The following is a 56,020-nucleotide window of genomic DNA, read 5'->3' on the forward strand; positions in this document are numbered from 1 at the left end:
CCCGCAATGCGGCCATGACGCACGCCGTGAAACCGACACGATGGACACATTCGTCGATTCCAGCTGGTACTACACGCGCTTCACCGCGCCTTGGGAAGATGAGCCGACGGATCCGAAGGCCGCAAACCACTGGCTGCCGGTGGACCAGTATATCGGCGGCATCGAGCATGCTATTCTGCACTTGCTCTATTCGCGCTTCTTCACCCGCGCCATGCGCGAGACCGGCCATGTCGGCGTCAAGGAGCCCTTCAAGGGCCTGTTCACGCAGGGCATGGTTGTGCACGAGACCTACAGCCACGGTGAAGGCCTGACCCGCGAATGGGTAGCGCCCGCCGACCTGCGCATCGAAGAGACTGACGGTGCCCGCCGGGCATTCCTCTTGTCCTCCGGTGCGGAAGTGAAGATCGGCTCGATCGAGAAGATGTCGAAGTCGAAGAAGAACGTGGTCGACCCGGATGACATCATCGCATCCTACGGTGCGGATACCGCTCGCTTCTTCGTCCTGTCGGATTCTCCGCCCGACCGCGACGTCATCTGGTCCGAAGCCGGTGTGGAAGGCTCAAACCGCTTCGTACAGCGCGTCTGGCGCATCATCGGCGAAGTCGCGACCGAGCTGAAGAGCGTCACGCCGAAGCCCGCGAGCGAGGGCGAGGGCCTGGCAGTATCCAAGGCAGCCCACAAGACGCTGAAGGCCGTTCAGGAGGATCTGGACAAGCTTGCCTTCAACAAGGCGATCGCCCGCATCTACGAACTGGTCAACGCGCTCGCAGCTCCGCTGGCGGATGTCGCGGCTGGTGGCAAGCCTGATGACGTCAAGGCGGCGGCGCGTGATGCCGTCGAAATCCTCATTCGCATCATTGCCCCCATGACGCCGCATCTGGCCGAAGAATGCTGGTCGGCGCTGGGCAACGAGGGTCTCGTCGCCCAGACGCCGTGGCCAACTTTTGTACCCTCGCTGGTCGAGGAAAACGATGTGGTCATGCCCGTTCAGGTCAACGGCAAGAAGCGCGGCGAATTGACAATCGCGCGCGATGCGGATCAAGATGCGGTCCGAGCGGCCGCCCTTGCGCTGGATGCCGTCAAATCCATTCTTGCCGGTGGCGAGCCCAAAAAAGTCATCGTGGTTCCGCAGAGGATTGTGAACATTGTTGTCTGACGTTTTTTCGAGATGGAGCCGCGTTGCGGCAGCAGTTTCCGTCGTGATGATGGCCGGTCTTCTGGCAGGCTGCCAGGTCCGCCCGCTTTACGGCGAGGCTTCCGGAACCAAGGAGAGACTGGCGGCTGTCAGCATCTCGAATGCCGGCGACCGCATAACGCAGGAAGTGCGCAATCAGCTGATCTTCCTGGTGTCCGGCGGTGCGGGTGAACCGGCTACGGCTCAGTACAACGTCAAGTTATCCGTAAGCTCGAGCGCCACGTCCACGGAAGTCGAGAACTACGATCTGACGACCCGTACCAACAGCAATTATAACGGCCCTTACCCAGGCCGTGTTGTGATGAACGGTAATTACGTCCTGACGCGTATTTCCGACGGCCAGATCCTGCGCTCCGCGCGGCGTAGCGTAACGGCGCAGGTGGATCTGCCACAGCAGGAATTCGCCAAGATCAGGGCGATCCGCGACGCAGAAAACCGTGCGGCCCGGGAACTGGCTGAAATCATCCGTACCGATATCGCTGCCACCCTTGGCCGCTGAGAGCGGCGGCCGTGGCAGAGATAAAATCGCATGAATTTGAGCGCTTCGCCGAAAATCCGGCGGAGCGCTTTCGCGTTTTCGTGCTCTACGGCCCGGATCGCGGCCTCGTGTCGGAGCGGGCCAACCTCATCGCCAAAAAGACCGGCATTGACCCGGATGACGCCTTTGCATCGTTGAAGCTGAGCGCATCCGACCTGCAGGGCGATCCCGGCCGCCTTCTCGACGAGGTGAACGCCATCGGCCTTTTCGGTGGCGAAAAACTCGTCTGGATCAAAAGTGCCTCGGCTGAAAAGGCGCTGGTGGACGCTCTCCAGATTCTGGCTGAGACGCCGCCCGAAGCCAGCTTCCTCATCATCGAGGCCGGCGACATTAAAAAAGGCACGGGCCTGCGCAAGATCGCAGAACCCGCTCGCTCTATCGCAGCAATCCCGTGTTATGCGGATGACGCCCGTTCGTTGAATGCGTTGATCGATCAGGAACTGTCTGCCGACAATCTGCGCATTGCCCCGGCCGCACGGCAGAGGCTGATCGAGCAGTTGGGCGGCGATCGGATTGCCTCGCGCAACGAGATCCGCAAGCTTGCGCTCTATTGCCGCGGCGCAGAGGTGATCGAGGAAGATGATGTGCTGGCAATCATCGGCGATGCCAGCACGGTTTCGGCTGACGACGCCGTCGATGCCATCCTGAAGGGCGACAGAAACGCCTTTTTCCACGCCACCCAGAAGATCGTCTCGTCGAAGACGCCGATCTTTCTCGTGCTTCAGGGATGCCTCAAGCAATTTCAGTTGCTGGATCAGATGCGCGCCGAAATGGATGAGAAAAAGCAGCAGGCCGGGCAGGTCATGCAAACGCTTGGACGCCACATCCATTTTCGCAGGAAACCGGTTATCGAAAGGGCGTTGCGAACCTGGCAGCCAGCGGCGATCGCCCGTGAGATGAACCGCCTGCAAGCGGCCATATTGCAAAGCCGCCAGCGCCAAAGCCTGGAAGACAGCGTGGCGCTTTTGACCCTGCTATCGACCACATTGCAATCAGGCCGCGGCGGATAACTCGCTGAAGGTCGGCAAAAAGCCCTCACGCTGACGCTGCGAGGGCTTTTAAAATCATGATACCAAGGACACCAGTCGTTGAGAACTCAGTCGCCCTTACCCGGCTCGGCAGAGAAATAAAGCTCGAGCTTGCCTGTCACGCCATCCATTTCCTTGGCTTCCGGCAAGGGGTCGCGCTTGATGGTGATATTCGGCCAGATCGCCGCATATTCCGTATTCAGCTTCAGCCACTTGTCGAGACCCGGCTCAGTGTCGGGCTTGATCGCTTCGGCAGGACATTCCGGTTCGCACACACCACAATCGATGCATTCGTCAGGATTGATAGCGAGGAAATTTTCACCCTCGTAAAAGCAGTCGACAGGGCAGACTTCAACGCAATCGGTGTATTTGCAGCGGATGCAATTGTCGGTCACGACATATGTCATGATGAACTCCAGAATATGCAGGCCGGGTCTGTGGGCTTCGGAACACAAGCCGTCGCCCGGAATTCAGACAGGGCAATTTTGCAAGTGAGGTAATGCCTTTGCCTTCAGATAGCAAGGATAAACAATTCTGAAAAACCGCTAAGACTTGAAGGTTTATTCTATTCTTTGTTTCCGTCGCTGTCCGACAGGAACCTGTCGAGCGCCCTGCGCTCTTTTTTGGTGGGGCGACCGCTTCCCGGCTGACGTATCGCCTGCTCCAGCGGGCTCAGCCTGTCGGAAGGCTCGCGCGGCGGCGTCAGATCGTCGTAGAGAAGTCTGGCCTCTTCATAGGGTCCGCGCCGCTCGCCCCCGGATTTGACGACAAGCACCTTGTCCATGCGCTCGAAACCGATATCGAGCCTGTCACCGGCCTTTACCAGATGGCTGGGCTGGCGAATGGAGACACCGTTGACCTTGACCTTGCCCGACTGAATGTAACTCTGGGCAAGTGAACGGGATTTGGCCATGCGGGCAAAGAACAGCCACTTGTCCAGACGCTGACGCGTGCTTTCGAGTGGCTGTTCGTTGCTCCCCATAGCTTACTTCTTCAGCTGCTCCTTGAGAGCAGCAAGCTTGGCGAAGGGCGAATCCGGATCGATCGGCTTTTCCTTGCGCGGCGGCTTGGCTTCGAAACGCTGCTGACCCTGCGGTTTCCCGCCACGGTCGTTGCGGTCCGGCCTGTCTTTGCGCTCCCCGCGGTCCTGACGATCATTATTGCGGTTGTTGCCACGGTCGGGACGTCCGCCATCACGCTTGCGCTCGCCGTCACCGCCACGATTGGCAGCCTCGCGATTTGCTCCGTCACGATTATCGCGACGGCCTTCGCCACGACGTTCACCCTGTTCGCGTGGCGCCTGATCGCGACCCTCGCCACGGCCTTGACCGCGATTGCCAGGACGACGGTTTTCACCACGCTGGTTTTCGTTGCGACCACCCGGACGCCACAGAAGAACAGGCTTCGGCTCGGCAGCCTCGGCGCTTTCCGTCGGCGCAGCCTCGCTAACAGCAGCCTCTTGGCCCACAGCTTCCGCAACCGGCGCTTCTTCAGCAGCTTCGACAGTCGTCGTCTCGGAAACCTGCTCTTCCGAAGCCGGTTCCTCGTGTTCGGTCTCTGCGCTCTCGTCTTCCGTCACCGCTTCAGAAGCGGCCGGAGCGGCAGCACCAGTCTGGTTGGCGAGGAAGGCCTGCGCCTCTTCCGCCGTTACCTGATCGGCACGATAACCGAGACCCTTGAGGATTTCTTCCATGTCGTCGAGCGTTGCGCCGAGAATGGAAAGCATTGCGGTCGTCGTCGTGAAACGGCGGCCGTCATAAGCGCCTTCCGGACGCGGCTGCTGACCGGGCTTCCACTGCAACAGCGGACGGATGAGATCGGCCAGACGCTCGAGAATGTCGATACGCACGGCGCGCTTTCCGAGGAAACGGAAACCGGCGAGCTTGTAGAACATCCGCTCGAAGGTCGGGTCCGTCACGACAGAGGTGCGACCGGCGGCCAGCACCGGAATGAGATCGCCGTAACCCGGCTTGCCGAGACCATCGTTCTTCAGCGCCCAGAGCAGCGTGACAAGCTCCGCCGGAGCTGGCTTGAGAAGCGCGGGCAGGAAGACGTGATAGGCGCCGAAACGCACGCCGTAGCGGCGCATGGAGGCACGCGCATCCTGATCCAGCGACTTCACGTCTTCGGTGACGTCACGGCGGAACAGGACACCGAGATTTTCGACCAGCTGGAACGCCAGCCCCTTCGCCAGACCCTGAAGGTCTTCGGCGCGCGAAATATCGTCCAGCGGCTTCAGCACGGTCGCAATCTGATGATTGACGAAACGTTCGACGCGCGCCAGCGCATGATCGCGGGCATTGCCGCTCAACTGCTCGTCGGCAAAGAGGATCACGCGCGGCTTCATGATATTGTCGCCTGCCGAAAGGCGGGCCACCGGTTCGCCCAACCAGCGAACCAGACCATCGGAGCTCAAAGCGAGATCACCGTTTCCGCTGGCGTGCAGACGCGCGGCACGCGCCTCGTATTCGAGCGCGAGCGCCTTCTGCGCAGCAGCCTGCACGGCCTTCTGATCCGGCCCTTCCATTCCCGGCACCGGCGTGAACCGGAACCCGGCCAACTGGCCGACGTGATGTCCTTCTACGAAGACATCACCATTTACACTGATTTCAGCTTCAAGCATCGCATTCTCTCTCAGGCGCCTCATGAGCACAGATGTCCTGCGATCAACAAAGCGTTTCGTCAACCTTTCATGTAGAGCATCGGACAATCGATCTTCGATTTCCCGCGTCTTTTCTTGCCAGTGTGTCGGATCGGCAAGCCATCCTGGGCGGTTCGATACATAAGTCCATGTTCTGATCTGCGCAATCCTTGCAGACAAGGTATCGATCTCTCCATCGGTACGATCGGCGCGGCGCACCTGTTCGCCCATGAAATCTTCGTTCACCGTGCCACGTTTTACCAGATCGAAATAGAGCGTTGAGATCAGATCAGCATGTTGAGCGGGCGCAATGCGGCGATAATCCGGAAGCGCGCAGGCCTCCCAGAGTTTTTCCACCCGCGCCTCCGTCGTCGCCACGTCGATGATTTCAGGGTAGCGCGACAGATATTCGAGCGCCTGCTGGTCGATCGCCGGCAAGGCCCGTGACAGTCCCTGGATCGCCGGGGCGGCTTCTAGGCTCAGACGCAGATTGGTGATGGAGGAAAAATCGAAATTTTTCGTCCGCCATTGCAGCACCTTCACCGAGTCGAACTGATGGGTTTCGATACGCTCCACCAACTCGTCGTCAAATGGATCGACGCGCCCCGTCACGCCAAAGGTGCCATCGCGAAGATGGCGGCCGGCGCGGCCGGCGATCTGGCCGATCTCGCCCGGATTGAGATTGCGGAACTGATAGCCGTCGAACTTGCGGTCCTGCGCAAAGGCGACATGATCGACATCGAGGTTGAGACCCATGCCGATGGCATCAGTCGCCACGAGATATTCGACGTCGCCGGACTGGTAGAGCCCCACCTGGGCGTTGCGCGTACGCGGCGAAAGCGCGCCCATCACAACGGCTGCGCCACCACGCTGGCGGCGCACCAGCTCGGCAATGGCATAGACCTCTTCCGCCGAAAAGGCGACGATTGCCGTGCGTTGCGGCAGGCGGGTTATCTTCTTCTGGCCCGCATAAAAAAGCTGTGACAGGCGCGGACGTTCGACCACGGTAATTCCCGGCAGCAGCTTTTCGAGGATCGGGCGCATCGTGCCCGCACCCAGAAGCAGCGTTTCCTCCCGCCCGCGCAGATGCAGCACGCGGTCGGTAAAGATATGCCCGCGCTCCAGATCACCCGCCAGCTGCACTTCATCGATGGCGACGAATGCGGCCGTTGTCTCGCGCGGCATGGCTTCCACCGTGCAGACGGAATATTTGGCTTTAGGAGGGGCGATCTTTTCTTCGCCGGTTATCAGCGCCACATTCGGCGCGCCCACCTTTTCGACAAGACGGGTATAGACCTCGCGCGCCAGAAGGCGCAGCGGAAGGCCGATGACACCGTTGCCATGTGCCACCATGCGCTCGATGGCGTAATGGGTCTTGCCGGTATTGGTGGGGCCGAGAACGGCCGTGACACCGCGGCCGCTCAGGATCATGGGGCGAAAATTCAACGTACTATCCGTGAATCGACTTCATCTGCTTGCTGTACCGCCCGCCATTCACTGATACGGGCCGCACACGCAACACACATGGCAACGCCCGCCGACAAAGGCAATAGGCCTTGTCCGCAAAGTGGTAACAGGTCCTTCCCCGCCGGAATTTTCCTTTTTGATTCAGATAGTTGAAATATTAAAAAGAATCCGGCGAAACCGGAATCGATTCGGATACGGAACAGTCTGCGAACGAATCGAATACGAATCGCTGACTCCAATGGATTCAGCTTTTGTTCTCCGCAACATCTGGTTGGCAGATGCCTGCCCTATACCAGATTGTGAATCCGGGTAAGTCCTTGTCCGGATTCAGCTTTGCGGCACCGGCTTCCGGCGGAAAATACCGGAATCGACTGTCAAGCGGCAATCGCTTAAAAGCCGCTCCGGCACAGGCAGGAACGGCAGTATCAGAGCGCCTCGCCGGCAAGCAGGCGCGGCGCGCCCGCATCTGTCGTACCGGCAGCCTGACCGATGAAATAGGATTTCAGACCCGGCAAACGATCGACCACACCCAGACCGAAATCACGCATGACGCGAATGGGACCGACATCATTGGAGAAAAGCCGGTTCAGCACATCCGTCGTCACACCCATCCGCAACGTGTCGAAACGCCGCCAGGACTGGTAACGGTCGAGAACGTTGAGAGAGCCGATATCAAGGCCGAGACGGTCGGCCTCGACCACGGTTTCGGCCAGTGCCGCAACATCCTTGAAGCCGAGATTGAGGCCCTGACCGGAAATCGGGTGAATTCCATGCGCCGCATCTCCGGCAAGTGCAAAACGTGGCGCGACGAAGGAACGCGCCAGCGTCAAGCCCAGCGGAAAGGCGCGACGGGGACCGACGGGACGGACCGGGCCGAGCTTGTGGCCGAACCGGCGTTCAAGTTCCTCCTCGAACACCAGATCGTCGGCAGCAACCAGCCTGTCGGCATCGGCCGTACGTTCGGTCCAGACAAGCGAGGAGCGGTTCCCTTTCAAGGGAAGCACGGCGAAAGGCCCCGACGGCAGAAAATGTTCCTCCGCGCAGCCCTCATGCGGCCGCTCGTGTTCAACGGTGGTGACGATCCCAGACTGATCGTAATTCCAGTGCACGGTTTTTATTCCTGCCATATCCCGCAAAGCCGAGCGGACCCCATCGCAGGCTATGAGCAGTCGCGCCTCAAGCGACGAGCCGTCGGAAAGTGAAATAGCCGTCGATTGCGGGCCGGCGGAAAAGCCGGAAACACTGAGACCATGGCGGATTTCGACGCCGAGGCGCTCACACAGGCCTCGCAGCGCACCCACCATCGCGACATTCGGGACCATATGAGCGAAGGGCCTGCCCTCCTCCACCGCGCCGTCGAATGTCAAAAACACCGGGCGAACCGGATCGGCGGTCTTCGAATCGGTGACGATCATCTTGTGGATCGGCTGAGCCTCCGGCTCGATCTCGTTCCATATGCCGAAAACGTCGAGCATGCGCGTGGCCGCCGCGATAATGGCGGAGGCGCGGACGTCCTTCTTCCAGACATCCTCGGGAGCGGCTTCAACCACCTGCACATTAAGATGTCCGGCTGCCTGCTTAATTGCGACAGCAACGGAAAGGCCGACATAACCGCCGCCTGCCACCACCACGTCCAGCATCGCGCTTCTCCTCAAATCTTGTGCACGCATCATCGGCGCACTATAGACCATGTGACGTCTTCCTACAGCCGGAGCAGGCCGAAAAAATGTCGCATCCCTCGCAAACGTCAAATCCGATGGCCAATCTGATCTCCACACTCGATCTCGAGAAGCTGGAAGAAAACCTGTTTCGGGGTGAAAGCCCGCAAATCGGCTGGCAGCGCGTTTTCGGCGGTCAGGTCATCGCGCAGGCATTGATCGCAGCTCAACGAACCGTGGATGATGATCGTTTCGTTCATTCACTGCATTCCTATTTCATGCGCCCCGGCGACCCGCTGGTGCCCATCCTCTACCAGGTGGAGCGCATTCGCGACGGTGCGAGCTTCTGCACCCGGCGCGTGGTCGCCATCCAGCATGGCAAGGCGATCTTTTCCATGTCGGCGTCATTCCAGATCGTCGAGGACGGATTCGATCATCAGATAAAAATGCCGGATGTGACGCCGCCCGAAAGGCTGATGAGTGAAGATGAGATGCAGGCGGCCTTCCTCGCCAACGCACCCGCTTCGATCCGAAAATACTGGAGCAACAAGCGCCCGATAGAAATCCGGCCGGTTTCGCTGACACATTATATTTCGAAAGAAAAGCTGGAACCGCAGCAGGATATCTGGGTTCGCGCTGTCGGCGATGTGCCGGACGATCCACGTTTCCAGTCAGCCATTCTCGCTTATCTCTCGGATATGACATTGCTCGACACGTCGCTCTATGCCCACGGAACGACGATCTTCGATCCGGCCATTCAGGTGGCGAGCCTCGATCACGCCATGTGGTTCCACCGTCCCTGCCGGCTGGACGACTGGCTGCTCTACACGCAGGACAGCCCCAGCGCCTCGGGAGCACGCGGTCTGACCCGTGGCAATATTTTCACCAGACACGGTGAACTGATCGCCTCCGTCGCACAGGAAGGTTTGATCCGCAAAAGGGCAAATGCTTAAATAATGCGCTTTTTTAAAAAATCGCACATTTAATAGACGAAAATTGCGCCACCCGATGCCCGTTTTTCAGACGCCTGTCATATAATTTTTATATTTCAATAACTTATAGGCCGCATCAAAACTGGCACGCCCCTTGAATGTATGTCCGTAGTCGCTGTTATTGATCTGCCAGCGCGAGGAGAGTCGGCTCCGTGCCGAGGACAAACAAAGGATGGGAAACCAGATGAAAATTGTGATGGCCATTATCAAGCCGTTCAAGCTGGATGAAGTGCGCGAAGCGCTCACCGGCGTCGGCATCCAAGGCCTGACCGTGACCGAGGTAAAGGGTTACGGACGCCAGAAGGGACATACCGAGATTTATCGCGGCACGGAATATGCGGTGAGCTTTCTTCCCAAACTGAAGATCGAGATCGCGGTTGCATCAGACGTCGTCGACAAGGCTGTCGAGGCAATCGCGTCGGCTGCAAAAACCGGGCAGATCGGTGACGGCAAGATCTTCGTCTACTCTATCGAACAGGCCGTGCGCATCCGTACCGGCGAAACCAACACAGAAGCGCTTTGAAGCACGGCTGACAGGGAGTTTTCTAGCTATGCAACTCAACAAGTTTTCAACGCTCGGCAAACTGGGTGCCGGTGTGGCAGCCCTGATGGCCCCGGCAATCGCCTTTGCGCAGGATGCCGCGCCGGCAGTAGCAGCGGCGGCCCCCGTTCCGGAAAAAGCCGATACCGCATTCATGTATGTCGCGACGATCCTCGTGCTTTTCATGATCATTCCGGGTCTCGCCCTGTTTTATGGCGGCCTCGTGCGCACAAAGAACATGCTCTCCGTTCTCATGCAGTGCACGGTCATCGGCGCGGTCATGATGCTCGTATGGGTAATCTACGGTTACTCCTTCGCCTTCGGCGGCGGCACCGGCCCGTATTTCGGCGGTTTCGGCAAGCTGTTCCTGTCCGGCGTTTCGCTTGACAGCACCTCGGCAACCTTCTCCCAGGGCGTCGTGATCTACGAATACACCTTCATCGCCTTCCAGATGACCTTTGCGGCCATCACGCCCGCGCTGATCATCGGTGCATTTGCGGAACGCGTGAAGTTCTCGGCAGTCATCCTGTTCACCATCCTGTGGGCCACCTTCGTCTACTTCCCGATCGCTCACATGGTCTGGGACGCGAATGGCCTTATCTTCGGCATGGGCGCTCTCGACTTCGCCGGCGGCACGGTCGTCCACATCAATGCCGGTATCGCCGGTCTGATCGGCGCGATCATGGTTGGCAAGCGTACTGGCTTCGGCAAGGACATGATGGCCCCGCACTCCATGACGCTGACGCTGGTTGGCGCAGCCATGCTGTGGTTCGGCTGGTTCGGCTTCAACGCCGGCTCCAACCTCGAAGCATCTGGCGGTGCGGTTCTTGCAACCATGAACACCTTCCTCGCCACTGCAGCAGCCATCGTTTCCTGGTCGCTGGTTGAAAGCTTCACCCGCGGCAAGGCTTCCATGCTGGGCGCAGCTTCGGGCATGATCGCCGGCCTCGTCGCCGTAACGCCTGCGGCCGGTTCCGTCGGACCCATGGGCGCTATCGTTCTCGGCCTCATCGTCTCGCCGATCTGCTACTTCTTCGTCTCGGTTGTGAAGAACAAGTTCGGCTACGACGACACAGCTGACGTCTTCGGTGTCCACGGCATCGGCGGCATCATCGGCGCCCTCGGCACCGGCATCTTCACGTCTCCGCTGCTTGGCGGCACGGGCAAGGCGGACTTCTCCATCTCCTCGCAGCTCTGGACGCAGTTCGTTGCCGTCGCCATCACCATCGTATGGTGCGCAGTCGTCTCGGCAATCCTCTACAAGATCGTCGACGTGATCGTTGGTCTGCGGGTTCCGGTCGAAGCGGAACGCGAAGGTCTCGACCTTGCGACCCACGGCGAAGCCGCCTACCACTCCTGATATCCGGGAAAAGGGGTTCTCCATCCCCTCTCCCAAAAGAAGGCCCGCTTCGGCGGGCCTTTTCTTTGCCGCAAATCCGGAAGCGGCTTTTAAAAAACCGCATGGTTAACACGACATTAACCAGCAAGCTGTTAGTTTTCCCTGTCAATCCGGGATCTGGTCAACTGCCGGATCTTGCCGAAACCACAAAAACTACGGGTTCAGGGACATGGGCAGAATGAATTCTCCGACATTCGACGGTCGTCACACGCGTTTCGTGCTGACGGCGTTTTTCGTGCGGCAGGTCATGGCTCTTGCCGGTTTTGCCTTGCTTGCTACGATTGCGCTGGGGATTACCGCACTTGCCACATGGAACGTGGCGGACCCGAGCCTGTCCTATGCAACAGGCAACCAACCCACCAATCTTCTCGGTTACGGCGGCGCAATCTTCGCCGATATCGTGATGCAGTTCCTCGGCCTTTCCGCAATCATCGCGCTTTTGCCGGTGATTGCCTGGGCGATCGCCCTGATCGCCGGTCGCAAGTTCAACCGGATACCCGCCCGCCTCGTCGCCTGGATCGCCGGCGCCATCGTCTGCGCCGCCTCGCTCGGCTGTTTTCCCGCGCCCGTGACATGGCCGCTGCCGAACGGCATCGGTGGCGTCATCGGCGATATGATCCTGCGCTTCCCAGCTCTCTTCATCGGCGCTTACCCCACCGGCACGATTGCGACGGTGCTGGGCGCTATATTCGCTGCTCCCGCCGCCTTGATGATGCTGTTTGCCGCCGGTCTCGTGGGACGCCCGGAAGATGACCTGGAACAGGAAGAACGCGCGCCGGTCGCAAACAAGGCCCGTGCCACCCGTCAGGTCGACGAAGAAGACGATGACGAGGGCGAAGGTTTCTTCGCCAATATTCTCGCCTTCGGCGCAATCGCACATTACTGGTACATCTCGCAGGCCCGACTTCGCCGCCTGTTCGGCCTGAAGTCGAAATCCCTGCACGGCGAATTCGAACACCCTTACGATTTCAACGAATATGAATTCGGCACGTTGAACGAACCCTCCCGCCTCAAGACGGCGATCAACCGCCTCGACCAGCGCGCGGAACCGTCTTTCGAAGAACGCGCCGCATCCCGTCGCCAGATGTCGCCTCCCTCCATCGCGCCCGATCATGATGCGGACGGGGACGACGAACCGTCGTTGGACGCAGACGGTCGGCGATTGCCCAACGGCATTCTCTCGGACGACCAGAGCCTGGACGAGAACGACCCGAAGTTCGTGGCAAGACAGGCACCTGGGCGCGGCCAACCCAGAATAACCGCCCCTTCCGCACGCCCGAAGCCCAGCGAGCGCGTGGCAAGGGAAGCGCAGGCCTCCTTTATTGCCGCAGACGGTTTCCAGCTGCCCACCGTGCATCTTCTGGCGGAACCCAAGAACGTCGTTCGCGACCATACGCTGAACGAGGAAGTGCTGGAGCAGAATGCCCGCCTTCTGGAAGGGGTTCTCGAGGATTTCGGCGTCAAGGGTGAAATCATTCACGTCCGCCCCGGCCCGGTCGTCACGCTCTACGAACTGGAACCAGCACCCGGCATCAAATCCTCGCGCGTCATTGGCCTTGCCGATGACATCGCCCGCTCCATGAGCGCGATCGCCGCGCGCGTTGCCGTCGTGCCTGGCCGCAACGCCATTGGCATCGAGCTTCCAAACCAGACGCGGGAAACCGTGTTCCTGCGTGAACTGGTCGGCAGCCGCGACTTTGAAAACAGCAAGGCCAAGCTCGCCATGGCGCTCGGCAAGACCATCGGCGGCGAACCCGTCATCGCCGATCTTGCCAAGATGCCGCATCTTCTCGTTGCCGGTACCACGGGTTCGGGCAAGTCGGTCGCCATCAACACCATGATCCTGTCGCTGCTTTACCGCATGTCGCCGGAGCAATGCCGCCTGATCATGATCGACCCGAAAATGCTCGAACTATCGATCTACGACGGTATTCCGCATCTGCTCTCCCCCGTCGTTACCGATCCGAAAAAAGCTGTCGTGGCGCTGAAGTGGACGGTGCGCGAGATGGAGGAGCGCTACAAGAAGATGTCGAAGATCGGTGTGCGCAACATCGATGGCTTCAACAGCCGTGTGCAGCAGGCGATCGACAAGGGCGAAATCCTCACCCGCACGGTGCAGACCGGCTTCGACCGCCAGACCGGCGAGGCAATGTACGAGACGGAAGAATTCGACCTGAAGCCCCTGCCCTATATCGTCGTCATTATCGACGAAATGGCGGATCTTATGATGGTGGCAGGCAAGGATATCGAAGGTGCCGTACAGCGCCTCGCTCAGATGGCGCGTGCCGCCGGCATCCATGTCATCATGGCAACCCAGCGTCCGTCCGTCGACGTCATCACCGGCACCATCAAGGCGAACTTCCCGACCCGCATCTCCTTCCAGGTAACGTCGAAGATAGACAGCCGCACCATTCTGGGCGAACAGGGCGCCGAACAGCTGCTCGGCATGGGTGACATGCTCTATATGGCCGGTGGCGGCCGCATCCAGCGCGTGCACGGTCCCTTCGTCTCCGACAATGAAGTGGAAGAGATCGTCGCCTATCTCAAGACGCAAGGCACGCCGGAATATCTGGAAGCGATCACCGAGGAAGACGATGAGGAAGGCAATGGCGGCGGCCCGGCCGGCGCCGGCAATTTCTCCGATTCGGAAGACCCCTATGATCAGGCCGTGGCTGTCGTGCTGAGGGACGGCAAGGCCTCCACTTCCTACGTCCAGCGGCGTCTCGGCATCGGCTACAACCGCGCCGCCTCGCTGATCGAACGCATGGAGCAGGAGGGCATCATCGGCCCCGCCAATCATGCCGGAAAACGCGAAATACTCGTACCAACGGAAGCAGACATCATCGAGCGGTAATGCACGTCGCCCAAAAGGCTGTCGTGGTTTCGGGATAACGACATGCGTGAGGCGAAGACGGCAACCAAGCGGGGCGAAGAAGCGTTAATACACGCTTTCAACGTCATGAAGCCGCCGCCTTTATGCGGAAAATCGCTGCGATGAAGGAGAACAGAATGAACGACCTCACCACCGGCGAGATTGCCACCGCAAACACACCAGAGAACGGCGTGACGCGACGTGGCGTGCTGACGGCGTTTTCCATGGCTGCGGTCATGGCCGGCCTGTCGCCGCTCAACGCATTTGCTCAGGCTGCCGGTAACAGCGCGACCGCGCAGAAAATTGCCAATCACTTCTCGTCGGTCAAAACCATGATGGGAGAGTTTGTCCAGTTTGGCCCGCGCGGTGAACAGACCGGCGGCAAATTTTACATCGAACGGCCCGGCAAGCTTCGATTCAATTATGAAGACCCCTCGCCCATGCGGGTCATCTCCGACGGCAAGAATGTCGTCATCGGCAACATGAAGCTGAAGACATGGGATTTGTATCCACTGTCAAAGACCCCGCTCAGCCTGCTTTTGTCCGACAAGATCGATCTGAGCAACCAGAAGGTCCGGAACGTGAAGGAAGAGTCGGACCTGACTACCATCGTACTGGGTGACAAGAGCGTGTTCGGCGATTCCACCATTACCCTGATGTTTGACCCGAAAACCTTCGATCTGAGGCAATGGACGACGACCGATGCCCAGAACAAGGACACAACTGTCATGATCTTCAACGTGCAGACGGGCGTTAACCTCGACGAACGCGTTTTCAACATCAACTACGAAGAAGTCCGCAAACGCGGCTAAAGGCCGGGCGGTCCACGGCGACAGTTCAAAAGGCGGCCCTGCGGTCGCCTTTTTCATTTTGCCGCTAAAATGCATTCCCGTTTTCATCGCGATGTTATAAGCCTGCGCCCCGGAAACATGTCTCGGAACAATCGGCTTCGAGGCTATAGAAGCGGAGCACATGCATGTCGTTTTCGATAACCACCTGGAACATCAACTCGGTCAGGCTCAGAATGCCGATCGTGGAGCAGTTTCTGGTGCGTTACAAACCCGACATTCTCTGCCTGCAGGAAACGAAATGCCCCAATGGCGAGTTTCCGATGAAGCCGCTGAAGGCGCTCGGTTACGAGCACGTCATCATCCATGGCCAGAAGGGCTATCACGGTGTGGCGATCGCTTCGAAAATTCCGCTGACAGAAGATCACCGTCAGGACTATTGCGGTATAGGCGATGCACGACACATTTCCGCGATTTTTCAGGTTGGATCGCGCCGCATACGGCTGCATAATTTTTATGTTCCGGCTGGCGGTGATGAACCCGACCGGTCGATAAACCCGAAATTCGGCCACAAGCTGGATTTCATCGAAGAGATGAAGGCGCTTCGCGCCGACGGCGTGCCCGGCACCTCGTCCATTCTCGTGGGCGATCTCAACATCGCGCCGCTTGAAAATGACGTCTGGTCACACAAGCAACTGCTGAAGATCGTTAGCCATACACCGGTGGAAACCGACGGCATGCTCGATATCATGAAGAAGGGCAACTGGCTCGACCTGATGCGGTTGAACGTGCCTGATAGTGAAAAGATTTATACCTGGTGGAGCTACCGCGCCAAGGATTGGGAAGCCGCAGACCGTGGCCGCCGTCTCGACCATATCTGGTCGTCGCAGGATCTCGGCCCCTCGCTTGAAAAGATCGATATCTTGCGCGAAGCACGCGGCTGGAACCGGCCATCCGACCACGTTCCGGTTACGGCCCATTTCCGTTTCTGAAGCGCTGGCTCTTTAAAATCAGGAGAAGCGGTTCTGCAAACGGGCCGCGCCCGCCGCGAGTGCGGCGATATTATCGCGAATGCGTGCCGTCACGATATCGGCAACCTCGGGAAACTCCTCCACCAGCCGGTGAAATAGAATGCGCGTTATCCGGATGACCTCGGAATCCTCCGCGGCAATGGCGGTGAACTTCCTCTCACAGAGCGTGAAAAGCGCCAGCTCCGAAAGCAGCGCCCCCTTGCCCGGTGTCGCCTGCAACGCGGGTTTTCCATCCCGCCCGGCCGTAAATAGCTCGAAATGGCCTGACGTCACCGCAAAGGCGCACTCGGCCGGGGAATGTTCCCGGAACAAAGTCTGACCCGCCGCCACGCGGCGGCGTTCCGCGCCGAAGGCGATCAGCCGCAACTGATCGTCGCTGAAGCCCGCAAACAACGGCACTTGCCCCAGAAGCATGATGTCATCCGTCAAGGCCATGTCGATTGCTACTCCAGAAAACCGCCTGCACCACTATAGCGGTTTTCGGATATCGGCCTTCAAAATACAAGATGTTAGAATATTCTGCGTCCTCTCGGACGCAGAAAGGGCGTTCGTTCAGGGAACGATCTTGTATCCGCCGTTCTCTGTCACCAGAATTTCGGCATTGGAGGGGTCTCGCTCGATCTTCTGGCGCAGACGATACACATGCGTTTCGAGCGTATGCGTCGTCACTCCGGAATTATAACCCCAGACCTCTTCCAGCAAGACGTCGCGGGTAACGACGGCGCTCCCGGCGCGGTACAGATAACGGATGATCGCCGCTTCCTTTTCCGTCAGCCGGATTTTTTTGCCGTCTTCAGTTGTCAGCAGCTTCTGGCTGGGTTTGAACTGATAGGGGCCAACGGTGAAAACCGCATCTTCGCTCTGCTCGTATTGACGCAGCTGCGCCCGGATGCGGGCCAGAAGGACGGCGAAGCGGAATGGCTTCGTCACATAATCATTGGCGCCCGCTTCGAGACCGAGAATAGTGTCGGAATCGGTATCGTGGCCGGTCAGCATGATGATCGGTGCCTTGAAGCCACCCTTGCGCAGCAGCTTCACCGCCTCGCGGCCATCCATGTCCGGGAGGCCGACATCCATGATCAGAAGATCGACCTGGGCAGTCTTTGCGGTCTGCATCGCCTGCGCAGCGTTTGCGCCGCTCAGAAGCGAGAATTCCTCATAGGGAGATAGTTGCTCAGTCAGCGTCTCCCGAAGATCGTCGTCGTCGTCCACCAAAAGGATAGTGCGAGCCGTCATTCGGATTCTCAGCCTTTCTTACTTTAGCGCATCGGCCCAAAAATCGCCGTTGATTTTCGGAAAGCGCAATGCGTAGTTTAAAAGAGTTAGAGCATCCATTGTGCCTCCGAAATAAGGCACGGCGCTCTAATTGTCAGCCAATTCAGCGGTTTGCCGATAAAAGGTCAACCCATTGCCATGATATTACGAAGTGCTATGACTTCACGTTAGATAACCTGCAAAGCAAAATCTCGTGAAAAACATGAGCAGACAGCCCGTAAAGCAACATAAACGCGCATCGACGCTCATGGTTCGGCCGGCGCCTTTGAAAATAAGCCGGGCCATCGTTCAGCTCGGGCATCTCACCTTTCCCGCAGCGATCGGGCGCAACGGCCGTACCGTGCTCAAACGCGAGGGAGATGGAAAGTCACCGATTTCCGTCACGCGCCTGCTGCACGGATTTTATCGCGGCGACCGAACCCCCGCCATCGCCACGACATTGCCGATGCAACGGACGCAGCAATCCATGCTTTGGTGCGACGAGCCACGCAGCGCCAGTTACAACAGGTTGGTCAAGTCCCCTTTCGCACTGAGCCACGAGGAGATGATGCGAAAGGACGGCCTTTATGACGTTTGCCTCGTGCTCGATTGGAACATCACGTCGAGAATTCGGAACCGCGGTTCGGCAATCTTCATGCATATGATCCGCCCGGGATATGAGCCGACCGCCGGCTGCGTCGCTCTCCATCCCCGCGACATGAGGCGCATTCTGCCTCATATGCGCAAGGGTACGAAAATTCGCATCCTGTAGATCAGGCACAAAAAAACCCGCCATTCTTGGCGGGTTTTTTTAAAAAAGGAGAAAGCCGGTGATTACGCGGCTTCTTCCTGAGAATCGTCCTCTTCGACGGCCTTGCCGCGCTTCGGACCCTTGGCAAGGTTGACTTCCACCAGGCGAACAGCCTCGGTTTCAGACATCTTGTTGACAGCAGCAATTTCGCGCGCCATGCGATCAAGAGCAGCTTCATAAAGCTGACGCTCGGAATAGGACTGCTCCGGCTGGTTTTCCGCACGGTAAAGATCGCGCACAACTTCAGCAATCGCGATAAGATCGCCGGAATTGATTTTCGCATCATATTCCTGGGCGCGGCGCGACCACATGGTACGCTTCACACGCGCCTTGCCCTGCACCACTTTCAGCGCCCGCTCGACAAAATCGCCTTCGGAAAGCTTGCGCATGCCGATGCTCACGGCTTTAGCGACGGGAACTTTAAGACGCATCTTGTCTTTTTCGAAATCGATGACAAAAAGCTCAAGCTTCATGCCGGCAACTTCTTGTTCCTCGATGGCAGAAATGGTACCGACACCATGAGCGGGATACACAATCGCTTCACCGGTTTTGAAACCGTGATGTGCTGGAGATTTCTTCTGCTGGGTCGTCATTCGTTCTAAAAACTCCCTGTTACATACCCGGCAACGCCGGGGTTGGGTCGGTCAGGCCCTGATGAGACGGGGGAACCGTCAGGTGACTCCGCACTGGTCCAGCCGTGCACGCAAAAACACACCTTCCCGCATTGCGGGCTTCGATAACGTAAACGCTCGATATGTCACGGAAACCGCGTGCAAAAGAGGTGTTGCTTTCGTGGTGTTTTTGGGCACACAAATGCCACGCTGTGGATCAGTATCGTTGGTGTACCACAAAAATAGGCACAAATCAATAATTTGCTTCGACCGTGGCCGCAACATCACATGGCGGCCAAAGAACCACCTATAAATGGGCTACCGGAATACTGTCAAATGCTTCGTAACCGGTCCCTACCGTATAAGAAGCAAAAAAATTTCACTTCCCAACTGAAGAAACACGAAAGCCTCTTAAACTCTTCGTAATTACACGCCAATATCCGATTCGAATGAAAAGGCAAAATCCGCAAATTGACGGTGCTTTTTTACGTTAAAGTGTGATTTTTGGAGGAATCCACATCAAATGGGCTACAGAAATAATCCAAAACGCGAAAAACAGATCGAAAAAGCACGACAGCAGGCACTTGCCGAAAACGCGCCATTTCTTGATCCGGGTATACTCTATGGAAGAGCAAGCGCCGACGACATAGAATATTATTCCGCCGAAATGTTGGCCGCAAGCGCGGCGCACAGTTTCGAGGCTCTTTCGCGCTGGACTGGAGACGCGCCCCATATCAGCATCGCCCAGGTGGAGGGCGTTACCCCGCGGGATATTCCGGTAACGGTTCTGACGATTATCGGCCGCAATATGCCCTTCCTCTACGATTCCGTCATGGGCGAGGTCACAAGCAGCTATCGCGGCCTCTATCTCGCGGTCCACCCCATTCTGGTGCCGGATGCAACGGCGCAGGCGGGTTATCGCCTTGCGGAGCCTGATGACGATCCCACCGGGAATATCAGCCTCATTCAGCTGCACATCGCCCCACTGACCCAGCAGGCCGCAACGGCGCTGGAAGAAAGATTGCGTTTCGTGCTGGCGCAGGTTCAGTCCGCCTACAGAGACTGGCGGCCCATGCTGTCGAAACTCGACGAAGCCCTAGACGAATTGTCAAAACGCGGCTCCTCGCGGCGCAAGACCGAGCGCGCGGAAGCCGTCGAGTTTCTCAACTGGCTTCGCAACGACAATTTCACCTTCCTCGGCATGCGCGATTACACCTATTCCGGAAAGGGAAAGAACGCGAAAATCGAGCGCGGTGACGGCATCGGCCTCGGCAGTTTGAGCGATCCGGATGTGCGCGTGCTGCGCCTTGGCAAGGACGCCGTGACGACGACGCCTGAAATCCTCGCCTTCCTCGACGGTCCGGATTTCCTCATCGTCACCAAGGCAAATGTGAAGTCCATCGTGCATCGCCGCGCTTATATGGATTATATCGGCATCAAGCGCTTCGACGAGGATGGCAATGTCATCGGTGAATTGCGCATCGTCGGCCTTTTCACCGCCACCGCCTATACGCGTTCGGTAAAGCACATCCCGCTGCTGCGTGCCAAAATTGCGGATGTCGAGCGGCATTTCGGTTTTGATCCGAACAGCCACTCCGGCCGCATTCTGCAGAACACGCTGGAAGCCTATCCGCGCGACGATCTCTTCCAGATCGAAACGGATCTTCTGATCCGCTTCATCGAGCAAATCATGGAACTGAGCGACCGCCCACGTGTGCGCGTCCTCGCACGTATCGACCGTTTCGACCGCTTCGTCTCGGCCATCATCTTCGTGCCGCGCGAGGAATACAATTCCTATGTGCGCGAGAAAATCGGCGACTATCTGAGCAAGGTCTATGACGGGCATATTTCCGCCTATTACCCGGCCTTCCCCGAAGGCGCTGTCGCCCGCGTCCATTTCATCGTCGGCCGCACGGAAGGCAAGACGCCGCGTATCGCGCAGGACAAGCTGGAGGATGCCGTCAGCGATATCGCAGCACGCTGGATAGACCATTTCGTTGCCCTTTCCGAACCTGGTGCGCCGGTGCTGGAGGTTGATCAGGCCTATCAGGAAGCCTTCACGCCGGAAGAGGCGATTGGCGACATGGCGGATATTCTGGCCACCGTGAAGGGTGAGCCGGTCCGCATCGAATTTTACCAGCAGGAAGGCCAGTCAGCTGAGACGCTGTCGCTGAAGATCTTCCATAGGGATGGCCATCTGCCACTGTCGCGCCGTGTGCCGCTGCTGGAAAACCTCGGTTTCAACGTCATCAGTGAGCGCACCTTCGACATCGGTGTCATCTCGGATGGCGAAAAGCGCGATATCGTGCTGCATGATATGGAACTCGCCGTCGCCAAGGGCGTGACGCTCGATCTGCCGCAATACGGACAGAAACTCGAAGAAGCATTCCTTGCTGCCTTCTCGGGCAAGGTCGATAATGACAACTTCAACCGGCTGATCCTCGCCTGCGGCCTTACCGTGCGCGAAGTGTCCGTCCTGCGCGCCTATGCCCGTTATCTGCGCCAGACCGGAATCGTTTATTCCCAGGAGCATATTTCCGAAACACTCTTTAAATATCCGGCCATTTCACGGAATATTTTCGCGCTGTTCAAGGCTGGCTTCTATCCGTCCATCGACGAGAAGAAGCGGCTGAAGAAACTGGCAGAGATGCACAAGACGATCGAAGCGGCATTGAGCGGTGTTCCCAATCTCGACGAAGACCGCACCTTGCGGCGTTACGTCAACGCCATCGACGCCACGCTTCGTACCAACTACTTCCAGAAAAACACCGATGGCACGCCGCGTGACCTGTTGGCGTTCAAGTTCGATCCCAAACATCTGGACGGCCTGCCCGATCCGCGTCCCTTCCGCGAAATCTTCGTCTACGGAACCGAAGTAGAAGGCGTGCATCTGCGCTTTGGCAAAGTGGCGCGCGGCGGTCTGCGCTGGTCGGATCGCGGCCAGGATTACCGCACGGAAGTGCTCGGTCTCGTCAAGGCGCAGCAGGTCAAGAATGCGGTGATCGTTCCCGTTGGCGCCAAGGGCGGCTTTTTCCCGAAGAACCTGCCTGTTGGCGGCTCCCGCGACGAGGTCTTCAATGCAGGCCGTGAAGCCTACAAGACCTATATCCGCACTCTTCTGTCCATCACCGACAATATCGTCGACGACGCCGTCGTACCGCCGGCCGATACGTTGCGGCTTGATGGTGACGATCCCTATTTCGTCGTTGCCGCCGATAAGGGGACCGCGACATTCTCCGATACGGCAAACGGCCTTGCGCACGACGCCGGCTTCTGGCTGGACGATGCCTTCGCATCGGGTGGTTCCGCCGGTTACGACCACAAGAAGATGGGCATCACCGCGCGCGGTGCCTGGGAAACGGTAAAGCGTCATTTCCGCGAAATGGACACCGACATTCAGACCACGCCCTTCACAGTGGCAGGTGTCGGCGACATGTCCGGCGACGTTTTCGGCAACGGCATGTTGCTGTCGGAAAAGATCAGGCTGATCGCAGCCTTCGATCATCGCGACATCTTCATCGATCCGGACCCCGATACCGACAAATCCTTCGCTGAGCGCAAGCGGCTTTTCGAATTGCCACGCTCAAGCTGGCAGGATTACGACCGTTCAACGCTCTCTAAAGGCGCAATGATCATCTCGCGTTCCGAAAAATCGGTGACGCTGACGCCGGAAGCCGTCGCTGCCATCGGCATCGACAAATCCGTTGCTACACCCTTCGAGATCATGACCGCCATTCTGAAGGCGCCAACCGATCTTCTGTGGTTCGGCGGCATCGGCACCTATATCAAGGCGGCGGTGGAAACCAACGCCGAGGTGGGTGACAGGGCGAACGACCCCATCCGCGTCAACGCCACCGAGCTGCGCGCCAAGGTCATCGGCGAAGGCGCCAATCTCGGCATTACACAGAAGGGCCGTATCGCCTATGCGCTCGCGGGTGGGCGTTGCAATTCCGACGCCATCGACAACTCGGCCGGCGTGAACTCCTCCGACGTCGAGGTCAATATCAAGATCGCCCTCGCCTCCGCGGTCAATAGCGGTCGCCTGACGATGCCGAAGCGCAACCAGCTTCTTGCCTCCATGACGCCGGAAGTGGCGCAGCTGGTGCTGCGCAACAACTACCTGCAGTCGCTGGCAATCTCGCTGACGGAGCGGCTTGGGCTTGCAAACCGGGAAGAACTCGGCCGCCTGATGAGCGCGCTGGAGGCAACCGGCCAACTGAACCGCAAGGTCGAAACCTTGCCGAGCAATGCCGAGCTCAGCGAAAGATATGCCACCGGCAAGCCGCTGACCCGGCCGGAAATCGGCGTGTTGCTTTCCTATGCCAAGCTGACACTGTTCGACGCTCTGGTGGCAAGCCCGCTGCCCGACGAACCCTATCTCCAGCATCTGCTCGCAGACTATTTCCCGGCCAAGATGCAGAAGAACTATGCAGACGATATCAAGGCGCATCGCCTGCACCGCGAAATCGTTGCGACAGCGCTCGCCAATGCCGTGGTAAACCGCGGCGGCCCTGGCTTCGTGCAGAAACTCGCCGATGCGAGCGGCCTCCTGTCGGCGGATGTCGTCAAGGCAGCGGTGATCGTGGAGGACGGTTTCGGCCTCAAACGTCTTTGGAGCGAGGTCGACGCGCTTGACGGAAAGATCGGCGGAGAAGTCCAGAACGGACTTTATGCCACGATCACCCGCATCTACTCCGATGCAAGCAGGCTTTATTTGCAAACCGGGAGCGTGGGCGCTGGAACGAGCGACATGGCAACCGAAATCGAGCGCCTGAAAACTGCCATCAAGACGCTATCGCCGGCAGCGGCGAAATATCGCCGCGAGCTTGGGGTCACGGAAATCGACGGTGTTCCCTCTGGCCTTCTGGAAGAGCTGGATACGCTTTCCCTGCTGGTCTATGTGCCAGAGATCATGCGTATCGCCGAAAATGCGGGCACGACGCTTGCCCGCGCCGCCGAAAGCTACGCCACGGTCTCCTCGACCTTCCGTGTCGCGCGGCTGCTGGATGCCAGCCAGCGCATCACGCCGGCCGATCACTACGAGAGCCTGGCTCTTCTGCGCAGCCAGGACCAGATCGCCTTGTCGAGACGCCGGATCGTCATCTCGGCCCTCACCGAGTATGCGAAGGAAAAGGACCCGGTTCAGGCCTGGTATGCGGCCGACCGCGTGCGCGTCAATCGCATCGTCTCGGAACTCGGTGCACTGAGCGAAAGCGGCGATACCAATCTCGCCCGCCTGACAGTGGCGGCAGGGCTGCTTGGTGATATCGTTCAGACGCGCTGATCGACCATTCGACAAACGCCATCCGGGTGACTGGCCCGGATGGCCATAAATGAAGCGTTTGCGCCGGCATCACGCATTTTATCCCCCATATCCGATAGGACGATGAATGACTGTCCCCTCCCCAAATGCGGAAACAGTGGTTGCCAAACGCGGCATCTGGGGCTGGGTCATGTTCGATTGGGCGGCACAGCCCTTTTTCACGGTCGTTACGACCTTCGTTTTCGGACCCTACTTTGTCGCCCGCCTCACCGATGATCCTATTTCGGCGCAGGCGACATGGAGCAATATGGCGACGGTCTCCTCGATCATCATCGCCCTCTTCTCGCCCATCCTCGGCTCCATTGCCGACCAGTCCGGCGCGCGCAAACCGTGGATCGCCTTTTTTTGCCGCCATCAAGATCGTCAGTCTTTTATTCCTCTGGTTTGCAGCACCGGGTTCGCCGATCATCCTGCCCATCGTCTGCATGATATTCGCATCCATCGCGGCGGAGTTTTCGATCGTCTTCAACGATTCCATGATGCCGCGACTGACCAATCCGCAGAATGTCGGACGCATTTCCAATCTCGCCTGGGGGCTCGGTTATCTCGGCGGCATGGTGGTGCTGATTGCCGTGGTGACGCTTCTGGCCGCAAATCCACAGACAGGGCTGACTATCGCCGGTATCAAGCCGCTTTTCGGTCTCGATCCCGCAACCGGCGAGGACGCCAGAATAACCGGCCCGATAGCTGCAATCTGGTATTTGCTCTTCATTCTGCCGATGTTTCTGCTGACCCCGGATGCGGACAGGGGCCTACCCTTCGGAGCGGCGATCCGCTCTGGTCTTGCGGAGCTCAAGACAACCCTGCGCGAACTTCGAGACAGACCCGTCCTGTTGCGGTTCCTGATTGCACGTATGCTTTATCAGGACGGCGTCAACGGCGTGCTCATTCTGGGTGGCGTATTTGCGGCGGGAATGTTCGGTTGGGCGACGATGGAAATCGGCCTCTTCGGCATCCTGCTCAACGTTGTCGCCATCGTGGGCTGCTTTGCGGCCGGGCGCGTCGATCAGAAACTTGGCTCGCGGATCACCATCCTCATCAGCCTGGTTCTTCTGCTCATCGCGACGGTCGGCATCGTCTCGACAGAAAAGGGCTCGACACTGTTTGGCTGGATCCAATTGCCGACAGCGGACAATGGCGGCATCTTCGCAACCGGCGCTGAAAAGGCCTATCTGCTCTATGGCATATTGATTGGCCTCGCCTTCGGTCCCGTTCAGGCCTCGTCGCGTTCCTATCTGGCGCGCAACATCACCATTGCCGAGGCGGGACGCTATTTCGGCATCTATGCGCTATCGGGCCGCGCCACCAGTTTCATGGCGACGCTGTCCTTTTCAATAGCAACCTACCTCAGTGGCTCCGCACACATCGGCATGGCCACCCTCATCGTGTTTCTGGGGTTGGGGTTTGTTCTGTTGCTGCGCGTCCCGGAACGGGCAGCAAACTGAAGAACCGGAGAGAGCATTTGAGGGGTCTCACCCGAAATGCTCCAGCCTCCTTCAGAGCTGATCGAGTTTTTGCTGCAATGCGCGCAGCTGCGACTTCAGCTCATCGATTTCGGATGCATTCGGCTTGCGCGTTTCCTTGGGCGCCTGCGGCATTGCAAAAGGCGTGAACCCCTGCATTGCCTGCCGGAACAGTTCCGTATTGCGGCGGATCTGCTCTTCCATCATTTGCAGTGGAGCCTGGAAATTCCGGGCAAGCGACCCGTCACCGAACGCCTTGGTCATATGCTCCTGCATCTGGCTCTGCTGATCGGAGAAGGTTTTCATCGAATGTTCGAGAAATGTCGGAACGACCATCTGCATCTGGTCACCGTAATAGGAGATCAACTGCCGCAGAAACGCCGTTGGCAAAAGCGTATTGCCGGTTTTGGCTTCCTGTTCAACAATAATCTGCGTCAGAACCGCATGGGTGATGTCTTCGGATGATTTAGCGTCCTGAACCTTGAAGTCCTCGCCGCGTTTAACCATCTGCGCCAGATCATCCAGCGTCACATAGGTGCTGGTTCCGGTGTTGTAGAGCCGCCGGTTGGCATATTTTTTAATGATTGTTTCGCCGTCGTGTTTTGCCATGCCCGCCTCCTCGCGATGATGGTATTTTCTTGTTTTTTGGTGTTATTGCTCTTCCCGCGCGAAGTGTATGCGCAAAACAAGCCTCGTGACAAATGTTTTGTGCATCGCAACAGTTTGTTTTTTGCGCAGCAATTTTCCGCAAGATTCCGGCTTGATTTAGCAACATCTTTTAAAGCAACTTTCGGCATTTGACTTGTATTCAAAGCTTTGCCAGTCTCCGCCCGCAAGTGAGGAGAAACATATGACGCCTTCAATCGTGATTGCCAGCGCTGCGCGCACTGCCGTCGGTTCTTTCAATGGTGGCTTTGCCAATACGCCCGCCCACGAGCTTGGGGCAACCGTCATCAACGCCGTCCTGGAGCGCGCCGGTGTCGCAGCCCATGAGATCGATGAGGTCATCCTCGGTCAGGTGTTGACGGCAGGCGAAGGGCAGAACCCGGCGCGGCAGGCGGCAATGAAAGCCGGCATTCCGCAGGAAGCAACCGCCTTCGGCATCAATCAGCTGTGCGGTTCCGGCCTGCGCGCTGTCGCACTCGGCATGCAGCAGATCGTTACCGGCGACGCGGCCATCATCATTGCCGGCGGGCAGGAATCCATGTCCATGGCGCCGCATTGCGCCCATTTGCGCGGTGGCGTGAAGATGGGCGATTTCAAGATGATTGACACCATGCTGAAAGACGGCCTGACGGATGCCTTTTACGGCTACCACATGGGCATAACCGCCGAGAACATCGCCCGGCAATGGCAGCTTTCCCGTGATGAACAGGACCAGTTCGCTGTCGCATCGCAAAACAAGGCCGAAGCCGCGCAGAGCGCCGGCCGTTTTGCAGATGAGATCGTGGCTTTCTCGGTCAAGGGCCGCAAGGCAGATATTATCATCGATGCTGACGAACACATCCGTACCGGTGTTTCGCTGGAAACCATGGCAAAGCTGCGCCCCGCCTTCGACAAGGAGGGCACGGTAACGGCCGGCAACGCCTCCGGCCTCAATGATGGCGCTGCTGCCACACTTTTGATGTCGGAGCAGGAAGCGGCAAAGCGCGGTATCAAACCGCTGGCGCGCATCGCCTCCTGGGCGACGGCGGGTGTCGATCCGCAGATCATGGGAACCGGCCCCATCCCCGCCTCACGCAAGGCGCTGGCCAAGGCAGGCTGGTCGATCGGCGATATCGGCCTCGTTGAGGCCAACGAAGCCTTTGCCGCCCAGTCCTGCGCTGTCGTGCGTGAGCTTGGTCTTGATCCTGATATCGTCAACGTCAATGGCGGTGCGATCGCCATCGGCCATCCGATTGGCGCATCCGGCGCCCGTGTGCTGAACACGCTGATTTTCGAGATGCGCCGCCGCAACGTATCGAAGGGCCTCGCAACGCTCTGCATCGGCGGCGGCATGGGTGTTGCCATGTGCATCGAGGCGCTCTGAAAACCGCCGTGCGGCCTTCCAAAAAGCAATTCCGGTTCAGCGGCCAATAGGGTAGAAGCGGTCTCCCATTGGCCGCATTTCTGTGGCCGTTGAGCACGGCTAAAACAGTTCAGGAAATGGAGGCCATATGAGCCGGGTTGCGTTGATTTCGGGCGGGACAAGCGGCATAGGCGCAGCAATAGCCCGCGCCTTGCAGGCAGCCGGCTACCAGGTGGCCGTCAATTACGCCTTCACGACCGATAGGGCAGAGGCCTTCCAGAAAGAAACCGGCATACCCGCGTTTCAGTGGGACGTGCGAGACTATGATGCCTGCGCAAAAGGCATAGCCCAGGTTGAAGAGGTCTTCGGCCCCGTCGAGGTACTCGTCAACAATGCCGGCATCACCCGCGATGCGATGTTTCACAAGATGACACCGCAGCAATGGCGCGAGGTGATCGACACCAACCTCACCGGCGTCTTCAACATGACGCATCCCGTCTGGCCGGGTATGCGCGACCGCGGCTTCGGTCGCATCGTCAATATTTCCTCCATCAATGGCCAGAAGGGCCAGGCTGGCCAAGTCAACTATTCCGCCTCAAAGGCTGGCGATATCGGCTTCACCAAGGCGCTCGCCCAGGAAGGCGCAAGCCGCAACATTACCGTCAACGCCATCTGCCCCGGTTACATCGGCACGGAGATGGTGAGGGCTATACCGGAGAAAGTGCTGGCCGAGCGGATCGTGCCGCAAATCCCGGTCGGGCGCCTGGGCGAACCGGAAGAAATCGCGCGCTGCGTTCTGTTTCTCGTGTCGGACGAGGCTGGTTTCATAACCGGCTCCACGATGACCGCAAATGGCGGGCAATATTTCGCCTGAGATCGGGACCCCTTCTAACGGGAAGGAAGCAGGTAAACTTTTCGTGATATCCGCCCTGGTAATATCGCCACGCACAAAAACTTGATCGAAAAATACCGCAATATAGGAACTGCTAAACTAATGAAAATACGACAGTTTTCGTATAGTTTAGAATGAATCCAGAGTTCACTTTCGGATATCCTCGGAGGTTTTTCTTGACAGTGGGTGTCCTGTTTTGGTTTAAGAACGAAAACAACGTGTTGCGTCATACAGGCAGTCGATCATGCTGGTTTGCAGCTGCAATTACATCACCGACCACGATATCCGGGACGTCATTAACGAGCTCCTTGATGAGGACTGTTGGCAGCTTATCGTTCCGGCAAAAGTGTATCATGCCATGGAAAAACGTGGCCGCTGCTGCGGCTGTTTCCCGACTGTCGTCGACCTGATCATACAGACAACCGAAGAATATCACGCCCGTCGCCACTCGACGGAAGCAGATGTTTTTGATTTTATGTCCCGCTTGAAGCGATTCCATGAAGAGAACAGGAGAGCGGACATTGAAAGGCGACACAAGAGTCATCGAGCGGCTTAACGAAGCCCTTTTTCTAGAACTCGGTGCGGTAAACCAGTATTGGCTTCACTACCGACTTCTGAATGACTGGGGCTACACCAAGCTTGCAAAGAAGGAGCGTGCGGAATCCATCGAAGAGATGCAGCACGCCGACAAGATCATCGATCGTATCATTTTCCTGGAAGGTCATCCCAACCTCCAGACCCTGGCTCCCCTGCGCATCGGTCAGAACGTCAAGGAAGTGCTCGAAGCCGATCTGGCGGGCGAATATGACGCACGGACGTCCTACAAGAAATCGCGCGACATCTGTTCCGAGGCCGGAGACTATGTCTCGATGAAGCTCTTCGAAGCACTGCTGATCGACGAGGAAGGTCACATCGACTTCCTTGAGACCCAGCTCGAACTGCTCGGCAAGATCGGTGCGGAAAAATACGGCCAACTCAACGCCGATTCCGCCAACGAAGCAGAATAAGCTTTCGCAATCGACCAAAGAAAAGGCGGCCAGTGGCCGCCTTTTTTATTACTTGCCGGCAAGGTGCCGGAATTCCGCAACCACTTTCTCGTAGACCGCGCGCTTGAAGGGCACGATGAGCTCTGGCAGGCTTTCCATCGGCTTCCAGTCCCAGGCGTCGAATTCAGCCGTATGCCCTGTTGGAGGTGGGTCGATCTGGATTTCGCTTTCGTCGCCATCGAAACGGAAGGCAAACCAGCGTTGCGCCTGCCCGCGATACTTGCCTCTCAGGCCGATGCCGATCAGTTCGGGCGGCAGATCATAATGGATCCAGTCGCTCGCTTCCGCCAGCAACGTCACCGTTTTCATCCCCGTCTCTTCGTAAAGTTCGCGAATGGCGGCCGTCAAAGGCCGTTCACCGTCATCGATGCCGCCCTGCGGCATCTGCCACAATTGCGGTGAACCGTCATATTCCGAATTGCCTTCCCTGATGCGCCGGCCGGCCCAGACAAGGCCTTCGGCGTTCAGAACCATAATCCCCGCACAGGGACGGTAAGGCAAATCTTCTGCTTTGATTGTCATTGGAAACCCGCACTGTCTGCGCGCCGAAAAGGCGCTAAGGAATGGCCGCGCAGAAGGTTTACTGCCCCGCCTGCTGCGAAACAAGCGTAGAAACACCAACGATCTCAATACCACGACCGCCCGCTTCCCGCGACCACTTCGAGATTGCAGCGATGCTTTCGTCAAAAGCCGAGGCAACGCCGATCGCCTGACCGTTACGTCGCGCGATCCGCTCCAATTCGTCCAGCTTGCGCAGGATAGTGGCTTCGGTGACCTCACCGTCAAGCAGAACATCGGCAAAGCCCTGCGGCGCGGAAATGGCTTTGGCAATCCCGCCGCTCAGCGACTGCGCCGAAGAGGCATCGTCCAGAAAAAGCAGCCCGCGCTTGCCGATATCGCGCATGACCGGCTCCAGCGCCGCCTGCTCGGAAAGGAAACGCCCGCCGAGATAATTCATGATGCCAGTATAATTGGTAATTTTCGCCATGGAGCGATGCAGCCGGTCGATATTGACCTTCGCGGGATCGCCCGCCAGCAGCGTGTCCGGGCCGGGATTGGTGCCGGGATACCCGAAGGGCTCCAGCGGTATCTGGAGAAGGATTTCATGCCCCTCACGGCGCGCTTCCTGCATCCAGCGCTGCAGGCTGTTGCCGCTTGCAGCAAAACCGAGCGTCACCTCCGGCGGCAGTTCCCGGATCGCCTTTTGCGAACCCGTCTGGCTGAGGCCGAGACCACCGACCACGATCGCCACCCGGGTGCCGCGTGCGCCGGACCACGGCCGGGCATATTGCTCCATCGGTCGCAAACCATCGGCACCGACGACGGGCAATCTGCCGAATGCGGTTTCTTCCACCAATGCATCATTCGGCCGCGTGGCCATGCGCGGATCCTGACCGTAGGTCTGGCCGCTCATCAGCACCGGTCCGTCGCTGTCACGGGGGCGAGGAGAATAGACCGATACCACATTGCCATCCGGCATCGTCGCCCGATTTATATTCGCGCCGGAGCGGCCGCTTTCCGGCTTCAGACCAGCCGTGTCGTCAGGATCCGCCACATCGGCTGCTGCTGTTTTCGGAGCATCTTCGGGGAGCTGGGGCTGGGTGTCCGGCCCGGAAGCCGTCTTCTGCAGATTGCCGGGCGACAGGGCCGTATAGACGGAAAGCCCGCCGATCGTCAGAACTGCAAGCGCGGACAGAACCATAATGACGGAAAAGCGCCGGTTGATACCGGCGCTTTTTTTCTGTCGACCCAGAAGCGGTTTTCGCAGGTCAGAAGGCAATGAACGATCCGTCCAAACGGTTAGGCAATCGAGAAAATGCGCCGGCTGGCCGGCGCATCCATCTTACTGCTTGTTGACCACAGCCTTGTCCGGGTTCGGCGGGAACGACGGATCGGTCTTGGCACCGCGCAAAAGGTCCAGCGCATAATTCAGCTGGATATCGTCCTTGGCTTCCGGCGGAACGTAAGCTGAAGAACCCGAACCTTCGTCCGTTTCGCTCTGGCCCTTGATATGGCCGGTCAGGCTGGATTCACCTTCGGTCGTGACACGACCCTGCAATTCCGGCGGCAGCGGCTGTTCGACCTTGATATCAGGCGTAATGCCCGTGCCCTGGATCGATTTGCCAGACGGCGTGTAATAAAGCGCCGTGGTCAGACGCAGCGCGCCGGCCTCGCCGAGCGGGATGATCGTCTGGACCGAGCCCTTGCCGAAGGAGCGCGTGCCGACCACAGTCGCGCGACGCAGATCCTGCAGCGCACCGGCGACGATTTCAGACGCCGAAGCAGAGCCACCGTTGATGAGCACGATAACCGGCTTGCCATCGGTCAGATCGCCAGCTGTCGCATTGAAGCGACGGGTCTCGTCCGGGTTACGGCCGCGGGTCGAAACGACTTCGCCACGCTGAAGGAAGGCGTCGGAAACATTGATCGCCTGATCGAGCAGACCACCGGGGTTGAGACGCAGATCGAGCACGTAGCCCTTCAGCTTGTCAGCCGGCACATCCGTCTTGATCTTCTTGATCGCCTTTTCGAGATCGTCATAGGTCTTCTCGGTAAATGAGATGACGCGGAGATAACCGACATCGCCCTCGACACGGGACTTGACCGCGCGTACGGCAATGACATCACGCATGACGGTGAATTCGAGCGGTTTGTCGGCGCCCTGGCGGATGATCGTCAGCTTGATCGGCGTCTTGACCGCGCCGCGCATCTTCTCGACCGCCTGCTCCAGCTTCAGACCGCGAACCGGCGTACCGTCGATTTCCGAAATATAGTCGCCGGCAAGAATGCCTGCGCGCGAAGCCGGCGTGTCGTCCATCGGCGAGATGACTTTGACCAGTTCATTTTCCATGGTCACTTCGATGCCGAGACCGCCGAACTCACCCTTGGTCTGGGTGCGCATGTCGTTGGCGTCCTTGGCATTCATGAAGCTCGAATGCGGATCAAGCGAGCTGAGCATGCCGTTGATGGCATTTTCGACCAGCTTCTCGTCATCCGGCGGCGTCACATATTGCGCACGCACACGTTCGAACACGTCGCCAAATATTGACAGTTCCTTATAGGTCGAAGGCCCGGCCGCCTGTGCCGGCATGCTCGCCGAATAAATCACACTCATCGCCGTGGCGCCCATAAGCCCACCGATAAGGAGAAGCGAAACCTTACGAATCATTGTGCGCCCTTCCGGTATTTTTTGCGGTCCACCAAGGTTGGGAATCAACCGGCACACCATCTTTCCTGAACTCAATGTAGAGCGTTGGCCGGTCGGTTTCCAGCGCCAATGCTGCTGCACTCGCTACTCTTTTTGCACCCATGGAGGCGATTGGCTCTCCGGAGAACACAAACATTCCCTGCCGTGTCCTCACATTGTCCATTCCCGTCATGACCACATGGTATCCGTCACCCGTATTGAGGATGATCATTCGGCCGTAACTGCGAAAATCTCCGGCAAATACAACAAAGCCGTCTGCGGGTGCCGTCACGATGGCCTCAGGCCCGGTCGCGACGACAATTCCCTTGGAAAAGTGGCCCGTACCATCCGCATCGCCGAACCGGCGCAACACATCTCCAGCCACCGGCAGGTCCAGCTTTGCCTTCAAACTCGCGAAGGGATATGCGGGCGCAATACGGTTTTTATCGGGCATTCCCGCCTCGGCTGCGGCACGCTCCTTCTCACGTTCCGCTTCGGAAAGACGGGCCACGCGCTGCTCTTCCGCACGCGCCCTTTCCATGGCTTCCCGCACCGAACTGATCTCACTTTCAAGCGAACCGACCAGACCCTCGAGGCTGGTCGCCTTGCTTGCAAGCTCCTCGGATCGCTTGCGTTCCACCTCCAGCGCCGCGGCCGTCTGCGAATTTCTGCGGTCGTTTTCAGCAAGCAGCAGGTCGAGGCGTTTTTCCTCTTCCAGACTTGCCGTCATCATACCCGTAAGATCGTCCTTTTCGCGAGCGATTGCCTGCCTGACGTCGGTCAATTCTTTGAGAGCAGAAACCAGCTTGTCGGTCTCACCGCGAATGCCGGGCACGACGGCGCCGAGAAGAATGGCGCTGCGCACCGAAGCCAGCGCATCATCAGGCGAAACGAGAAGGGCGGGGGGAGGGTTTCTGCCCATACGCTGCAGCGCCGCCAGAACCTCCGCCAGCACGCCACGCCTCTCGCGCAGGGATGCCTTGACGCCATCTTCGCGGACCGAAAGCTTGGCCAGACGATCCTCGCCATCGCTGATCTTGGTTTCCAGTGCCTTGCGGCGCGCAGCCGACGCTATCAGCTCGTCGCGGATACGGGCGCTATCCTGATTAAGGGAAGCAATGCTTTCCTCGAGATTTCGGGTCTTGTCTTCCGAAAGTCCGATGCTGTCGACCAGCTCTTCCAGATCCTGGCGGTTCTGATCACGGCGCTTTTCCAGCGTCTGAAGCGCCTCCGGCGACGAATCACCCTCACCAGCAGGCGCGGCACCCGCATCATCGCGCGAAAAGGCGCGTTCAACGGGGGAAATCCCCAAGACAAGGACAGCGAAAACCGCGCCCGCAAGGGCAGCGTGGCGTTTTCGTTGAGACCTCTTGTCCATTTGAACTTTCTTTGATGCCGAAGCAGGAGCGCCGATATTAGGGATTTTGCCCCAATCTTCCAAGAGGCCAGAAACAGGCTGGCTGCAAAGCCTTCCACGCCTTTCCGTCTCGCGAAGCTTCATGTTGAAATTGAGACAATTTTCCACATGAAGATCACGCTCAAACGCGATGATAGGGATGACCGGAGAGGATGGTGACGGCGCGGTAAAGCTGTTCGGCGATCAGAATACGAACGATCTGGTGCGGCCATGTGAGCTTGCCGAGATTAAGAACGGCCGCCGCTCTGTCGTAAAGTGCAGGATCAAGGCCGTCGGCGCCACCAATCGCGATCATGAGGTCGCGCTTGCCGCTATCACGCAGATCGCCAAAAAATGAGGCAAAGGCCGGACTATCCAGCGCCTTGCCGCGCTCGTCCAGCAGCACGAGCACGGTACCATCAGCCAGATGTTTTTCCAGCATCGCCGCTTCTTCGCGCTTGCGCGTCTCCGCGTTCGATGCCCGGCTTTCCGCGACCTCAATCACGCGCGAAAACTCCAGCCCGATCGCCGGGCCGGTCTTGGCAAGGCGTTCGATATAACGGGTCGCAAGATCCTTTTCCGGGCCGGATTTCAGCCGTCCCACCGCAAAAATCGAAATCCGCATCGCAAACCTGCATCCATCGTGACCCAACAGGGTCACGCTCTTAACAGCATAGCCTACGGATTCCTATGCGGCCGGCTTTCTTTCCGACCACACACATCGACCCGAAATCAAAAATGATATTCGGGAGGCCCGATGTGCGACGTCAAAGGCTCACCGCATCAATGCAGCGTGTCTTCCGGCATTTCCGGCGTCGCCCACATTTTTTCAATGTTGTAGAAGACACGGATTTCCGGACGGAACACATGAACGATGATATCGCCGGTATCGATCAGCACCCAATCTCCGGTCTCGAGACCTTCGACGCGGGCGCTTCCAAACCCTTCATCCTTCATATCCTTGAGAAGATGCTCGCAGATCGCCGAGACATGCCTGTTCGATCGCCCGGAGACCACCACCATGTAGTCCGCAAGCGCCGATTTTCCGGCAATGTCGAGAGATACGATATCTTCAGCCTTGGAGTCCTCGAGGCTCGCGAGGACGGTTTCGAGGGCGTGGTCGGCGGCATCGGCGCCACTGTCCTGACCCTTCGGGATAGCAACAAATGCTCTTCCCTTGGCGTGTACTGTTGTCAGAGGTTTTCCCTTTCCAAGAATGACAAAACAGGCACTGGCGACGCGAATCTGTGCGTCACCAGATTAAGGTGGCACCAAAGCATTAACTTTTCAAGATATGGAGCCTTCAACGGCTGTCGCATACATCATTTGTGATTATTGCGGAGCGCCGTCGAACTGAGCGTCGAACGCGGACCATGGATAAAGACCCAGGCAGGCGCCTTTTTTTTCCACAAAACACCCGCATCATCCTCATCGATCCGCGCCTGGCTATAGGCCTGCGCCATGGTTGAGGAGAGGTAGGAGAGGGTGGAACCCGGCCGGTCGATCACCGCAATCGGAAAGGTCTCGGCGATCCTTCGCCATTGTTGCCAGCGATGGAAGCTTTTCAGATTGTCGGCTCCCATGATCCAGATGAAGCGGACATGCGGATTTTTTGCTTTCACCTTGGCAAGCGTATTGGCCGTGTAGCTGATCCCCAGAGATTTTTCAAAAGCCGTCACCTTGATGCGGGGATCGCTGACCAGCCTTTCGCAGGCAGCGATACGATCCTCCAGAGACGCCAGTTCCGAGCGGCTTTTCAGCGGATTGCCTGGCGTCACCATCCACCAGAGCTGGTCTAGACCCAGCCTACGAAGCGCTATTTCGGCAACAAGGGCATGGCCGGCATGCGGCGGATTGAAGGAGCCGCCGAACAGCCCGACGACCATGCCGCGCTCCGCATGCGGCATGGTGAGATAACGTCTGTCGAGGCGTGTTTCGACCAGCAACTATCAGGTCCGAGTCTGACCGGTGCCATGCACGCGGTATTTGAACGAGGTGAGCTGCTCGACACCAACCGGGCCGCGTGCATGCATCTTGCCCGTGGCGATGCCGATTTCCGCACCCATTCCGAATTCACCGCCATCGGCAAATTGCGTGGAAGCGTTATGCAGCAGAATGGCCGAATCGAGTTCGTTGAAGAAACGCTCGACCACCGTTGGGTCCTCGGCGATCACCGCCTCCGTGTGGTTGGACGAATAGGTGCTGATATGGTCGATCGCGCCGGAAATACCGTCCACGACAGCAACCGAAATGATCGCATCAAGATATTCGGTGCGCCAGTCATCTTCCGTTGCGGCTTTCAAGCCCTCGACAACATTACGCACGGCCTGCGAACCGCGCACTTCACAACCGGCCTCGATCAGGCCCTTGACGAGCGGTTCAAGATGCGTGGCAACAACAGCGGCATCCACCAGCAGCGTTTCCGCCGCGCCGCAAATGCCGGTGCGGCGCATCTTGGCATTCACGACGATGCGTTTCGCCATGCCGAGATCGGCCGATCCGTCGACATAGATATGGCAAATACCTTCCAGATGCGCAAAGACCGGAACCCGCGCCTCAGACTGCACCCGCGCAACCAGGCTTTTGCCGCCGCGCGGCACAATCACGTCAACCGCGCCATTCAATCCACCAAGAAGCGCGCCCACGGCAGCGCGGTCGGTGACTGGTACCAGCTGAATGGCGTGCTCGGGAAGGCCGGCAATCTTCAGGCCCTCGACGAGGCAGGCATGGATAGCACGCGATGAATGTTGCGAATCCGAGCCGCCGCGCAGGATGACCGCATTGCCCGCCTTGAGGCAGAGCGCGCCGGCATCTGCCGTCACATTCGGACGGCTCTCGTAAATCACGCCGATGACGCCAAGCGGCGTGCGCACGCGCTCGATCTTCAGACCGTTCGGGCGATCCCAGGCGGCAATAACTTCGCCAACCGGATCAGGCAGCGCGGCAACCGAGCGGATGCCTTCGGCGATGCCGGCGATCCGCGCATCGTCAAGCGTAAGCCTGTCGATGAAGGAAGCGGCAAGGCCGCTATTATCCGCCGCCGCCAGATCTTTCCTGTTGGCGGCAAGGATCGTTTCCCTCGACGCCTCGATGGCGGACGCCATGGCGAGAAGCGCACGGTTTTTCTGATCCGTACCTGCGATGGACAACGGTCGCGAAGCAGCTTTTGCCTGTGCACCGATGGTCATCATCAGTGCATCAATATCATGGCTCTGCTTCACGGCCTGTTCAGGCATGGACCTCATCCTTTTCAGTATTTTTAACTTTCACGGCGGCACCCGTCATTACCAGATCGTCGCGATGGATCATCGCCGCACGCCCGACATAGCCAAGTATCGCCTCGATCTCGTTGGACTTGTGACCGATGATAAGACGCGCCTCTTCCGCATCGTAGCCTGCAAGGCCGCGCGCGACCTCTCGGCCTTCAACGCCGATAATGGCAATCGCATCGCCGCGTCCAAAATTGCCCTTCACCACCCGCACGCCCGCGGGAAGCAGGCTTTTACCGGCATAGAGCGCTTTTTCCGCACCCGCATCCACATGAATCTCACCTGCCGGCTGCAACTGACCGGCAATCCAGGTCTTTCGCGCCGTCACCGGTGTGCCTGATGGCGCAAACCACGAGGAGCGGGCGCCGTTTTCGATGGCCTTCAACGGATTGAGCGTCTTGCCGGAAGCGATGATCATGCCGCAGCCGGCAGCGGTCGCGATCTTGCCGGCATCGATCTTGGTACGCATGCCGCCGCGTGAAAGCTCGGAAGCCGCACCGCCTGCCATGGCCTCAATCTCGGGCGTAATATCTGCAATCGTCTCAAGGAACTTCGCATCCGGATCAAGATGCGGCGGAGCCGTGTAAAGCCCGTCAATATCAGACAGCAATACCAGAAGATCGGCACCGGTCATGGTGGCCACGCGGGCGGCCAGACGGTCATTGTCGCCGTAGCGGATTTCGGTGGTTGCCACCGTGTCGTTTTCATTGATGATCGGAATCGCACCGATCTTCAGCAGCTGGTTGATGGTGGCGCGCGCATTGAGGTAACGGCGGCGCTCCTCGGTGTCGGACAGCGTCAGCAGAATCTGGCCAGCGACGATCTCATGCCGCGACAGGCTTTCCGACCATGCCCGCGCCAGAGCGATCTGGCCAACGGCCGCCGCTGCCTGGCTTTCCTCCAGCTTTAATGCGCCGGAGGGCAGACCGAGCACCGTGCGGCCGAGCGCGATGGCACCAGAAGACACCACCTGAACATCTGCGCCGTTTTTCTTCAGCGCAGCGATGTCCTCGCAAATGGCGTCGAGCCAATCTTTCTTCAGCCCGCTTTTCCGGTCCACCAGAAGTGCCGAACCGATCTTGATAACGATCCGGTGGTGGCTACCCAGCGGTTTGCGGGTGAGGCTCATAGGCGATCGTCCTCTTCCTCGGCCTCGCTATCCACAGGCATTGAGCGGTCGGGAAGGGCGGTCTCGCCGCCATTGCTTGCCGACACGATGATATCGCGAAGGGCGCGCAGCGCCTCCGTCATACCGATGTGGGCAGCGGCAGACAGAAGGAGCGGAGGACGGCCGCAGGCCTTCTCCAGTTCCTTTGCCTTCTTTTTCAGTTCTTTTTCGTCCAGCACGTCGATCTGCGAAAGCGCCACGATTTCCGGCTTGTCGGTCAAGCCGCCGCCATAGGCATCCAGCTCGGCTTTAACAGTCTTATAGGCCTGCCCGACCTTTTCTTCCTGCGCGGAGACGAGATGCAGAAGCACACGGGTGCGCTCAACGTGGCCGAGGAAACGGTCGCCGATGCCCACACCCTCATGCGCACCTTCGATCAGGCCGGGAATATCGGCCAGCACGAATTCACGGCCGTCAATGGTCGCGACGCCGAGGTTCGGATGCAGCGTGGTGAAGGGGTAATTGGCGATCTTCGGCCGCGCGCGCGTCACGGTCGCGAGGAATGTCGACTTACCTGCATTTGGCAGACCAACGAGACCGGCGTCAGCGATCAGCTTCAGGCGAAGCCAGAGCGTCTTTTCTTCGCCCGCAAGGCCCGGATTGGCATGGGTCGGCGCCTGATTGGTCGAAGACTTGAAATAGGCGTTGCCGAAACCGCCGTTACCGCCAGCGGCAAGACGAAAACGCTGGCCTTCCTTTGTCAGGTCGACGATCAGCGTCTCGTTGTCTTCCTCGAAAATCTGCGTGCCGACAGGCACTTTCAGAACCACGTCGGAACCCTTGGCGCCGGTGCGGGTCTTACCCATGCCGTGCTGTCCGATCGAGGCCTTGAAATGCTGCTGGAAGCGGAAGTCTATCAGCGTGTTGAGACCGTTGACCACCTCGATCCAGACGTCGCCGCCGCGTCCGCCATCGCCGCCATCAGGGCCGCCGAACTCGATGAATTTTTCGCGTCGGAAGGAAACGGCGCCCGCGCCGCCATCACCGGACTTGATATAGATTTTTGCTTCATCGAGAAATTTCATCGGACTGCCGTTCTGTCGGTTTGCGGGCACATCAGCTCAAGGCGTTGCGCCAAACAAAAATATCGTCGTTTCGAATACAAGCGCTTCTCCACAAGGTCAAAGACTATCGTGCGGGAAGCGCCTGCGTGAGACAAGGCCGGTTTGCGGCAACCGGCCTTGTTTTGATTGTCAGCGGTGCTGCGGAACGAAATCCTCAGCCGTGATCGCCGTATCGATATGCGCCACCATCGCAGCACGCGCCGTGGCGTAAATCTGGTGGCAGCCGGTCACCCGGAAGCCCAGTTTTTCCTGCACGCGCAGCGAAGCCGGATTATCCGCAAACACACCGGAATGGAGAACCACACCGGGCATGCGGCGGAAGAACCGCTCGACCACGGCGGCCACCGCCTCGGTCATGTAACCCTTGCCCCAGTAGAACCGGTTCAGCCAGTAGCCGAGATGCCACTCGCCATGCCGCAATTCGACCGAGACGACGCCTATCAGGGTATCGTCACCGCTTGTGATGGCGAAATCCCAATCGGGCAGCGTGCCTGAAGTACGCAGGACCAGCCATTCCAGCGCATCCTGTCGATGATAGGGCGCGGGAACACGGGCCAGCATCCTGGTCACGGCAAAATCGCCAAGCGATTCCGCAATGCTGCCGGCATCGGAAAGCCGCTGCGGACGCAGCACCAGACGCGACGTCTCGATGACCGGGCAGGGGCCGGGCGGCGCGACCGTCGCAGTTGCACGGTGACGGGTAAGCTCGATCGTGCTCATCCCATGTCCCCCCAGCTCTTCAGCGAAACCCAGGTCTTGCGGTCCAGCCTGTACCATTCTACCGGTACCATACCACCCAATGCCAGCGAACCGACCATGCCGGAGCCCTGGAACTGGAAACCGCACTTCTGGATGACCCGGCGCGAGGGGATGTTGGTGACCCGGCAGCGGGCATCGATCTGGTCGATTTCACGCGTGCGGAAGGCCATGTCGATCAGCGCATGCGTGGCTTCGGTCATGTAGCCCCGGTTCCAGTAGGGTTCCCCCAGCCAGTAACCGATTTCCAGCGTCTTTTCGTCTTCCTGCGGTTCAAGCGCGCAGCAACCCAGAAACTCGCCATTGTCCATGCGGGTAATCGCATAGACGCACTTGCCGATCTCGCCAGCATTGGTGCGTCGCACGAAGTCCGCGGCGTCTTTGGCCGTGTACGGGTGCGGCATACGCGACACCATGGTCGCGATATTGGCATTGTTGGCAAGATGGGCAAGGGCGTCGATGTCTTCTTCGTGAGGCTTGCGTAAAACCAGCCTCTGCGACAGTAAAACGGGGCAATCGCTCCTCGACCGATCGGGCCTCGGCCGCTCTTCGGGTGACCGTGATTGGTCAACCCTCAACAATTCAGCTTGCATGGTTCAGTCCCTCCTGGGGGTTAAAGAAAAAGGGGAGTTGGGTGGTACCCCATCTCCCCTGTTTTCTTGACTGAACCTGATACGTCTCAGCCGGGTCGATGGGACACCGGCTGCATATGACGCTTACCGGCTTATTCTGCGGCTTCCGCTTTCGGGGCCACGGATACGAATACGCGGCCGTTGGCCTTCGTACGGAAGTTCACGTTACCTGCGGTCAGTGCGAAAATCGTGTGGTCCTTGCCGATGCCAACGTTGGCGCCCGGATGCCACTGGGTTCCGCGCTGACGCAGAATAATGTTGCCTGGAATGACAGCTTCGCCGCCGAACTTCTTTACGCCAAGGCGCTTGGATTCGGAATCGCGACCGTTACGCGATGAACCGCCAGCTTTTTTGTGTGCCATTGGAGTTCTCCTTTAAACCTTGTTTCCCGTGTCGCGCCTATCAGGCAGCAACGATGTCCGTGATGCGGACGACAGTGTGATGCTGACGATGGCCGCGCGAACGCTTGGAGTTCTGACGACGACGCTTCTTGAAGGCGATGACCTTCTTGCCGCGATTGTGCTCGACAACTTCAGCCTTGACGATGGCACCCTTGACAAAGGGAGCACCGAACTGAGCGTCGGCGCCTTCGCCGATCACGAGAACTTCGGTGAATTCTACGGTTGCGCCTGCCTCTGCTTCCAGCTTTTCGATGGTCAGCACGGCATCGGCCGCTACGCGGTACTGCTTACCGCCGGTCTTGATGACTGCGAACATTTGTTATCCTTTCATGTTCGTTCCGGCTCTGCCCGCCAAAGCAAGCTGGCCGTCTTTTTATCAGTCGGAGTAGCGGAAATCCGTCAGGACTGAATGCCCTTTTGAAAGTCTGCCGGTGAAGCCGCCTTTGAGGGGCGGAATAAACAGAAGGCGCAATACGCCATCAATTTGGGTGCGAATTACGCGAGACATCAGTTTATGTCAAGATGACGGATGTTTGAAAAGTAACTCTAACGCCAAGAATTTCATGCTTTTTTGGCAAGCGAAGCAGTCAGGTCTCGAAATTTGCGCAGCAAGTGTTTATATGGGCCTTCAACAAGGAGCAGAAATGGCCCGCATAGACCAGACCGACGATTGGCGGGACCGCCATGCGCCGACACTTTCCGCCTTCGAGTCGCTTGCGATCGAGGCATATGGCCACCTGCCAGAAGAATTACGTGCATTGACCAAGGATCTCGTCATCGAGATCTCGGATTTCCCGACAGACGAAGTGTTCGAGGACATGGCGCTCGAAACACCGTTCGACTTGCTGGGATTGTTCGAGGGGCGCGGTATCTCCGAACGTTTCACCATGGAAACCGGCGAGATGGTGAACCGCATCACGCTTTATCGCCGCCCCATTCTCGACTATTGGGCCGAGAATGAGGAAACGCTGGGCGACATCATCACCCATGTCCTCATCCACGAGATCGGCCATCACTTCGGCCTGTCGGATGACGACATGGAGCGGATCGAGGAAAGCGCCGACGAGGCCGCGGCGGAGCGCTGAGCCCGCCGGCAGCCACGCCTCTTATTGCTCGCCGAGCTTCATATCCGGGTGGTATTCCTTGCCCTCGACCACCTTGGTCACGGCCTGGCCGCAATGCATGACGCCGCTTGCGGCGTTGAAGGCGTAGCTGGGCGAACCGGCAAGTTCCCACCCCTTGTTCAGAGCTTCGGTGACCCGGTGACAGAACTTCGCGTCATCGGGACCTGTAATGAAACGATAGACCTTCACGTCTTTTGCGCCTTTCGTTGTGCGATGATATCGGCCATGGCGACCAGCCTTTCGGCTTGGCTCACATGCAGCCGTTCGATCATCCGCCCGTTCATGTTGATGACGTTCAATTCCACAGATTCGGGTTTTGCGAAAGCGTCAATAATCGCCCTGGCTTCAGCGACAGCGGCCTCATCGGGGCCGAAGTGGCGATTGGCGGGCTCGATCTGGGCCGGGTGGATCAGCATCTTGCCATCGAAGCCCATGGCGTGGCCCTGCTCGCACTCGGTGCCAAAAGCCGCGATATCGCGAAAATCATTCGACACGCTATCGATGACATCAAGCCCATAGGCGCGGGCGGCAAGCACCACCTGCATCATCCATGGCACGAGGTAGGTTCGCCCGGGCACGGAAGGAACCCGTGTCTCCTTGCGCAGATCGTTCAGCCCGAGGACGAAAGCGGCAAGCCGTCCATCAGGCGTATGGGCAGCGTCAGCAATGGACGCTGCGTTCAACACACCGAGCGGCGTCTCGATCATCGCCCAGATTTTCAAGCCCTGGGGCGCATCGGCCTCCGCCAGAAGGTCGGCCACATCGTGAATATCGGCGGGCTGCTCTACCTTCGGTAATAATACCGCATCCGGCCGGCAGGAAAGCACGAGCTTTAAATCCTCCATACCATCCGGCGTTGACAGCGGATTGATACGGATAATGATCTCGCGTCCCACAAAGGGCGCATCCGAAAACAGCCTGCCCAGATTCTCTCGCGCCGCGCCCTTCACATCGGGTGCAACGGAATCCTCCAGATCGAGAATAACCCCATCGCAATCGAGATCGCGGATTTTTTCGAGCGCCCTGACATTGATGGCCGGAACCGATAGCAGCGAACGGCGCGGTCTCACAGGAATATTTTCGAAAAAATTAGTCATGCCGCACTTGTGTCAAGCTTTTGTGACATCTGCAACACGACAATCCACTGAATCCTCTTGCAAGCCGGAAGAAGAAGGCCCACATTCGTCTGGAAAGAAAGGTTGAATCATGCAAGGCATCCGTTCATTTTTCATTGCCGCATCCGGCATCGCACTTCTGGCTTTGGTGGCTCTTTTTACCGCCTCGCTTACGGTCGCTTTTATCGGCGTGCTCGCCGTTCTCAGCGCTGCCCGTCTGCTTTCGGCGCGTATGAAGCCGGCACCCATTCCGGTCAAGCCCCGCAACCAGCGCGATATGCGCGTCTGGAACGACGGCAAAGGCACGATCATCGATCTCTGAGATCGTTAATCCTGTCAAAATGCGAGAACGCTGCACGCGGCGTACCGAAGAATGCGGGTTTGCGCTTCTAAAGCGATCCGTTTTGCAGTATTTCCCGACAGAAAATATCCGGCGGGCGTCAGTCCACGCCGGATTTTGTGACCAGGGAAACACGGGAAGCGACAGATGGAAAAATTCACCAAGCTGACGGGCGTTGCTGCGCCCATGCCGGTCGTCAATATCGACACCGATATGATAATTCCCAAAGACTATCTGAAGACCATCAAGCGCACGGGTCTTGGAACCGGCCTTTTTGCCGAGTCGCGTTATCTCGAAGATGGCTCGCCCAATCCCGATTTTGTGCTGAACAAGCCCGCTTACCAAAACGCCCAGATCCTCGTCGCGGGCGATAATTTTGGCTGCGGCTCCTCGCGCGAACATGCACCATGGGCGCTTCTCGATTTCGGCATCCGCTGCGTGATCTCCACCAGCTTCGCCGATATCTTTTATAACAACTGTTTCAAGAACGGCATTCTGCCTGTCGTCGTCAGCCCCGAGAATCTCGAAAAGCTGTTGGACGACGCCTCGCGCGGCTCGAACGCCGTTCTGTCCATCGATCTGGAACGTCAGGAAATCAGCGGCCCTGATGGCGGCACGATCACCTTCGAGATCGATGAATTCAAGCGCCATTGCATGCTGAACGGCCTCGACGACATCGGCCTGACACTGGAGCATTCCGGCGCCATCGACACGTTCGAAAAGGCAACTGCCTCGGTCCGCCCCTGGGCCTGACCGCACTTCTATCCTCTTTTAAAAGCCGATCCCGTACAAAACCGTACCGGATCGGCTTTTGCTTTGCTTGAAATGCCGTTGAGGCGGGGATAAGAAGCCCCCGACCCCGTTCGGCTGGCGACGTGACTTGTGAGGCGGCAGGACGGAAACGAGTTTGACGCCGCGCTCGCCGCAATCGAAAACCCTTCATGATGGTTTCCGGCGCGCCGCCCAAGGAGGGTTCTCATGACAGTCCGCACGCTTTTCCTTCTGCCCGGTGACGGTATCGGCCCCGAGGCCATGGCCGAAGTCCGCAAGCTGATCGACTATATGAACAACGCAAAAAATGCCGGCTTCACCACGCAGGAAGGTCTGGTCGGCGGCTCCGCTTATGATGCCCATGGCGTCGCGATTTCCGACGCAGATATGGAAAAGGCCCTTGCCGCCGATGCGATCCTGTTTGGCGCCGTGGGCGGCCCGAAGTGGGATGGCGTTCCCTACGAACACCGCCCGGAAGCCGGCCTGCTTCGCCTGCGCAAGGATCTCGAACTTTTCGCCAACCTGCGCCCCGCCATCTGCTACCCGGCACTTGCCGAAGCCTCCTCACTGAAGCCGGAGCTGGTAGAGGGTCTCGATATCCTCATCGTCCGCGAACTGACGGGCGGTGTCTATTTCGGCGAGCCCAAGCAGATCATCGACCTCGGCAACGGCCAGAAGCGCGGTATCGACACGCAGATCTACGACACCTTCGAGATCGAGCGCATCGCCAGCGTCGCTTTCGAACTGGCACGCACGCGCGATAACCGCGTCTGCTCCATGGAGAAGCGCAACGTCATGAAATCTGGCGTTTTGTGGAACCAGGTAGTCACCGAAACCCACGCTGCGAAATACAAGGACGTTCAGCTGGAGCATATGCTGGCCGATGCCGGCGGCATGCAGTTGGTGCGCAAGCCCAAGCAGTTCGACGTGATCGTGACCGACAACCTCTTCGGCGACATGCTTTCCGACGTCGCTGCCATGCTGACGGGCTCGCTCGGCATGCTGCCGTCGGCATCGCTTGGTGCACCGGATGCCAAGACCGGCAAGCGCAAGGCCATGTACGAGCCGGTGCACGGTTCGGCACCTGACATTGCCGGCAAGGGCATCGCCAACCCCATTGCCATGATCGCGTCCTTCGCCATGTGCCTGCGCTATTCGTTCAACATGGTTGATGAGGCAACGAAGCTCGAAACTGCAATTGCGAACGTGCTCGACAAGGGCATCCGCACCGCCGACATCATGTCCGACGGTTCCCGTCAGGTCAGCACCTCCGAAATGGGTGACGCGGTTCTCGCAGAATTCAAGGCGCTTTCGGCGTAACACTCACCGAAACCGGTTGGGCAGGCGGCACGGTCGCTTGCCCATCTTCCTTTGGCAAAAGATGTTCATATCTTTTGTCAGTCAGCGTCTTCAAAAAGGCGACGATGGCGTCCACACGCTTGTCGTCCAGCGCCGGTGCGGAAGTCAGCTCTGTCATGGCGATATTATCAGGCACTTCCGGCGCATCCCAGGTTTTACCCGTTTCAGGGTTGATCTGCCGGCTGGGTTTCTTGCTTTTGTATTTCACGTAAAACAGCACCACCGTGCGCAGATTCTTAAACACGCCATTGTGCATGTAGGGACCAGTGACAGCGACGTTGCGAAGGGTAGGCACCTTGAACTTGCCGCGCTGAGCCGGATCGCCGGCCACCGCGGGATTTTGCGCCAATCCGAGATCGACCGCATCCGGCTTGGAGCCGTTGGCTGCCCTGACCGACGTGTTGGCCGGAACACCGATGTTGAAATATTTGTGGTTGGTGAAGAGGCCGTCTTCCAAACCCTTGGCGCCACGGATTTCATGGCAGGTATTGCAATTGGTGAACTGCGTCGAGGAGATCAGAACCCGGCCCAGCTCCTCCTGATCGGTTAGCTTTTCTTCGCCGCGCAGGAAACGGTCATACCTGGAATCGAAGGTGGAGAATTCATCGGAACGCTCGAAGCTTGCCAGCGCCTTGGTCATCGCAGCAAAGGCGCCTTCGTCACTCTGGAAAACATCGCTGCCGAACTGTGTGCCGAACGCCGCAACATAATCAGGGTTTTCCTTGAGCCGTTTGACGACAGAGACTTTATCCGGCATGCCCATTTCGATCGGGTTGAGCGGTGGTCCACCCGCCTGGTCTTCCAGCAGGGAGGCGCGACCATCCCAGAATTGCCCGCCGACATACTCTCCCGCAGCGTTCTTGCCGAATGGCGGCGTGAACCGGGCATAGGCTGCAGTCGGCGCATTACGGTCGCCCAGCGAAATCCCGTCATCGCCGAGAGAGACGTCCCGGCCGACCTTGTCGCTTTCGCGCGCATCGGAAAAACCCGCCGCCTGCATATGGCAGGTGGAACACGCCATCGTGCGGTTCATGGAGAGATTGGCATCATCGAACAGCGCCGCGCCGAGTTTTTCAAGCGTTGCATAATCTTCGCCGCCATGAGCCCGCATTTGACCAGCACCGATCTCGAGCGGAACCGGTATCATGGCCACGGCAAGGGCGGCAGAAATGAATAGGCGCAGTCTTTTCATTGAAATAGCGTTTCGGAAACTCGGGACGACAGTGGTTATATAGCACTTACCTATCGCACCAGACTACAAACTTTCTCAGCCCGCTCCACTTTGACGCAACCCCGCATCCAGACGCCAAATTGCTTACCCGGCTTTGGCTATCGCGTGGAAGAAAGTGCCTGAAACAAGACCCCGCCTGCCACCGGAGGGGCCGAGCGGACGACCCTGCCCGTCAGCGATCTGAGCGAAAGGCTCATCGTGACCCGGATCGATGACACGCGCATAGTGAAACTCGTGGCCGCGCAGAACCTCGCCCGCTTTGCCCAGCGGCCCATCTGCCACGATTACAGCCTGCCGGTAACCGAGGTTCATCTTGCGCGTGGCGAAACTGGTGGCATGTGACAGAAGCCCGGTCATGGCATGGGTGACGCCATCGGCATCTTCCAGCGCCGTTCCCAAAACCATATAGCCGCCGCACTCACCATGCACCGGCTTCGTCTCGGCAAAACGGACAATGCCTGCCTTGAACACGGCAGCATCGGCAAGCCTTCCAGCGTAAAGTTCGGGATAACCACCTGGCAGCCAGCAAATGTCGCAGGTCTCATCGGGTGCCTCGTCGGCCAGCGGTGAGAAGGGCACGATCTCCGCCCCCGCTGCATGCCAGTGGTTCTTGAGGTGCGGATAAAGAAAGGTGAAAGCCGCGTCGTCTGCAAGCGCGATGCGCTGGCCGGGCGGCGCAATCGCTGCCTCCACCGAGCCGGAGGGCACATCTACAGGCGCAGCGAGCGAAAGCAAGGCATCGAGATCAATGGACCTTTCCATCGCATCCGCCAGCCGTTCTATATGCGCGTCGATTTCCGGATGTTCGCTGGCCTGCACCAGGCCCAGATGCCGTTCCGGCAGGATGAGTGACGGATCACGCAGGACGCATCCTGCGACAGGCAGACCGATTTTTTCGATGGCCTCCGTGCACAGCGTCCGGTGTCTTTCGCTGCCGGCGCGGTTCAGCACCACCGCCGCCATGGTGACAACAGGATCATAGTGGGCAAAACCATAGGCAACAGCAGCGGCTGTCTGCGATTGACCCGACACATCCAGCACCAGCAGCACGGGAATGCCGAACAGCCGGGCCAGATCCGCCGCAGAACCAGTGCGGTTTTCCGCCACGGGGATACCGTCGAACAGGCCCATGGCGCTTTCGATCAAAACGAGGTCGGCACCATCAGCCTGTTGCAACAACAGGTGTCGAAGCAATTCCGGCTGCATGGCCCAGCTGTCGAGATTGAGGCCGGATGTGCCGGTGGCGAAGGCATGGAAGCCGGGGTCGATATAATCCGGCCCCGTCTTGATGCCGCGCACGTTGACGCCGCGCCGGGCAAAGGCCCTGAGCAAGCCGATTGTTACGCTGGTCTTGCCGGATCCAGAGCGCGGTGCGCCGATGATGATTGCCCGTGTGGTCATAAGGTCGGCACCCCAAGTCGGTCGCGCATCGAAACGATCTCGCCAATAACGATCAGCGCCGGCGCCTCGAATTTTTCCCGTTTTGCATCGTCAGCTATGCTTTCCAGTGTGCCGATGAAAATCCGTTCCTGCGCGGTCGTTGCCGACATGATGACGGCGACCGGCGTCTTGCCTGAACGACCGCCCTGCATCAGAAGACCCGCGATCGAGCCTATGTTCTTAAGCCCCATATAAACGACGATGGGTTCCTGTGTCTTCGCCAGTGCCAGCCAATCCAGATCCTCTTCGGTCCCGGCGGCATGGCCGGTGGCAAGCGTGACAGCGCGGCTGATACCGCGCATGGTGGCGGGAATGCGCGCTGAAGCAAGGGCTGCAAGCGACGAGGTCATGCCCGGCAAGATACGAAATGGGATGCCGGCGCGGACAAGCGCCTCCGCCTCTTCGCCGCCACGCCCGAAAATAAATGGATCGCCACCCTTAAGCCGCAACACCTTCTTATCCTGTCGGGCGAGATCAATCAGCGAGGCAGTGATGTCGTCCTGCGTTGCCGACGGCTTGCCGCCGCGCTTGCCGGCAAACACGATTTCAGCCTGGGGCCCGAGGGAAACGACATCGTCGCTTACCAGCGCGTCGCGCACGATCACATCGGCCTGCGAAAGCGCGAGCGCCACTTCGAGCGTCAGATAACGCACATCGCCCGGACCCGCGCCTGCGAGCCAGACATGCCCGGCCTCAAAGACCGGACCTTTTGCGGCGATGCTGTTCAAAACCTGCGCTATCGACATTCTTCTCGGCTGCTTTTTTAACGATGACGGAAATAGCCGTCCCGGCTATAGGAATTCATATGGAAACGGATGGAAAGACCCTTCGCCGCGGCTGGACCACGGGCACTTGCGCGGCAGCCGCCACGAAGGCGGCCTGCGCTGCCCTTCTGACCGGCGAGTTTCCTTACCCTGTCGAAGTCGAACTTCCAAGCGGCGCGAGGCCGGCATTTTCTCTCGCCACCGAGGAAAAAGGTGAAAACTTCGCAAGAGCCGGCATCGTCAAGGATGCTGGCGACGATCCCGACGTGACCCATGGTGCGCTGATCGAAAGCACCGTGCGACGGGGAAAGCCCGGCAGCGGCATCACCTTCAAGGCCGGAAAAGGCGTCGGCACCATCACCCGGCCTGGATTGCCCCTGCCGCCGGGCGAACCCGCGATCAACCCCGTACCTCGCAAGATGATCGAAACCGCCATTCGCGAAGTAGCCGGTGACGATGCCGATTTCGAAGTCGAGATTTCCGTTCGGGACGGCGAGAAAATCGCGGAAAAGACCCTGAATGGCAGGCTCGGTATTGTCGGCGGCATTTCCATCCTTGGCACCACCGGCATCGTCATCCCGTTTTCCTGCTCGGCATGGATCCATTCCATCTGGCGCGGCATCGATGTGGCGCGCGCCACCGGCTGCACCCATCTGCTCGGCGCGACCGGCAACACCTCCGAAAAGGCGGGGCAGGCAGTTTACGGCCTGCCAGAGACCGCACTGATCGATATGGGCGATTTTATCGGTGGCATGCTGAAATATCTGCGCAGCCACCCCGTCGAACGGGTAACAATTGCCGGCGGCGTCGCCAAGATGACGAAGCTCGCCCAGGGCATGCTGGACGTGCATTCCAAGAAAGGCCTGGCCGATCTTGATGCGCTGGCAGTACTCGCAACCGAGGCTGGCGGAGATGAAAATCTTGCCCTCGCCATTCGTCAGGCCAACATGGTTGCGCACGCCTTTGAGCTGGCCGAACGCGCGGGGATAGACCTCGGCGCGATCGTTGCGGAAAAAGCCTGGGTAACAGCGGCTGCCGCTTTGAAGGTACCCGGCATCGAGCTTGATATTCTGGTGTTCGACCGTCAGGGCACGCTCAAGGGACGCACCGCCTCCACGCCGTCGCATCAGCCCTTCGCATCTTCCTTCGGGGAGCGGAACCGCCGGACATAATCGGTACTATAAAGTGCGCTCTCGCGAAAATCCGTCGAGGCAAGCCCATGCCCGACGAAGATCAGCGCCGTCCGCTCCACCGGTTCTGCTGCCAGTTTTCCTTCGATGTCGAACAACGTGCCGCGAATGACCCGCTCATCCGGCCAGGAGGCGCGGACGACGATGGCGACTGGGCAATCGGAACCATAAAGCGGCGTCAGTTCTTCCACCACCTGGCCGATGGCATGGATAGCGAGATGGATGGCAAGTGTCGCCCCCGTCGCACCAAAGGCTTTCAGCGTCTCGCCCTCGGGCATTTTCGAAGCGCGGCCCGAAATACGGGTCAGAACAAGGCTTTGCGCCACTTCCGGCACCGTCAATTCCCGCTGCAGGGTGGCAGCGGCAGCAGCGAAGGAGGGCACACCTGGAGTCACGGTATACTCGAGACCCAGCCGTTCCAGCCGGCGGATCTGTTCACCCATGGCGCTCCAGACGGACAGATCACCGGAATGCAGCCGTGCCACATCCTTGCCCGCCTTTGCCGCCGCAACGAACTCCGCCTCGATCTCATCAAGCGACAGTGCTGCCGTATCGACAATGCGTGCATCCGTCGGGCAATACTCGATCAGCGCCTTCGGCACCAGCGAGCCGGCATAAAGGCAGACCGGGCAGGCAGCGATAAGATCGCGCCCGCGCACCGTGATGAGATCGGCGGCGCCCGGACCGGCGCCGATGAAATGAACCGTCATTGTTGTTCTCCATGTTCGATGGCGCGGTCATTTCGCGCGTCGCTCGTCGTGGCGATGGCTACCGTCACATCGCCAACCACGAGACGCGCCGCGACCAGCCGCGCATTTTCTCCGGCGGCAGCAAGTGTCGCCGCTTCACTGACGCTGGGCGTCCCGGCATGATCAAGGCTTGCCTGTGAAAATGTCATTGTTTTCGAAGCAGCCGCCTCGAGCTGTTCCTTCGATACGATTTCAAGCGGCAGCGCCAGACGTTTCGCCGCTTCCGCAAGACCAGCTTCTTTTGCCTTGAGCGGCGCAGTCGCCAAGCATTCAACGGTCATGCCAAAAGCAAGCTCCGCAGCGTGCACGGCTGCAATAATTGCATCTGAACCCGTGCCCTTGCGGCAGCCTATGCCAGCGACAGTCACCATGGCTTGACCCAGCTCCATTGCGTCACCGGCATGGCCGGACGCCAGCCCGACATGGAGCCGACAGCAACAACGCGCGACACATCGAGACGGATCATCGAACCGCCGAACCTGGCATGGGCCGCAAGCAGCACCGCTTCCATTTCAAGCGTCACCGCATTGGCAACCAGCCGCCCGCCTGGCTTCAAGGCCTCCAGAGCAGCCTCAAACACGCCCGTTTCGCTGCCGCCACCACCAATGAAGATCGCATCCGGTTGAGGCAGGCCTTCAAAAGCCGCAGGTGCTGCACCGATCATGACTTCAAGCCCCGGAACGCCAAATGCCTCGGCATTGCGGGCGATACGCTCCGCCCTGTCGGGATGCTGCTCTATGGCGATGGCACGGAGCGAGGGGTGCGACAGCATCCATTCAATACCAATCGAACCCGAACCGGCACCGATATCCCACAGCAGCTCGCCCCGGCGCGGAGCCAGCGATGAAAGCGTCACGGCACGGATTTCACGCTTGGTGATCTGCCCGTCATGTTCGAACAGGCTGTCATCCAGCCCCTGCACAAAAGGCAGGACGCGTGCGCCCTCAGCAGCAACGACATCGATAGCCACGACGTTCAAAGGATCGATGTCGTCAAAGGTAAAATCGACCGCCCTGATTTGCCGCCGCCTCTCCCGCTTTCCGCCCAAAGCTTCGAGCAGGACAAATTCCGACTGGCCGAAACCGGATTGAGACAGCAATTCCGCGATGAGAGCGGGCGCGCGCTCATCCGAAGTAAGCGCGATGATCCTCGCTCCGGGATGCAGGTGCGGTCGCAAAAGATCGATGGAACGCCCGTGTAATGATACGCATTCGGTCGACTGCAAAGCCCAGCCAAGCCGCGCCGCGGCCTGGGAGAAGGCGGAAGGTGAGGGATAGCAGACTGTCTCCTCCGACGGTATCCGCCGCAGAAGTGTGACGCCGGCGCCATAAAAGAACGGATCGCCGGAGGCGAGCACGCAGACCCGTCTACCTCGCAACGCCACGACATCGCTCATCTCCGCATCGAACGGCACCGGCCAAGGGCGCGCCTCACCACGAATGGCTGCAGCCGCCAGTTCCAGATGACGTTTGCCACCGAAAACAATCTCGGCCCCCTCTATTGCCGCCACGGCATTCCGACCGAGCCCATCCAGCCCATCTTCGCCTATGCCGACGATGAAAAGCCATGGCTTGCCTTTCTTTTCAGTGGAAGCTTTCTTTTGAGTGGAAGCGTTGCCCGTTCCGGAATATTCAGACGTCATGACACGCTCCATACTCATCCTTGGCGGCACGGCGGATGCCCGCATTCTCGCCGGCAAGCTGGCGGTGGACTCCGGCTACCGAATCCTGCTCTCCATGGCCGGTCGTACGCTTTCGCCAGTGGAACAGCCGGTGCCGATGCGCAGTGGCGGGTTTGGCGGTGCTGCGGGTTTGGCCGATTTCATACGCACCGGGAATTTCGATATTCTGGTTGACGCCACCCATCCCTATGCGGCGAGGATTTCCGCCAATGCCGTGGAGGCGGCGAGACTTGCCAAAGTTCCGCTTGTAGCACTTTCTCGCCCCGCCTGGGACCGCCAACCGGATGACAAATGGCAGAGGGTCGATACCATCGAACAGGCTGTTATCGCGCTCGGCGTTGAAGGCAAGCGGGTGTTTCTGGCGCTCGGCCGGCAGGAACTCCTTCCTTTCGAGGCAGCACCCCAACACAGCTATCTCATTCGCAGCGTTGATCCGGTAGAGCCGCCGCTGAAGGTGCCGGATGCTCGCTATATTACCGCGCGCGGCCCTTTTGCGCTGGATGAAGAGATCCGCATGCTGGAGGAAAACCGTATCGGCACTGTGGTTTCCAAGAACTCCGGCGGCAACGCCAGTTACGGCAAGATCGAAGCGGCGAGGCGGCTCGGTCTGCCGGTTATCATGATCGAGCGGCCGCCACAGCTGAACGCCGCAATCCTCAATGGCGCGAACGTGCCGGATATAGCGACTGCGCTCACCGCCATCCGCCATCAGCTTTCTCTTCTCGAAAAACGCGGCGAGTAAACCAGCGGATCTTTGTCCGAACGTTCAATCAAACGCGTTTCCACCGAACCGACGATGATGCAGGTGGCCATATCCGCCATGTCGCTCGATGCTTCCGACAAAGGCACGACCCGGATGCGCTCATCCGCACGGCCTGCCGCACGGCCAAAGATCACCGGCACCGAGCCGGGCAGATGTACCCGCAAAAGATCGAAGGCGGTGCCAAGCTGGTGCGGGCGCGCCTTGCTGACGGGATTATAGAAAGCCATCACGAATCCGGCTTCCGCAGCCGCGATCAGCCGCTTTTCAATAATGCCCCAGGGCTTCAAATTGTCCGACAGCGAGATGGCGCAGAAATCATGCCCGAGCGGCGCGCCGGCTCGGGCAGCAACCGCAAGCATGGCCGTCACGCCCGGCACGACCGAAAAGTCTATTTCGCGCCACTCGCGCGGGCCATGTTCAATCGCCTCGCAAACAGCCGCCGCCATGGCAAAAACGCCGGGATCGCCGCCCGAAACCACGCAGACCTTGCCGCCCCCGGCGGCAAGCCGCAGAGCCTGTTCGGCACGGGAGATTTCCTCGCGATTGTCAGAGGCATGGCGACGTTGGTCGGGTCTGAGCGACAGCCGATCGAGATAGGGAATGTAACCGAAGAAATCCTCCGACGCCTCAACGGCGGCGAGCGCCTCCGGTGTCACCTGCGCAGAACTGCCAGGGCCGAGGCCGACAACGACCAGCCTGCCGTTCATGGCGCTTCACCGCCAGCGGGTCTGGTTTTCCAGCCAGGTACCAGAACCAGCGAAAAATAGGGGGCGGGTGATGCGTCCCGCTCGATCAGCGGCACCGCATGGCTGTTCGCCATGGTGCCGCGCTCGACATACAGCGCTTCATTAAGCTTGCCGGCCTTTTCCAGCGCCCGGCGGATCTTCGGCAGGTTGCGCCCGACCTTCATGATCACGGCGCCATCCGTGCCGGACAGACGCTCTGTCAGAACATCTTCGGCAAGAGTGCCGGGAAGCACGCTCAAGATATCGTCACCCTGCACCAGCGGTAGACCGGCCATCGACCAGCAGCCGGACATGGCGGTAATGCCGGCAACGACCTCCGCCTCATAGGAAGGCGCAAGCCGCAGATGAAGATGCATATAGGAACCGTAAAACAGCGGATCGCCTTCCGACAGCACGGCGACATTCCGCCCGGCATCGAGATGGGCAGCAATATCCATGGCCGACTGATCAAAAAATGCGGCGATCGCACCGCGATAATCCTCGCCGTTTTTATCGCTCTCGACGGTTACCGGATAGACCAGCGGCATTTCCAGTGTGCCCGGACGAATGAAGGCCTCAACGATACCGCGACCATTGCCGCTGCTGCCTTTCTTGCAGAAGAAGGCGAGGACATCGGCATTTTCGATGGCGCGCACGGCTTTCAGCGTCAGAAGCTCTGGATCGCCGGGGCCGGTGCCGACGCCCACGAGTTTACCCCTGGAATTTTCGAAAAGAGCCGCGCTCACAGACCTGCCCTCGCAACGGCGTTGACGGCAGCGGCCGTCATGGCCGATCCACCCATACGTCCCTTGACGATGGCATAGGGAATGCCGAGCAAACTAGCCTCCAGCGCATCCTTCGATTCCGCCGCACCGACAAAACCGACCGGCATGCCGATAATGGCAGCTGGACGTGGAGCGCCCTTTTCAAGCATCTCCAGAAGATAGAACAGCGCTGTCGGCGCGTTGCCGATAGCAACGAGAGCACCGTCCAGCTTTTCCGCCCAGAGATCGAGTGCGGCGGCGGAACGGGTATTGCCAATCGTTTTCGCAAGCTCAGGGGTGCGCGGATCGCGAAGGGTGCAGATCACGTCATTATTGGCCGGAAGGCGGGCGCGGGTCACGCCGTGGGCGACCATTTCCGCATCGCACAGAACGGGCTTGCCCGCCAGCAAAGCACCACGTGCAGCGACAACGAAATCCGGAGAAAAACGGAAATGGCTGGCCGCTTCCACCAGCCCGCAGGCATGGATCATGCGAATGGCGATATCCGCCTGATCTTCGGTAAAAACGGACAAATCCGCTTCCTCGCGAATGATGGCGAAGGAGCGCTCGTAA

53 protein-coding genes and 2 pseudogenes (2 of these 55 only partly in view) are annotated in these 56,020 nt (G+C 58.9%); 22 read left to right on the forward strand and 33 right to left on the reverse strand.

Annotated features, from left to right (window positions below):
* The 3 genes in view from leuS to holA are tightly spaced (at most 46 nt apart) and all read left to right on the forward strand, a layout consistent with a single transcriptional unit that may run on beyond the window.
* On the forward strand, positions 1-1,156 hold the final stretch of the coding sequence (leuS, locus tag ACQZ63_RS20690) for a leucine--tRNA ligase (protein WP_113556133.1). The gene continues 1,475 nt to the left of window position 1, outside the view; only the last 1,156 of its 2,631 coding nucleotides appear in the window; its start codon lies off the left edge, out of view; it ends in the stop codon at positions 1,154-1,156.
* Positions 1,157-1,202: 46 nt separating this feature from the next.
* A complete protein-coding gene (gene lptE, locus ACQZ63_RS20695; protein ID WP_003516512.1) occupies positions 1,203-1,694 on the forward strand; it encodes an LPS assembly lipoprotein LptE in 492 nt (163 codons plus the stop codon).
* Between the two features lie 11 nt (positions 1,695-1,705).
* Positions 1,706-2,743 carry a DNA polymerase III subunit delta gene (gene holA, locus ACQZ63_RS20700; RefSeq protein ID WP_003516510.1) on the forward strand — a complete coding sequence of 346 codons (1,038 nt, stop codon included), beginning with the start codon at positions 1,706-1,708 and terminating at the stop codon, positions 2,741-2,743.
* A gap of 86 nt (positions 2,744-2,829) precedes the next feature.
* On the opposite strand, the gene fdxA is transcribed toward holA, so the two are convergent.
* The 4 genes from fdxA to ACQZ63_RS20720 form a co-directional block, all read right to left on the reverse strand.
* On the reverse strand, positions 2,830-3,168 hold the full coding sequence (gene fdxA, locus ACQZ63_RS20705; RefSeq protein ID WP_003516508.1) for a ferredoxin FdxA: 339 nt from the start codon (positions 3,166-3,168) through the stop codon (positions 2,830-2,832).
* 158 nt (positions 3,169-3,326) lie between these two features.
* Positions 3,327-3,743 carry an RNA-binding S4 domain-containing protein gene (locus ACQZ63_RS20710; RefSeq protein WP_013636959.1) on the reverse strand — a complete coding sequence of 139 codons (417 nt, stop codon included), beginning with the start codon at positions 3,741-3,743 and terminating at the stop codon, positions 3,327-3,329.
* Between the two features lie 3 nt (positions 3,744-3,746).
* Positions 3,747-6,833 (reverse strand): helicase-related protein, encoded by a 3,087-nt coding sequence (locus ACQZ63_RS20715; RefSeq protein ID WP_065688699.1) that lies wholly within the window; start codon positions 6,831-6,833, stop codon positions 3,747-3,749.
* Positions 6,834-7,294: 461 nt separating this feature from the next.
* Positions 7,295-8,647 carry a ubiquinone biosynthesis hydroxylase gene (locus ACQZ63_RS20720; RefSeq protein WP_371179238.1) on the reverse strand — a complete coding sequence of 451 codons (1,353 nt, stop codon included), beginning with the start codon at positions 8,645-8,647 and terminating at the stop codon, positions 7,295-7,297.
* Here ACQZ63_RS20720 and tesB point away from each other — a divergent pair.
* The 6 genes from tesB (at position 8,596) to ACQZ63_RS20750 (ending at position 16,111) form a co-directional block, all read left to right on the forward strand.
* On the forward strand, positions 8,596-9,480 hold the full coding sequence (tesB, locus tag ACQZ63_RS20725) for an acyl-CoA thioesterase II (RefSeq protein WP_113556131.1): 885 nt from the start codon (positions 8,596-8,598) through the stop codon (positions 9,478-9,480). The genes ACQZ63_RS20720 and tesB overlap by 52 nt on opposite strands.
* Before the next feature lie 211 nt (positions 9,481-9,691).
* On the forward strand, positions 9,692-10,042 hold the full coding sequence (locus tag ACQZ63_RS20730; protein WP_019565993.1) for a P-II family nitrogen regulator: 351 nt from the start codon (positions 9,692-9,694) through the stop codon (positions 10,040-10,042).
* 28 nt (positions 10,043-10,070) lie between these two features.
* A complete protein-coding gene (locus ACQZ63_RS20735; protein ID WP_003516494.1) occupies positions 10,071-11,420 on the forward strand; it encodes an ammonium transporter in 1,350 nt (449 codons plus the stop codon).
* Between the two features lie 217 nt (positions 11,421-11,637).
* On the forward strand, positions 11,638-14,313 hold the full coding sequence (locus ACQZ63_RS20740; protein ID WP_448799395.1) for a DNA translocase FtsK: 2,676 nt from the start codon (positions 11,638-11,640) through the stop codon (positions 14,311-14,313).
* A 155-nt stretch (positions 14,314-14,468) separates the two neighbouring features.
* Complete coding sequence (locus tag ACQZ63_RS20745) at positions 14,469-15,143, forward strand: outer membrane lipoprotein carrier protein LolA (protein ID WP_013636963.1); 675 nt, start codon at positions 14,469-14,471, stop codon at positions 15,141-15,143.
* 164 nt (positions 15,144-15,307) lie between these two features.
* The gene (locus ACQZ63_RS20750) at positions 15,308-16,111 is read left to right on the forward strand and encodes an exodeoxyribonuclease III (protein ID WP_013636964.1); all 804 of its coding nucleotides are present in this window, start codon (positions 15,308-15,310) and stop codon (positions 16,109-16,111) included.
* A gap of 18 nt (positions 16,112-16,129) precedes the next feature.
* Here ACQZ63_RS20750 and ACQZ63_RS20755 read toward each other — a convergent pair whose 3' ends face one another.
* Positions 16,130-16,585 (reverse strand): cyclic nucleotide-binding domain-containing protein, encoded by a 456-nt coding sequence (locus ACQZ63_RS20755; RefSeq protein WP_013636965.1) that lies wholly within the window; start codon positions 16,583-16,585, stop codon positions 16,130-16,132.
* A 117-nt stretch (positions 16,586-16,702) separates the two neighbouring features.
* Positions 16,703-17,386 carry a response regulator transcription factor gene (locus ACQZ63_RS20760; protein ID WP_003492637.1) on the reverse strand — a complete coding sequence of 228 codons (684 nt, stop codon included), beginning with the start codon at positions 17,384-17,386 and terminating at the stop codon, positions 16,703-16,705.
* Between the two features lie 286 nt (positions 17,387-17,672).
* Between ACQZ63_RS20760 and ACQZ63_RS20765 the strand changes: the two genes are divergently transcribed.
* Positions 17,673-18,176 carry a L,D-transpeptidase family protein gene (locus ACQZ63_RS20765; RefSeq protein WP_113556188.1) on the forward strand — a complete coding sequence of 168 codons (504 nt, stop codon included), beginning with the start codon at positions 17,673-17,675 and terminating at the stop codon, positions 18,174-18,176.
* A gap of 62 nt (positions 18,177-18,238) precedes the next feature.
* On the opposite strand, the gene ACQZ63_RS20770 is transcribed toward ACQZ63_RS20765, so the two are convergent.
* Complete coding sequence (locus ACQZ63_RS20770) at positions 18,239-18,808, reverse strand: CarD family transcriptional regulator (RefSeq protein WP_003492641.1); 570 nt, start codon at positions 18,806-18,808, stop codon at positions 18,239-18,241.
* A gap of 541 nt (positions 18,809-19,349) precedes the next feature.
* Between ACQZ63_RS20770 and ACQZ63_RS20775 the strand changes: the two genes are divergently transcribed.
* The gene (locus ACQZ63_RS20775; RefSeq protein ID WP_113556127.1) at positions 19,350-24,110 is read left to right on the forward strand and encodes an NAD-glutamate dehydrogenase; all 4,761 of its coding nucleotides are present in this window, start codon (positions 19,350-19,352) and stop codon (positions 24,108-24,110) included.
* A gap of 106 nt (positions 24,111-24,216) precedes the next feature.
* Positions 24,217-25,594, forward strand: a pseudogene (locus ACQZ63_RS20780) (MFS transporter).
* 51 nt (positions 25,595-25,645) lie between these two features.
* Here the strand turns inward: ACQZ63_RS20780 and phaR are convergent.
* Positions 25,646-26,221 (reverse strand): polyhydroxyalkanoate synthesis repressor PhaR, encoded by a 576-nt coding sequence (phaR, locus tag ACQZ63_RS20785; RefSeq protein ID WP_065688704.1) that lies wholly within the window; start codon positions 26,219-26,221, stop codon positions 25,646-25,648.
* A 241-nt stretch (positions 26,222-26,462) separates the two neighbouring features.
* Here phaR and ACQZ63_RS20790 point away from each other — a divergent pair, with 241 nt between their 5' ends.
* The 4 genes from ACQZ63_RS20790 (at position 26,463) to bfr (ending at position 29,519) form a co-directional block, all read left to right on the forward strand.
* Positions 26,463-27,641: an acetyl-CoA C-acetyltransferase gene (locus ACQZ63_RS20790; RefSeq protein ID WP_038492527.1), complete on the forward strand. Its 1,179-nt coding sequence runs from the start codon at positions 26,463-26,465 to the stop codon at positions 27,639-27,641.
* Positions 27,642-27,768: 127 nt separating this feature from the next.
* On the forward strand, positions 27,769-28,494 hold the full coding sequence (gene phbB, locus ACQZ63_RS20795; protein WP_065688705.1) for an acetoacetyl-CoA reductase: 726 nt from the start codon (positions 27,769-27,771) through the stop codon (positions 28,492-28,494).
* A 262-nt stretch (positions 28,495-28,756) separates the two neighbouring features.
* Positions 28,757-29,068 (forward strand): (2Fe-2S)-binding protein, encoded by a 312-nt coding sequence (locus ACQZ63_RS20800; RefSeq protein WP_013636971.1) that lies wholly within the window; start codon positions 28,757-28,759, stop codon positions 29,066-29,068.
* Positions 29,034-29,519: a bacterioferritin gene (gene bfr, locus ACQZ63_RS20805; RefSeq protein WP_003516472.1), complete on the forward strand. Its 486-nt coding sequence runs from the start codon at positions 29,034-29,036 to the stop codon at positions 29,517-29,519. The genes ACQZ63_RS20800 and bfr overlap by 35 nt, the downstream gene beginning before the upstream one ends.
* A gap of 48 nt (positions 29,520-29,567) precedes the next feature.
* Here bfr and ACQZ63_RS20810 read toward each other — a convergent pair whose 3' ends face one another.
* From ACQZ63_RS20810 to rplU, 14 genes and pseudogenes are all read right to left on the reverse strand, one after another.
* A complete protein-coding gene (locus ACQZ63_RS20810) occupies positions 29,568-30,080 on the reverse strand; it encodes an RNA pyrophosphohydrolase (RefSeq protein ID WP_013636972.1) in 513 nt (170 codons plus the stop codon).
* Positions 30,081-30,138: 58 nt separating this feature from the next.
* Entirely contained in the window at positions 30,139-31,338 is a 1,200-nt protein-coding gene (locus ACQZ63_RS20815) for a divergent polysaccharide deacetylase family protein (RefSeq protein ID WP_113556123.1), read from the reverse strand.
* A 63-nt stretch (positions 31,339-31,401) separates the two neighbouring features.
* Positions 31,402-32,727 (reverse strand): S41 family peptidase, encoded by a 1,326-nt coding sequence (locus ACQZ63_RS20820; RefSeq protein ID WP_003516467.1) that lies wholly within the window; start codon positions 32,725-32,727, stop codon positions 31,402-31,404.
* Positions 32,717-34,123, reverse strand: coding sequence for a murein hydrolase activator EnvC family protein (locus tag ACQZ63_RS20825; protein WP_003516466.1), 1,407 nt, complete (start codon positions 34,121-34,123; stop codon positions 32,717-32,719). The genes ACQZ63_RS20820 and ACQZ63_RS20825 overlap by 11 nt, the downstream gene beginning before the upstream one ends.
* A 160-nt stretch (positions 34,124-34,283) precedes the next feature.
* Positions 34,284-34,766 (reverse strand): 23S rRNA (pseudouridine(1915)-N(3))-methyltransferase RlmH, encoded by a 483-nt coding sequence (rlmH, locus tag ACQZ63_RS20830; RefSeq protein ID WP_113556121.1) that lies wholly within the window; start codon positions 34,764-34,766, stop codon positions 34,284-34,286.
* A 158-nt stretch (positions 34,767-34,924) separates the two neighbouring features.
* A pseudogene (rsfS, locus tag ACQZ63_RS20835) lies at positions 34,925-35,369 on the reverse strand (ribosome silencing factor).
* 94 nt (positions 35,370-35,463) lie between these two features.
* Complete coding sequence (locus ACQZ63_RS20840; RefSeq protein WP_075807713.1) at positions 35,464-36,048, reverse strand: nicotinate-nucleotide adenylyltransferase; 585 nt, start codon at positions 36,046-36,048, stop codon at positions 35,464-35,466.
* Positions 36,049-36,090: 42 nt separating this feature from the next.
* Positions 36,091-37,377, reverse strand: a complete 1,287-nt coding sequence (locus tag ACQZ63_RS20845; RefSeq protein WP_162763645.1) for a glutamate-5-semialdehyde dehydrogenase — start codon at positions 37,375-37,377, stop codon at positions 36,091-36,093.
* Positions 37,370-38,539 carry a glutamate 5-kinase gene (proB, locus tag ACQZ63_RS20850; protein WP_003516458.1) on the reverse strand — a complete coding sequence of 390 codons (1,170 nt, stop codon included), beginning with the start codon at positions 38,537-38,539 and terminating at the stop codon, positions 37,370-37,372. The genes ACQZ63_RS20845 and proB overlap by 8 nt, the downstream gene beginning before the upstream one ends.
* Positions 38,536-39,603, reverse strand: a complete 1,068-nt coding sequence (gene obgE / locus ACQZ63_RS20855) for a GTPase ObgE (protein WP_003516456.1) — start codon at positions 39,601-39,603, stop codon at positions 38,536-38,538. The genes proB and obgE overlap by 4 nt, the downstream gene beginning before the upstream one ends.
* Before the next feature lie 168 nt (positions 39,604-39,771).
* On the reverse strand, positions 39,772-40,362 hold the full coding sequence (locus ACQZ63_RS20860; protein ID WP_025594658.1) for a GNAT family N-acetyltransferase: 591 nt from the start codon (positions 40,360-40,362) through the stop codon (positions 39,772-39,774).
* Positions 40,359-40,991 (reverse strand): GNAT family N-acetyltransferase, encoded by a 633-nt coding sequence (locus ACQZ63_RS20865; RefSeq protein WP_003516453.1) that lies wholly within the window; start codon positions 40,989-40,991, stop codon positions 40,359-40,361. Before ACQZ63_RS20865 ends, ACQZ63_RS20860 begins: the two co-directional genes overlap by 4 nt.
* Before the next feature lie 131 nt (positions 40,992-41,122).
* The gene (gene rpmA / locus ACQZ63_RS20870) at positions 41,123-41,392 is read right to left on the reverse strand and encodes a 50S ribosomal protein L27 (protein ID WP_003492686.1); all 270 of its coding nucleotides are present in this window, start codon (positions 41,390-41,392) and stop codon (positions 41,123-41,125) included.
* Positions 41,393-41,432: 40 nt separating this feature from the next.
* On the reverse strand, positions 41,433-41,747 hold the full coding sequence (gene rplU, locus ACQZ63_RS20875) for a 50S ribosomal protein L21 (RefSeq protein ID WP_003516451.1): 315 nt from the start codon (positions 41,745-41,747) through the stop codon (positions 41,433-41,435).
* Positions 41,748-42,075: 328 nt separating this feature from the next.
* Here rplU and ACQZ63_RS20880 point away from each other — a divergent pair, with 328 nt between their 5' ends.
* The gene (locus ACQZ63_RS20880; protein WP_113556186.1) at positions 42,076-42,516 is read left to right on the forward strand and encodes a metallopeptidase family protein; all 441 of its coding nucleotides are present in this window, start codon (positions 42,076-42,078) and stop codon (positions 42,514-42,516) included.
* Positions 42,517-42,537: 21 nt separating this feature from the next.
* Here ACQZ63_RS20880 and ACQZ63_RS20885 read toward each other — a convergent pair whose 3' ends face one another.
* The gene (locus ACQZ63_RS20885; protein ID WP_003505258.1) at positions 42,538-42,744 is read right to left on the reverse strand and encodes a DUF1737 domain-containing protein; all 207 of its coding nucleotides are present in this window, start codon (positions 42,742-42,744) and stop codon (positions 42,538-42,540) included.
* Positions 42,741-43,652 (reverse strand): HpcH/HpaI aldolase/citrate lyase family protein, encoded by a 912-nt coding sequence (locus ACQZ63_RS20890; RefSeq protein WP_162696496.1) that lies wholly within the window; start codon positions 43,650-43,652, stop codon positions 42,741-42,743. Before ACQZ63_RS20890 ends, ACQZ63_RS20885 begins: the two co-directional genes overlap by 4 nt.
* Positions 43,653-43,761: 109 nt before the next feature.
* Here ACQZ63_RS20890 and ACQZ63_RS20895 point away from each other — a divergent pair, with 109 nt between their 5' ends.
* The 3 genes from ACQZ63_RS20895 (at position 43,762) to leuB (ending at position 46,101) form a co-directional block, all read left to right on the forward strand.
* Positions 43,762-43,992, forward strand: coding sequence for a hypothetical protein (locus ACQZ63_RS20895; protein ID WP_003516445.1), 231 nt, complete (start codon positions 43,762-43,764; stop codon positions 43,990-43,992).
* 165 nt (positions 43,993-44,157) lie between these two features.
* Positions 44,158-44,763: a 3-isopropylmalate dehydratase small subunit gene (leuD, locus tag ACQZ63_RS20900; RefSeq protein WP_065705105.1), complete on the forward strand. Its 606-nt coding sequence runs from the start codon at positions 44,158-44,160 to the stop codon at positions 44,761-44,763.
* Between the two features lie 225 nt (positions 44,764-44,988).
* The gene (gene leuB, locus ACQZ63_RS20905) at positions 44,989-46,101 is read left to right on the forward strand and encodes a 3-isopropylmalate dehydrogenase (RefSeq protein WP_113556119.1); all 1,113 of its coding nucleotides are present in this window, start codon (positions 44,989-44,991) and stop codon (positions 46,099-46,101) included.
* Here the strand turns inward: leuB and ACQZ63_RS20910 are convergent.
* The 3 genes from ACQZ63_RS20910 to cobA all read right to left on the reverse strand — a co-directional run bounded on the left by ACQZ63_RS20910 (position 46,082) and on the right by cobA (position 49,557).
* Positions 46,082-47,332, reverse strand: coding sequence for a cytochrome-c peroxidase (locus ACQZ63_RS20910; RefSeq protein WP_113556117.1), 1,251 nt, complete (start codon positions 47,330-47,332; stop codon positions 46,082-46,084). The two genes, leuB and ACQZ63_RS20910, sit on opposite strands and share 20 nt — an antisense overlap.
* Before the next feature lie 123 nt (positions 47,333-47,455).
* Complete coding sequence (locus ACQZ63_RS20915; RefSeq protein ID WP_113556116.1) at positions 47,456-48,772, reverse strand: cobyrinate a,c-diamide synthase; 1,317 nt, start codon at positions 48,770-48,772, stop codon at positions 47,456-47,458.
* Positions 48,769-49,557: a uroporphyrinogen-III C-methyltransferase gene (gene cobA, locus ACQZ63_RS20920; RefSeq protein ID WP_111803859.1), complete on the reverse strand. Its 789-nt coding sequence runs from the start codon at positions 49,555-49,557 to the stop codon at positions 48,769-48,771. The genes ACQZ63_RS20915 and cobA overlap by 4 nt, the downstream gene beginning before the upstream one ends.
* A 59-nt stretch (positions 49,558-49,616) precedes the next feature.
* On the opposite strand from cobA, the gene ACQZ63_RS20925 reads away from it, so the two are divergent.
* Positions 49,617-50,747, forward strand: coding sequence for a cobalt-precorrin-5B (C(1))-methyltransferase (locus ACQZ63_RS20925; RefSeq protein WP_162763644.1), 1,131 nt, complete (start codon positions 49,617-49,619; stop codon positions 50,745-50,747).
* On the opposite strand, the gene cobM is transcribed toward ACQZ63_RS20925, so the two are convergent.
* The 3 genes from cobM to cbiE are packed head-to-tail and all read right to left on the reverse strand — an operon-like array spanning position 50,702 to position 53,156.
* Complete coding sequence (cobM, locus tag ACQZ63_RS20930) at positions 50,702-51,475, reverse strand: precorrin-4 C(11)-methyltransferase (protein ID WP_113556114.1); 774 nt, start codon at positions 51,473-51,475, stop codon at positions 50,702-50,704. The genes ACQZ63_RS20925 and cobM overlap by 46 nt on opposite strands.
* A complete protein-coding gene (locus ACQZ63_RS20935) occupies positions 51,472-51,885 on the reverse strand; it encodes a cobalamin biosynthesis protein (protein ID WP_162763651.1) in 414 nt (137 codons plus the stop codon). The genes cobM and ACQZ63_RS20935 overlap by 4 nt, the downstream gene beginning before the upstream one ends.
* Positions 51,879-53,156 carry a precorrin-6y C5,15-methyltransferase (decarboxylating) subunit CbiE gene (gene cbiE, locus ACQZ63_RS20940; RefSeq protein WP_113556110.1) on the reverse strand — a complete coding sequence of 426 codons (1,278 nt, stop codon included), beginning with the start codon at positions 53,154-53,156 and terminating at the stop codon, positions 51,879-51,881. Before cbiE ends, ACQZ63_RS20935 begins: the two co-directional genes overlap by 7 nt.
* On the opposite strand from cbiE, the gene ACQZ63_RS20945 reads away from it, so the two are divergent.
* Entirely contained in the window at positions 53,155-53,937 is a 783-nt protein-coding gene (locus ACQZ63_RS20945) for a cobalt-precorrin-6A reductase (RefSeq protein WP_111803858.1), read from the forward strand. The two genes, cbiE and ACQZ63_RS20945, sit on opposite strands and share 2 nt — an antisense overlap.
* On the opposite strand, the gene ACQZ63_RS20950 is transcribed toward ACQZ63_RS20945, so the two are convergent.
* The 3 genes in view from ACQZ63_RS20950 to ACQZ63_RS20960 are tightly spaced (each overlapping or abutting the next) and all read right to left on the reverse strand, a layout consistent with a single transcriptional unit that may run on beyond the window.
* Positions 53,904-54,665, reverse strand: coding sequence for a precorrin-3B C(17)-methyltransferase (locus tag ACQZ63_RS20950; RefSeq protein ID WP_111803857.1), 762 nt, complete (start codon positions 54,663-54,665; stop codon positions 53,904-53,906). The two genes, ACQZ63_RS20945 and ACQZ63_RS20950, sit on opposite strands and share 34 nt — an antisense overlap.
* A complete protein-coding gene (locus ACQZ63_RS20955) occupies positions 54,662-55,429 on the reverse strand; it encodes a precorrin-2 C(20)-methyltransferase (protein WP_025594680.1) in 768 nt (255 codons plus the stop codon). Before ACQZ63_RS20955 ends, ACQZ63_RS20950 begins: the two co-directional genes overlap by 4 nt.
* Positions 55,426-56,020, reverse strand: partial view of a precorrin-8X methylmutase gene (locus ACQZ63_RS20960; RefSeq protein WP_113556108.1) — the 3' portion only. It continues 38 nt past the right edge of the window; 595 of the gene's 633 nt are visible here — the last part of the coding sequence; the start codon falls outside the window, past its right edge; the stop codon is at positions 55,426-55,428. The genes ACQZ63_RS20955 and ACQZ63_RS20960 overlap by 4 nt, the downstream gene beginning before the upstream one ends.

It is taken from the genome of Agrobacterium sp. CG160-95 (genome assembly GCF_053521725.1).

What these genes read in the sequence shown, in the direction of transcription:
- lptE (WP_003516512.1), top strand. Translation starts at nt 1,203, where the DNA reads ATGATGGCCGGTCTTCTGGCAGGCTGCCAGGTCCGCCCGCTTTACGGC.
- fdxA (WP_003516508.1), bottom strand. Translation starts at nt 3,168, where the DNA reads ATGACATATGTCGTGACCGACAATTGCATCCGCTGCAAATACACCGAT.
- ACQZ63_RS20710 (WP_013636959.1), bottom strand. Translation starts at nt 3,743, where the DNA reads ATGGGGAGCAACGAACAGCCACTCGAAAGCACGCGTCAGCGTCTGGAC.
- ACQZ63_RS20715 (WP_065688699.1), bottom strand. Translation starts at nt 6,833, where the DNA reads ATGATCCTGAGCGGCCGCGGTGTCACGGCCGTTCTCGGCCCCACCAAT.
- tesB (WP_113556131.1), top strand. Translation starts at nt 8,596, where the DNA reads ATGTCGCATCCCTCGCAAACGTCAAATCCGATGGCCAATCTGATCTCC.
- ACQZ63_RS20730 (WP_019565993.1), top strand. Translation starts at nt 9,692, where the DNA reads ATGGGAAACCAGATGAAAATTGTGATGGCCATTATCAAGCCGTTCAAG.
- ACQZ63_RS20735 (WP_003516494.1), top strand. Translation starts at nt 10,071, where the DNA reads ATGCAACTCAACAAGTTTTCAACGCTCGGCAAACTGGGTGCCGGTGTG.
- ACQZ63_RS20740 (WP_448799395.1), top strand. Translation starts at nt 11,638, where the DNA reads ATGAATTCTCCGACATTCGACGGTCGTCACACGCGTTTCGTGCTGACG.
- ACQZ63_RS20745 (WP_013636963.1), top strand. Translation starts at nt 14,469, where the DNA reads ATGAACGACCTCACCACCGGCGAGATTGCCACCGCAAACACACCAGAG.
- ACQZ63_RS20750 (WP_013636964.1), top strand. Translation starts at nt 15,308, where the DNA reads ATGTCGTTTTCGATAACCACCTGGAACATCAACTCGGTCAGGCTCAGA.
- ACQZ63_RS20755 (WP_013636965.1), bottom strand. Translation starts at nt 16,585, where the DNA reads ATGGCCTTGACGGATGACATCATGCTTCTGGGGCAAGTGCCGTTGTTT.
- ACQZ63_RS20760 (WP_003492637.1), bottom strand. Translation starts at nt 17,386, where the DNA reads ATGACGGCTCGCACTATCCTTTTGGTGGACGACGACGACGATCTTCGG.
- ACQZ63_RS20765 (WP_113556188.1), top strand. Translation starts at nt 17,673, where the DNA reads ATGGTTCGGCCGGCGCCTTTGAAAATAAGCCGGGCCATCGTTCAGCTC.
- ACQZ63_RS20770 (WP_003492641.1), bottom strand. Translation starts at nt 18,808, where the DNA reads ATGACGACCCAGCAGAAGAAATCTCCAGCACATCACGGTTTCAAAACC.
- ACQZ63_RS20775 (WP_113556127.1), top strand. Translation starts at nt 19,350, where the DNA reads ATGGGCTACAGAAATAATCCAAAACGCGAAAAACAGATCGAAAAAGCA.
- phaR (WP_065688704.1), bottom strand. Translation starts at nt 26,221, where the DNA reads ATGGCAAAACACGACGGCGAAACAATCATTAAAAAATATGCCAACCGG.
- ACQZ63_RS20790 (WP_038492527.1), top strand. Translation starts at nt 26,463, where the DNA reads ATGACGCCTTCAATCGTGATTGCCAGCGCTGCGCGCACTGCCGTCGGT.
- phbB (WP_065688705.1), top strand. Translation starts at nt 27,769, where the DNA reads ATGAGCCGGGTTGCGTTGATTTCGGGCGGGACAAGCGGCATAGGCGCA.
- ACQZ63_RS20800 (WP_013636971.1), top strand. Translation starts at nt 28,757, where the DNA reads ATGCTGGTTTGCAGCTGCAATTACATCACCGACCACGATATCCGGGAC.
- ACQZ63_RS20810 (WP_013636972.1), bottom strand. Translation starts at nt 30,080, where the DNA reads ATGACAATCAAAGCAGAAGATTTGCCTTACCGTCCCTGTGCGGGGATT.
- ACQZ63_RS20820 (WP_003516467.1), bottom strand. Translation starts at nt 32,727, where the DNA reads ATGATTCGTAAGGTTTCGCTTCTCCTTATCGGTGGGCTTATGGGCGCC.
- ACQZ63_RS20825 (WP_003516466.1), bottom strand. Translation starts at nt 34,123, where the DNA reads ATGGACAAGAGGTCTCAACGAAAACGCCACGCTGCCCTTGCGGGCGCG.
- rlmH (WP_113556121.1), bottom strand. Translation starts at nt 34,766, where the DNA reads ATGCGGATTTCGATTTTTGCGGTGGGACGGCTGAAATCCGGCCCGGAA.
- ACQZ63_RS20840 (WP_075807713.1), bottom strand. Translation starts at nt 36,048, where the DNA reads ATGCCGCATGCGGAGCGCGGCATGGTCGTCGGGCTGTTCGGCGGCTCC.
- ACQZ63_RS20845 (WP_162763645.1), bottom strand. Translation starts at nt 37,377, where the DNA reads ATGCCTGAACAGGCCGTGAAGCAGAGCCATGATATTGATGCACTGATG.
- proB (WP_003516458.1), bottom strand. Translation starts at nt 38,539, where the DNA reads ATGAGCCTCACCCGCAAACCGCTGGGTAGCCACCACCGGATCGTTATC.
- obgE (WP_003516456.1), bottom strand. Translation starts at nt 39,603, where the DNA reads ATGAAATTTCTCGATGAAGCAAAAATCTATATCAAGTCCGGTGATGGC.
- ACQZ63_RS20860 (WP_025594658.1), bottom strand. Translation starts at nt 40,362, where the DNA reads ATGAGCACGATCGAGCTTACCCGTCACCGTGCAACTGCGACGGTCGCG.
- ACQZ63_RS20865 (WP_003516453.1), bottom strand. Translation starts at nt 40,991, where the DNA reads ATGCAAGCTGAATTGTTGAGGGTTGACCAATCACGGTCACCCGAAGAG.
- rpmA (WP_003492686.1), bottom strand. Translation starts at nt 41,392, where the DNA reads ATGGCACACAAAAAAGCTGGCGGTTCATCGCGTAACGGTCGCGATTCC.
- rplU (WP_003516451.1), bottom strand. Translation starts at nt 41,747, where the DNA reads ATGTTCGCAGTCATCAAGACCGGCGGTAAGCAGTACCGCGTAGCGGCC.
- ACQZ63_RS20880 (WP_113556186.1), top strand. Translation starts at nt 42,076, where the DNA reads ATGGCCCGCATAGACCAGACCGACGATTGGCGGGACCGCCATGCGCCG.
- ACQZ63_RS20890 (WP_162696496.1), bottom strand. Translation starts at nt 43,652, where the DNA reads ATGACTAATTTTTTCGAAAATATTCCTGTGAGACCGCGCCGTTCGCTG.
- ACQZ63_RS20895 (WP_003516445.1), top strand. Translation starts at nt 43,762, where the DNA reads ATGCAAGGCATCCGTTCATTTTTCATTGCCGCATCCGGCATCGCACTT.
- leuD (WP_065705105.1), top strand. Translation starts at nt 44,158, where the DNA reads ATGGAAAAATTCACCAAGCTGACGGGCGTTGCTGCGCCCATGCCGGTC.
- leuB (WP_113556119.1), top strand. Translation starts at nt 44,989, where the DNA reads ATGACAGTCCGCACGCTTTTCCTTCTGCCCGGTGACGGTATCGGCCCC.
- ACQZ63_RS20910 (WP_113556117.1), bottom strand. Translation starts at nt 47,332, where the DNA reads ATGAAAAGACTGCGCCTATTCATTTCTGCCGCCCTTGCCGTGGCCATG.
- ACQZ63_RS20915 (WP_113556116.1), bottom strand. Translation starts at nt 48,772, where the DNA reads ATGACCACACGGGCAATCATCATCGGCGCACCGCGCTCTGGATCCGGC.
- cobA (WP_111803859.1), bottom strand. Translation starts at nt 49,557, where the DNA reads ATGTCGATAGCGCAGGTTTTGAACAGCATCGCCGCAAAAGGTCCGGTC.
- ACQZ63_RS20925 (WP_162763644.1), top strand. Translation starts at nt 49,617, where the DNA reads ATGGAAACGGATGGAAAGACCCTTCGCCGCGGCTGGACCACGGGCACT.
- cobM (WP_113556114.1), bottom strand. Translation starts at nt 51,475, where the DNA reads ATGACGGTTCATTTCATCGGCGCCGGTCCGGGCGCCGCCGATCTCATC.
- ACQZ63_RS20935 (WP_162763651.1), bottom strand. Translation starts at nt 51,885, where the DNA reads ATGGTGACTGTCGCTGGCATAGGCTGCCGCAAGGGCACGGGTTCAGAT.
- ACQZ63_RS20945 (WP_111803858.1), top strand. Translation starts at nt 53,155, where the DNA reads ATGACACGCTCCATACTCATCCTTGGCGGCACGGCGGATGCCCGCATT.
- cbiE (WP_113556110.1), bottom strand. Translation starts at nt 53,156, where the DNA reads ATGACGTCTGAATATTCCGGAACGGGCAACGCTTCCACTCAAAAGAAA.
- ACQZ63_RS20950 (WP_111803857.1), bottom strand. Translation starts at nt 54,665, where the DNA reads ATGAACGGCAGGCTGGTCGTTGTCGGCCTCGGCCCTGGCAGTTCTGCG.